This window comes from Halorhabdus utahensis DSM 12940 (genome assembly GCF_000023945.1).
Lineage (GTDB): Archaea > Halobacteriota > Halobacteria > Halobacteriales > Haloarculaceae > Halorhabdus > Halorhabdus utahensis.
Window position 1 is genome coordinate 1,749,687 of the sequence record NC_013158.1, and the last position, 54,778, is coordinate 1,804,464.

Sequence of the window (54,778 nt, forward strand, 5' to 3'; positions counted from 1 at the left end):
AGGTCGGAGGCGGGTCTCAGTATCCGACCCCGCCCTGCCTACCGGTTGTCGTTCTCCCAACTCCGCGTTAAATCATCCACTTTCGCGCGCGATCTCGTCGAAGCTATCGAGGAGTTTCGCCGCCTCACCTAGCAGTCGGCGCGCGCGTCGCTCCAGCCGCCGTGACTGTTCCTGTCTTCGCTGATAGGCCTCGTGAGACTCGCGCTGCTCAGCCGGAAGTTCGGCCGCGATAACCTGGCGCTTGGCTTCGACGCTGAAGTACTCGCCGAGCGTCGCGTACCCGAGGATCGTACACTGCTGGGTCACGGCTGCTCGGACGTCTTCGCGATCGACCGGCTTGCAGAGATAGTCGTCGAACGGCATGTCGAGGATGTCGAAGTCTGGATCGATTGCCGTCACCATGAGCACTCGCCCCTGGAAATCCATCGCCGCGAGTTCATCGAGCACGTCATCGCCGGACATGCCGGGCATGTGCCGATCCAGTAGCACTACGTCGATCTCGCGGTCGCGGACCATCTCCAGGGCCGCCTCGCCATCGTAGGCGGTTTCGACGTTACAGAGTCCGCGCAGGCGGAGCGCGTAGGCGTCGGCGACCTCCCGCTCGTCGTCCACGACCAGCGCGTTCGGGAGGTTCTCGGTGTCCCCCATCGATCACTATTCAACGGCGGCTACCCATAAATGCCGGTCTTTCGGGCAGTGTGGACCCTTGAGCGCCGGCAGCGTTGGCGATTCCGAGTTTCGACGGCTGGCATCGATCGGATCGAGTCTGTATAGCTAGAGTCTCTTATCGGTCACCCCCTCGATAGCTAGCTGCCATCGATACCTCCATAGGGCGTTTCTCTCGATGTACCGATGTCAAGCGAACCAGCCCGATCCCGAATTGGTCCCACCTCCCCGGCAACGACCAACCGAGATGACGTATGGAATCACGACGATCCGACGTCGCTGCTCGACACACTCGGCGACGAATACGCTCGGGCAGCCTTCGAAGCCGTCCTCGACCACCCGAAGAGTGGACGGGAAGTCGCGGCGGCCACTGCTATGTCCCGTCCCACGGCGTTCCGACGGCTTAACGCGCTCGTCGATCTCGGCTTGCTCGAAACCGAAAACCGGATCGAGGCCGAAAACGGTCACCATCACAAGGTCTACCGTCCCGTAATCGACTCGTTGGCAGTGACGATCGACGACGGCGGGATCGAGATTGTGGTCGAATCCGACCGGCCGACAGGATCGCCCTTCGACGCGCCGCGGCCGATCCCGGCGAACGACTGAGTACTCGCCGTTCGGCACGCTCTCTCGAACCCCCGATATCCAAGTATCGGGGGCCTCCAGAGAGACACACTTCAGCGACCGCAGGTCGAAGAGATCCCTGCTCACCGCTGTGATCAGGGCCCAGGCGTCGGATCGACATGACGGCGGCCCAGAACGATAGATGGTGCTCTATACGGCACTCCGGCTCGGAACGACAACGTTCGCGGCACTGGTAGCCGTCGCGCTGGTGGTGGTTCTGCTCCGGTATCGTGATCGGGCCAGCGCCCGGGCACTGCTCGGTGTCGGGGTGTTCACAAGCGTGGGATCGCTCTTGCACCTGCTTGTGGCCGATCTCACATCGCCGAACGCAGCGATCGCAGTGACCGGCTGGGATGTCGAGGCGTCGGCGTGGGTCGTGATCGGCACGACCACCACAGTGATCGCCGGCGGGCTGTGGGTACTGTTCGCCTTTCGATACACGGGTCGATCCCGGCGGGTGGTCCAGGCGACCGGCGCGATCATAGGCGCGATCTCGATCGGTGCCGTCATGACCGCGGCACTGGCGGTCAGGGATCCGTCCCCCCTCACATTCCAATTGCTGACGGTGACGTTCCTCCTCATGGGATTTCTCGTCACGATCGGGGTATTTTTGCTCCTGTGGACGTCGATCGACCAGCAAGCAGTCCCGCTCCGTGAGCCGTTGTTGCTAGCAGGTGGCGCGATCGTATTGTTGTCCGGAAGTTTCGTCGCACAGATCTTCGAACGACCAGTCATCCGCCCGGCACTGACGGCGATCGCCGGCGGCTTGTTTCTGTTCGCCGTTGTCCGGTATCCGGTTTTCGAAACGCCACCCGCCGTACGGGTGCTCGGGCGGGATCGCGTCGTCGGTGAACTGGCTGACGGAATCCTCATCGTCGATCGGAGCGGGCGGGTTCGAGACCTCAATCCCGCCGGCGAACGGCTGTTCGATGTCTCGCGGGCATCGGTCCTCGAAGAAGCGTTCGAGTCACTGTTTCCCACCGCGATCAGTCTCACGGACGTGGCGAAGAGAGCGGACCCAATTCGGATCGAACTGCCGGACGGAACGACGGTGTCCGTGACCGCCGATCCGGTCACTGACGGACGGGGTCGTCAAGTCGGCCACCTGATAACCTGTACGGACGTGACCGCCCGACAGCGGAGGGAGGAACAGCTCACGTTGCTCAGTCGCTTCGTCGTCGAGGTGATTCAGGGACGAATGACTGCCGTGGCCGACGAGGTAACAGAGATAGAAAACACGTCGTTCGACGACGCTCCGGAGGTCGCCGGTCGGATGTGGGAGCGAACGACGCAGCTGACGACACTCGTCGCCCAGACGCGCTCGATCGAGCGAGCTATCGCCGAGAACGGGGTCCGCCCGGACGAGCGACTTGCTGTCGGCGCCGTCCTCCGGGAACTCCGCGATTCGATCACTACCGAAGCAGGCCCGAAGATGGCGGTCGATACCCCAGCGGACGCTATCGACACGGCTGTCAACTCGGCGCTCCTGGCGTCGCTGCTCGAACCAGTGCTCGAAGACGCGTGCGCCCATGCTGTGACGCAGGTCGAAGTCACCGTCGAAACTGACCCCCCGACGGTTCGGATCATCGACGACCGACCGGACGTCAACGATCGCGCAGAGAAGGGGTCCGACGCCGACCTCTCGCTTGCGGTTTCGCGCCTGGCACTCGACCAACTCGGGGGCCATCTTTCCGTCGAGCGGACCTCGGAGGGACGACGGGCGGTTGTCGTCGTCCTCCCGTCGGGTGACACGCGGGAAACGGACCGACCACACACAACAGGGGGTGACGCGTGATGATCCGGATCGCCTGGGTCGCCGGTGCCCTCGTCGTGCTCGTGACCGGCGTCATCGTGGCCGGTCGGACTGCACGACGACACGATCATCCGGGGGTGGTGCCGTACGCACTACTGGCCGTCCTGCTTGCCGGGATGGGCGCAACCATCGCGTTCAGCCGGTCCGGTTTGGTGCCGATCGAACTCGATGCGATCAGCGAGTTGCTTCTCATCGGCGGGTACGCGTTCGCCTCGTTGCTGTGGATCGCGTTCGTCTTCGAGTACACCGGCCGCGGCCCGGCGATGACGCCGCGTCGATGGGCGGGGATCGTCCTCCTTGGTGGTCTGACAGTCACGAGCACGGCGGTCACCTGGGCGCAGCAGACGGCGCGACTACAGGTGGGCCTGCTCGGCCAGCTGTCGTCCCTCACGACGTTCGTCCTGCAGGTGGCTGTGTTTTCACTTGGTCTGCTCGGTGTGGTGTTACTCGTGCGCTCGGCGGTGACGTACGACGATCTGGCGCGTGACTCAGCAGTGGCCTTTGCCCTCACAGGCGTCGGGATCACGTTTCTCCCGATCGCGATCGGCTACGGCGGACAACTCGGTGGCGACTCGATCTATCGGGTCGTCTTCGTTCAACTCGCGGCCGTCGTCGGCGTCTTGGCCTGGACCGCGTTCGGCACCGACGCGTTCGAACGAGGGGCAGCGGCGGGACACCTCGCCCGGAAGACGGCCCTCGACGCGATGTCCGTCCCCGTACTCGTCGTCGATCGCGAAGATCGACTCCTCGACGTGAACCAGGCCGCCGCAGAGACGTTCGACGTCGAGACGACCCGGCTTCGGCATCACTCGCTCGCCGACGTGACGGACGTGCCCGAGGATCCACCAGCGGACCGCCCGGTCACGCTTCGGACCACGACCGGGAGACGGGAGTTCGCCGTCGACCGGACCGAGATCACCGGCACAGACGGCGATGTGCTCGGGCGTGCCTACCGGTTCCGGGACGTTACGGACCGCAAGACACGCGAACAGCGTCTGCAGGTTCTCAACCGAGTAATCCGACACAATCTCCGGAACGATCTCGACGCGATTCGCGGGTTCGCCGAACCGATCCGCGACGAGGAACTCCCTGCCGGAGAGGCGTCACAGTATTTCGATCGGATCGAAACACTCGCGACAGAGCTGGTCGATCTCGCCGACGCAGTCGACCGGTCCCAACGCGTGCTGACGGGGGACCCCCTCGAACGGACCCAGTGTGATCTCGTCACGATCGCCCGATCGGTCGCTGGCAGCGCGACTGACGCCGACGTGACGCTGGATCTTCCCGGGGCGGTTGTCATCCGATCCGATCCTGACGCCATCGAATCGGTACTCACGGAACTGCTGGACAATGCCATAACCCATACCGATCGGACGCCGCCGTCGGTAACGGTCTGCATCCACTCGACGGCAGACGGCGGACGGATCGAGGTGGCAGACGACGGACCGGGAATCCCGCCCGAAGAGCGGAACCCTCTCCTCGAGGGCGAGGAAACACCGAGTCGACACAGTAGCGGAATCGGTCTCTGGCTGGTCTCCTGGACGGTGACGCGGCTGGGCGGCGAGCTGGCGTTCGACGAACGCGATCCCCGTGGGAGCGTGGTGATCGTCGATCTGCCCGATCTGGAGCGATCGAACCAGTTTGGGCCGCCGGACACTTGAGGCCCACGAGGACATGGTTTATGCCGCTGGTTCCCGAACGTCCGGACCACAACGACCGATCACCTGATCGGTCCGCCCGGTTACCCATGACCCTCCATCGACGACGCTTCCTGGAACTCGGCGCGGCAGCGACCACCGTCGCACTCGGCGGCTGTCTCGGATTCGGCGACGGACCACCACTCTACACCGAGTGGATCCCGGTACGGGACGGCGGCGTTCGCGTCGGCTACCTGGATTTCAGTATCGCAAGCGAGGCAGAGAACGGTGACGAGCTATTGCCGTTGATTCTCCCGGCGGAGGCGAACAGCAGTTCCAGACAGGTCCTGACAGAAGTCTCGGGATTCGATGACATCGACGATCCACTGCTGACCTGGCCGCTCGAAGTCGGCGGCCGACTGGTCGCCGGAGCCTTTCTGTCGGTTGCCGTCTCCGGACTCGGATATCTCGTCGATCCGGAACGACCGGACCGCGGGATAGAGGAGCTGTTCATGGCGGACACCGTCGCGGTCGGACGCGGGGAGATCGATCTCTCCGAGGCCACCGAGACGCTTCGCTCGGGAGCCGAAGGCATGGTCGGCGGCGTCCCGTTCGAGGAAACAGGAACGGTCGAGGACTTCACCCTGTACGAACCGACCGGTGACGGGGAACTCGATGGCGTCACGGCGATCAGCGAGCAGGCAGTCCTGGTGGCTGACACCCGCGAAGAGATCCGACGCGTCGTCGAGACCGCGGGGGGCGACCGAACGCGGGCGATCGAAGACGGGACAACGTTCGAGTGGCTGGTCGAGGCGGCCGGCGACGGCCATCTGGCCGGCGGTTGGGTGGGGCCGGTCGATCTCGAAACCGTGTACTTCGGTGACCCGGCCGAGCGTCCGGTGGACGAACTCCTCCGGCCAGACGACGACGTCCTCGGGTCGGTGACCTTCGACGCCGACGACAGTGAGGTCACCGCCGAACTCGCCGCTCGGCGGCCACTCACGGACTCGGCGGCCGAACAGTTCGAATCGCGATTGGGTTCCGCGAGCGAGGACCGTTCGATCTCTATCGAAGACGAGCAAGTTACCGCGACCGGGACCTACAGCGAGGGCGTTCTCGATTTCGAACTCACCAGTCCTGATCGAACGACGACCACACGCCCCGACCCGAGTGAGCCCGTCGATCCCCCCGAGGCAGTCGCGCAAGCAGTACCTGCCGATGCCTTCGAGTTCGACTACGAGGCCGAGAAAGATCGTGTGAAGGTCGGGATTACGAAGGATCTCAACGTGGAGAAAGTGGTTTTCGAAGCCGTCGTCTCGGGCTATGAGGCCTCGACCACCACACCGCAGGCGGACATGTACATGTATCTCTACGTCGATCCGGACGGCGACACAGTGGCGGTTACCGTCACCGTCGACGGCACGTCCGGTGTCGTCGCTCGACGGGAGTTTCCTGAGTGAACTCACCGCTCACGGACGAACGACGATCGTGTTCCCTACCCGATCACCGAGCCGTCTGTCCGACTTCGAGAACGCAACCGTGATGATTCCGGCCAGATAAAAGAACGGCAACCAGTCGATCAGTCGGAGGAGATTTCGAAGGAGCGATCCCACTAACGACGGCGGCGAACCGTCCGGCCGCGTCACCTTGATGCTGACGAGGTACTTCCCGAGCGTCTTGCCCCATCGCCATTCGGCCAGCGTGTGATACATGATCGAGACGGCGAGCCAGAGGCCGAGTCCGACGAGTGCGGGTCCGCCTTCGAGGTTCGTCTCGATTCCCTCGCTGGTGGTCTGTAAGTCTCCAGATACCAGTCCCACGGTGGAGACGACGAGCATGAACAGCGCGAGCCAGACGATCGAGTCGATCGCCATCGCGACGCCACGGATGCCGACGCCACACCGCCGCTCGGTGTTCGAGGTCATTGTACCCGGCACTTGATCGAGAAGACGGAAAGAGTCGGTCTGAGTGTTTCTCCCGATGAAACACGCCGCCCCGGGTTTTGTTTCACGCCCCTGTTGATACTGCTATGGAACCGATTCCAACATCGACACGGGACGCTGAAACGGAAACCACGACTGAGCCAGTCCCCGCTTTCAGCCGGTCGATCGACTGGGCGATCGGCGGCGTGCTTGGGCTTTTGGGCCTCCTGATGGCCCTCGGCGGCTGGGTGCTGTACGCCGCCATCGATCGCCAGGGGATCGCGACGGTCATCAGGGAAGGGGAATTCCGGTCGGATGTCCTCACCGAGGCGGAGGCGATCGACGTGCTGGTCGCGATCGCCGAGTGGGGCGGACTCGGGCTTGCCGCCGTCGGCGTTTTGCTCGTCCTGTTCGGCGTCGCTGTCGTCTGGGGTCACGGCCGTGCACGACGCCACGGCCGGGGGACACCGAACTGGGTCCTCGGCGTGGTCGGCGCGATCGTCAGTACCGTGCTCAGTTTCGTCCCGTTCTCGCCGCTGCTCGGCGGGGCGGCCGCGAGTTACCTCTCGACCGACCGTGCGGACAGCGGTGTCGCAGCGGGGACGTTCGCCGGGATCTTCACGACCATCCCGGCACTCGTCGGCCTCGGGTTCGTCGGCGTCGGGCTGTTCAGCGCGCTCCCCGAGGCGACTGCAGGAGGCGCCGTCCTGGCACTCGCCGTCGGCATCGCCTTCACGATCGTCTACGTCATCGGCCTGAGCGCCATCGGCGGCTACGCCGGGCGACGGTTCGCTTCCTGAACGGCCCATCGCCGGCAGGCATACCCTTAACAGGCCGACACACGGTGAGCCAATACGATGGACACCGACTTCGAGCGCGCACCGATCGGGGTTCTCGAAGTGAGTCCGGACGGCGTCGTCCGCGACGGCAACGCCACGGCAGCGTCTGTCCTTGACGTAGCCCCTGACGCCGTCGCCGGCGAGCCGATCGGGCGTGTCTTTCCCGAATCTGTCGAGGGCCAGGTCCCGGGGGCGTTCGAGACCCCGCCGGACGCGGAGCAGTCCTTCGAGGCGTACTATCCCGACCTGGACAGGTGGCTCGTGGTCGATCTCGTCCCCGCAGCGGAAGTCGTCTACGTCTACCTCCGGGACGAAACCGACGCACACCGGCGCGAGCAGCAGCTCGACTCGCTTCGATCGGACCTCCGCCGGCTGACGATCGGGAACGAACTCCTCGCGGACGTGCTGGGCGACCTCGTTTCCGCCTCGACGCGCGAAGAGATCGCCGAAACCATCTGCCGACAGCTTGGTGAGACTGATATCTACGAGTTCGCGTGGGTCGGCGAGCGCGCGGTCGGCTCCACGGAGATCGTACTGCGGGCCGCTGCCGGTACAACAGGGCGCACGCTCGACCGGATCGAAACCGCTCTCGATGGCGACGCCGACCTGCCGGAGTTGCGCGCGATCGAGCGGGGCGAACCGACGGTCGTCGAGTCACTCGGCGCGGACGAATCCGTCCCGGAAACGATCCGCCGGGCGGCCTTCGCCGACGGATTGGGGTCGCTGCTTGCCGTCCCACTGACCTACGGCTCGAGCGTCTACGGCGTCGTCGGCGTCTACGCCACCGAGAAGGACGCCTTCTCCGAACGCGAACGGGAGAGTTTCGGAACCGTCGGGACGATGGCCGGGTTCGCTATCAAAGCGGCTCGCAACCAATCGCTGCTCACTGCCGAGCGGGTCGTCGAACTCACGCTCCGGGTGTCAGATCCCGCGACGCCGTTCGTCGCCGCGGTTTCCGACACCGACACCCGGATCGACGTGACGGGTGTGATCCCGCAGGGAGAGGAGCTACTCTGTTACGTCGAGACCGAGACTGACCAACGGGGGCCCGAGGCGGTCGCAACTGCGTTGGCGGAGCACGAATCGGTCGTTGCGACGCGAACAGTCGGGAAACACGACGACGGCGGATCGATCGAACTCCGCCAGCGGGCCGAGACACCGCTCGGACAACTCCTGAGTCAGGGCGGGACAGTTCGGTCGGCCACGTTTGGTCCAGATGGGGACCGGGTCGTCGTCGAACTCCCGCTGTCGGAAGACGTCCGCCGGATCGCGGACGCGATCACGCGCCGGTACGACGCCGAGGTACTCGCCAAGCGGGAACGCCGGCGGGACGAACGGACAACCGGGGAGATCCGGGACGGGCTGACCGCTCGACTGACGGACCGCCAGGAGGAGGCGCTTCGCACCGCGTTCTTCGCGGATTACTTCGAATCGCCACGGGGAAGTTCCGCCGAAGAAGTCGCTGATGCCCTGGGAATTACTGGACCAACGCTGCTTCACCACCTTCGGGCAGGACAGCGGAAACTCCTGGCAGAACTCTTCGAGGCGACAGATCGGCGGCTCGACCCTGACCGATCGTCGGACGGGACCTGACTCTCTCAGCGGACTGTAACGCGTCTCAGGCGTGTTCCTCGTACGGTTGGACGATGACGAAGCCGCCGGGATCGGTGAACTGCATCTGGAAGCGCTCGCCGGACTCCTGGCCAATCATGTCCGAAACGTTGGTGTTGACCTCGACATCCGGCGTTGTCGAACTCCAGGCGACTGTCGCGCCTGGGTCGGTGGTGACGGGCGGTTCCATCACGACCGGGTCGCCATGTGTGGTGAGGGCGACGTGACCCGGTCCCTGAAGCGAGACGTTGGTGAAGCCGCCGGCGAACGCCCCGGCGAGACTGTCGATCTCGGTGATCTCGTAGGACAGCCCGGACTCGAAGGCCAGCACGTCCTCGCCGTTGACGGTGATCGATTCGCCGTCGTCGAGTCGGAGGAGCTGGACTTCCTTTTCGTGATCGGCGAGATAGAGGTGGCCTGTCCCCTCGACGCGCATGATCGGCGTCCCCTCGCCGGTCGCGGCTTCCTTGATGAACCCAGTGATGCCGCCCTCCGGTGTTGCCTGGCCGGTGAACGAGAGGTCGCCCGTGTAGGCGACCATCGAACCGGCTTTCGCCAGCAGCGATCCCTCGACTGCCACGTCGAGGGTGTATCTATTTTCCAAGCTGAACGTCTCGTCTGTCTCTGTCGGTGCGTGTTCGGCAGTGAATTCGTCTACATCCATCGTTTCACGGAGTCACGCGAACTGACTCCGGATTCCAGTCGGAGCCCGGCACAAAAGAACCGACAGACGGCGTTTCAGAGCGGGAAACCCGGCCGACGGGTCAACTGGTCTCGATGCCAGTCACCTCGAAGCGAGCGCCGCCGTTCGCGGACTCGGTGACGGTGACCGACCAGCCGTGCAGATCGACGACTCGGGCGACGATCGACAGGCCGAGCCCGGTTCCGTGGTCGTCGGTGCTGAACCCCGGATCGAAGACGCGAGCCTGCTGTGCCGATGGAATTCCCTGTCCATCGTCGGCGACATAGAATCCCTTGGCTGATTCAAGCGGACCGACGGTGACGGTCACGGCGCTCCCGCCGTGCTGGATCGAGTTGCGGAAGAGATTCTCGAACAGCCGTCCCAGGCGGTCGGGATCGGCGATGATACTGGGTAAGGACCCCTTCAGGACGATGTCGGCGTCGTCGGTATCGACGTTCGTCCACGCGTCCTCCACGACTCCCGACAGCTCGACCATCTCGTCAGGTTGGATCACGTCGGAGCCGCTCGCCAGCGTCAGCACGTCCTCGACGATCCGCTCCATCCGCTCGTGGGCGTCGGCGACGTGCTCGAAGTGGTCCGCCTCGCCGGTCTCTCGGGCCGCTCGCAAGTGTGCTTTGGCGACGTCAAGCGGGTTCCGGAGGTCGTGACTGATCACGCTCGCGACGTGATCGAGCCCGATCTCGTCCGCCTCTCGGGCGGCCTCCTCTGGAAGAGGGGTGAACAGGAGCACTCCGTCGGTGTCCCCGTTTTCTGGAACGGCCCGCAGGAGATACCGTGTATCTGGCTCCCTCTCAGATCGGCCTCTGTTTGATTCGGCGATGATCTTATCGGCTTCCGTTCCGACGACAGTCGGGTCTTCCGGGCCCAGCACGACCGAGAGATCGAATGTCTCGAACAGTGTCGTCACTGGTTCGCCTGGCTCAATCGACCCGAAAGTCCGCTCGAAAGCCTCGTTCACCGCCTGGACGACCTGCGTTCCGTCGTCGTCGCTGAGCCGACAGACCGGATCGGGCCACTCCTCAATCGCAAACGATCCCGTGGCTCCGTTGGCAGTCATGCGTCTCGTGTCCCATGCTTCGGCCACTGTGGTACTCCGAACGAGCACGGTCCGGCGGACGTCATCGGGTGGTTTGTGTTCGTCGCACCGACCTAAAGTCCTGCAGGCTAGTAATACAGATGCGGGGGACACGGACGGACGCCAGCCAGGAGTTGGGATACCTAGCCTACGAACTCAGGGGTACGGCACACAACCGTCCAGCCATGACGGGACGACGGACACGAACCGGAGAGACGACCCCATCGCACGACGCAGGTAGTACCCGCCGGAGTGGGGGTGAATCCCACCCGGAGACAGTCCCGAGCGGGGCGATACTCGCACTGCTCGGGGACCAATACACACGCAGACTCCTCTCTCTGTTGGTGGAACGGCCACGGACAGGCCGGGAACTGGACGAGGCGACAGAAATGTCCCGTCCGACGATCTACCGGCGACTCGAACAGTTAGGCGAGCACGGGCTGGTCCGAACGGAGCTGCAGTTCGATCCTGACGGTCACCATCGAAAGCGGTTCCACGCGACCGTCAGCACATTCGACTTCTCGATCGGCTCTCAGAGCATCGACGTGAGTCCTCGAAACCCGGACGACGACCGGCCCTGAAACCTCGCCGAGAGCCCATCCGGTCAACCGCAGTCGATCGATTCGCCGACGGCACGAACGGTCTCCACCGACACGTCGCCGAAGACCGTGTAGCGGTGCCCCTCGCAAGACCAAACGAGTGATATCCCGCTGTCGAACGACTGGATGGCGGCTTCGTGACCGTTGATCTCGACGCGATCGTCCCCGGGGAGTGCAGCACTGTCGCCTCTCGGTTCGGACTTCGTCACCCGCAGCGTCGCCGATCCGTTCGTGTACTGGAGTGACGTGCGGACCGTCCCGTTGTCGTCGAAATATCGCGCGGAATCGAACGTCAGGGGTTCGGGCACGTCCGGATCGGGGATCGTCATCTCGCTCCTGGCGACCAGTTCGGCCCTGGTCTCGAAGGTCTGGCTCACGACCCTCCGTTCGACGATCGTCGCGTTCGCCGGCGGGTCGAACGTGAACATGCCGGCCGAGACCGCGGGATTGAACGTGACGTTCCGGTAGACCGTCGTCACTGTTCGTCGCTCCTCATCGACGACAATCGTCGAGTTCCACTGGAGCGGATAGTACCACTCCTGGTCGATCCACAGCGTAATATTGGCAGTGTTGACGTCCGCTTCTGGGACGGCTTCCACGACGTACGCCTCGCGCCCGGCGACCGTCCCGGTCCCGTGGTAGTTCAGCGAAGCGTTCGCGAAACTCTCGATCTGTCCAGCGAACGGCTGTGGGTCGCCACCTCCGGCAGCGGGCAAGATGAGCGGATCGAGGGCCGCTTCCCGCTCGGTTCCGTCCGATGCTGTGTTCACTCTCCCGAAGATCGATCCCATCGAACTCGAAATGCTGGTGTTTGACTGCTGCTCCCCGTCGATCCGATGAGTCACCCGGACGGTGTTCGCGGCTCGATCGTATCGCCACGTCACGGAGTCGTTTGCCACGACCAGCGACCCCCTCTCGCCGGTTTGTGTCGTTGATCGCCTCCGCTGTGTTCCGACTTCGAACACCGTCTGCTGTGTCGATATCCGTGTCCCATCGAGGGTGGATACGACTGTCGCGTTCACTGCCTCGAGATCAGTCAGTGTCTCCTCGACCTCCCCCGCGGCCGGAAGATCCGTCTGTTGATCATCCAGCGCTGCACAACCCGACAGGACCACCAGAATCACCGCAGAAAGCAGGAGTGTTGATCGAAACCGGGCGAACGAGGGTGCGGGCATATGAAACAGTACGGATAGGTCCCGAAAAACCTAGTGGAGGTCGTTGATTCGAAAGGGTGTCTCAGGTGATCTAGCTCATTCCGGAGAGCTCGATCGGTTGGTTCCGTCCGCTGCAATGGGGCACACGACGAGCCACGCGACGTGCAACGCAGCCAAAACGGCGGCGATGTCCCACACCAGTGGCGTGGCGCGACGTGCTGTCGATGGTTCTCGGCGAGATCGAGCCCCTCGAAGAACGCATCGACGATCTCACCCGTTTCAGTCCTGGGGCACAGATGTAGCGGTAGAGGGGTACGATATTCTCAGAAACCGTGTTTACAAATCTACCTTAATTCGGGGGCCCCTTGGCTTTTCTGACCGGGGGAAGCGGGATCTGGAAGACTTCGCCCCGATTTGAAGCCGATCGCGAGCACCAGCGACGGGATTCCGGCTCGAATCAGATCCAGCGGACGTTTCATTGGCGGGATGCCGTCCAGCGTGCCATTTCTGGGGTGATCGGACCTGTCCGCGTGGACGGTGTTGGTTGTGACAGTCCTCAGGGGGCAGCGTCGTACCCTGCGTCCTCGACCGCACTGACGAGTGCGTCCGCCTCCGCCGTGCCCTCGACCGTTGCCGACTCGGTTTCCCGGTCAGCGGTGGCGTCGGTCACGCCCCCGACGCTTTCGAGTGCTTCCTCGACGGTTTCCTCACAGTGCGCACACGACATCCCTTCGACAGTGATTGTCTGTGTCATGGACGGGTAGTCGTAGGGACTCCCGGAGTTTGTGGATTACCCCTTCGATTCTATCGTCAGCTGGCAGCTGGACCCACAATTTCCGAAGTGAACCCGAGAAACTGTCTTGTATCCGGAGGAAGAACCTCGAATATGCACGAGTTGGACGAGACCGATCTCGAGATTCTCTCGCTATTGGCCGAGGATGGACGGCGGCCGTTCAGTGACATCGGCGAGGCAGTCGGACTGTCGGGACCGGCCGTTTCCGATCGGGTCACGCGACTCCAGGAGGCCGGAGTCATCAAGCGGTTCACGATCGATGTCGATCGGACGCAACTTCGTGCTGGCGTCCCCGTATTGGTGCAGGTCGAACTCTCTGCAGGTTCCGTCGAGACGGTTCGGGAACGCGTCCGTGATGCGGATGGGGTCGAACACGTCTTCGTCACTGCGGAGGGTGACGTCTGGTTTTACGCGCGTGCCGAGGCCCAGAACGTCCGGTCGTGGGTCGCTGGATTGCTTGCGGACGTCGACGTCGAGGGCTACGCCGTCACCCTGATCGACGACGTCGAGTGGACACCGTCGATCGAGGGGTTGGAGTTCGCACTCACCTGTGCGGAGTGTGGGAACACGGTCGACAGCGAGGGAGAGACGGCCAGGATCGACGGCGACGTCTATCACTTCTGTTGTCCGTCCTGTCTGGATCGCTTCGAGACCCGGTACCGGCGACTCGAAGAGGGGGCGTGAGACGGGCTTTGGAATCGAAAGTATCCCTGGGGCCGGAGCCGACTTCTCGAAGCGAAAAGTGGCCTAAAGCGTGAACCCGTACGTATACATATCATGGCTACACGAACAATCCATCTCGATATTACGGGGATGTCCTGTGCGAACTGCTCGGGGACGATCCAGGACACCCTCGAATCCCTCGACGGTGTGATAGAAGCAAGCGCCAACTTCGCCACCGACGAGGGGTCAGTCGAGTACGATCCGGAGGTGGTAACGCTCGGTGAGATCTACGAGGCGGTCGAGAATGCTGGCTACGGCGCAGTATCCGAGACTGTCACCGTCGCGATCTCGGACATGTCGTGTGCGAACTGCGCGGAGGCCAACGCGACCGCCCTCGAAGACACGCCGGGCGTGATCGGGGCGGAGGTGAACTACGCGACCGACGAGGCCCAGGTCACCTACAACCCTGCCGAGGCCTCGCGAGCGGATCTCTACGATGCCATCGAGGCCGCTGGCTACTCGCCGGTCCGTGAGGACGACGACGACGCCGGGGACGCCGGGGCGGACGCGCGCGACGCGGCACGGGACGAGGAGATCCGCAAGCAACTTCGACTGACACTGTTCGGCGCGCTACTCTCGGCCCCGATGCTCGTGTTCATGGCGGACAAACTCGTCCTCGGCGGCGGGATCGTCGCCGGTGTCGAGTCGCTCGTCGGCATCAGGCTGGGCTGGGTCGAGTTCGCGCTCGCGACGCCCGTCCAGGCGCTGCTCGGGTGGCCGTTCTACAAGAACTCGTACAACGCGTTGGTGAACAACCGGCGGGCCAACATGGACGTCCTGATCGCGCTGGGATCCTCGACGGCGTATCTCTACTCCGTCGCAGTCCTCTCCGGACTGATCGCGGGCGAGGTTTACTTCGACACCGCCGCGCTGATCTTGGTGTTCATCACGCTTGGCAACTACCTCGAAGCCCGTTCGAAGGGCCAGGCCGGCGAGGCACTCCGCAAGCTCCTGGAGATGGAGGCCGAGACGGCGACGCTGATCGGTCCGGACGGGACCGAACGGGAAGTCCCGTTGGAGGACGTCCAGACCGGCGATCTGATGAAGGTTCGGCCGGGCGAGCAGATCCCGACCGACGGGGTGGTCGTGGATGGCCAGTCGGCCGTCGACGAGTCGATGGTGACCGGGGAGTCGGTCCCCGTCGAGAAGCGCGAGGGCGACGAGGTGGTCGGGTCGACGATCAACGAGAATGGATTGCTGACGGTGAAGGCGACGAAGGTGGGCGCTGACACCGCCCTCCAGCAGATCGTCCAGACGGTCAAGGAGGCCCAGTCCCGCCAGCCCGAGATTCAGAACCTCGCCGACCGGATCTCGGCGTACTTCGTCCCCGCGGTCATCGCGAATGCCGTCTTCTGGGGCGTCGTCTGGTTCGCCTTTCCCGAAGTGCTGGCCGGGTTCGTCGACGCGCTGCCGCTGTGGGGGCTGGTCGCCGGCGGCCCCGAGATTGTCGGTGGGGCCGTCTCGATCTTCGAGTTCGCCGTGATCGTCTTCGCCTCGGCGGTGTTGATCGCCTGTCCCTGCGCACTCGGGCTGGCGACGCCCGCGGCGACGATGGTCGGGACGACGATCGGCGCCCAGCACGGCGTCCTGTTCAAGGGTGGCGACATCCTCGAACGCGCGCGAGACGTCGACACCGTCGTCTTCGACAAGACGGGCACGCTCACGGAGGGCGAGATGGAACTGACCGACGTGGTCGCCCTCGACGGGGAAGAGACAGCGGCCGATGGCGGTGCTGTGGCCGAACGGCAGCGCCATACCGAGGACGACGTCCTCAGACTCGCGGCGGCGGCCGAGAGCGGCAGCGAACACCCGCTCGCCCGTGCCATCGTCGACGGCGCCGAGGAGCGAGGGCTGGAGATTCCCGAACCCGATGACTTCGAGAACGTCCCGGGCCACGGGATCCGCGCCACGATCGACGGTAGCGAAGTTCTGGTTGGGAACCGAAAACTCCTCGAAGACGAAGGAATCGACCCCGCACCCGCCGAGGAGACGATGGAGCGCCTCGAACGGGAGGGGAAAACCGCGATGCTCGTGGCGATCGACGGCGAACTCGCGGGTGTCGTCGCCGACGCCGATACGGTGAAGGAGGGTGCGAAGGAGGCCGTCGCTGCCCTGCGCGAGCGCGGTGTCGAGGTCATGATGATCACCGGTGACAACGAGCGGACGGCTCGCGCCGTCGCCGAGCAGGTCGGGATCGACCCCGACAACGTCCGCGCGGAGGTCCTCCCCGAGGACAAGTCCGATGCCGTCGAGCAAATTCAGAGTGACGGGCGCAAAGCGATGATGGTCGGTGACGGGGTCAACGACGCGCCGGCCCTCGCCGTGGCCCACGTCGGGACGGCTATCGGATCGGGGACGGACGTCGCCATCGAAGCCGCGGACGTGACGCTGATGCGCTCTGATCCACAGGACGTGGTGAAGGCGATCCGGATCTCCGACGCGACGCTGCAGAAGATCAAACAGAACCTGCTGTGGGCGCTGGGATACAACACGGCGATGATCCCGCTGGCCTCGCTCGGGCTGCTCCAGCCCGTGCTGGCCGCCGCGGCGATGGCCTTCTCCAGCGTCTCCGTGCTGACCAACAGTCTGTTGTTCAGGCGGTACACGCCCGAGGAGGACTACCGGATCTTCGGTCGGCTCCGGTGACGGGCCGCGGGCGAGGATCTGCCGTCATTCACTGCTGTTTCGGACTTCCGTGAGAACCGTCTCGGCGACCTCGCGCGCCTGGTCGGTCTGTCCGTCGGCGACGAGCGCACGGATCCGATCCGACCGCGCGATAGCTCTGAGTGCGTCGCGTCGGTGCGGGCCGTCGACGCCCAGGTCGGCGAATCGCTCGCGCAGATCGCCGACGAATCCCGCAAGCGCGCCAGCGCCGTCGATCTCCCGTTCGATCTCCTCGCGGAGGACGCCACTCACCGCCGGGGCTCCCCCTTGGGTCGAGATGCCAACGACGACCGGGTCGTCGCGGGCGATCGCCGGCAACACCACCGCTCCCGGTGATCGCTCCCCGGAGTGATCCGCGCGGTTGACCAGTACCCCTCGATCTCCGGCAGCACGCTCGACGGCTGCGTTGACGGCCGCATCGTCGGTGGCTGCGACGACGAGCGCCGGTTCGATCCGGTCGAGCCACTCCGACACCTCCGTCGGATCGGGACTGGCACGCTCAAGTGTCGCCTCGCCAAAGTCGGCGTCCGCGAACTCGGGAGCCACGACGACGACCTCGGCTTCGTGGTCGAACCGGCGGGCCTTCCGTGCGCCGACGGGCCCACCGCCGAAGACGAGCACGCGGCAATCGCTGAAGTCGTGGAGAAGGGGAATCATTGGTGAGCGTTCGTGTGGTGGGCGTTTAGTTTCGGCGAAGCCCGGTACATGGAGGGTTTCAACGGTCGAACGCTACGAGTCGCGGGCCGACGTGGTCGAGATCAGTCGCCGGCAGCGCCGCCGCGGTTCTCACTCAAGTGCTCCCAGATCTCCGTACAACCGGCCCCGACCTCGACGTCTTCGAGGTGGTCCTGCTCCGATCGTTCGTCTCTTGGGGTCGTTGCTGTCGCCGTCTCGGAAGTCTCGGTCATCGAATCTCCGTAGTCTACCCGGCCCCATAAGGCCGTTTTCCGGCGTAATCCCTACCCATTCTTTCTTTTACCAGCAGTAATTGTCGGTTAAATCGACCGACAGCCCTCAAAGGGAACCGCCGCTGTCTGGCGATTTAGTCTTTCCAGCGTTGTTGACCGTCCGTGACGAGCGGCAATCGCCGCGGGTGCCGACGGGCTTACCGCCCGCCGGGGACAACGTCGACCATGGCGACGGACGTCCACCAGCTCGACGACGGGGCCTGGGTCAGTGTCAACGACACGCGTGAGGTGAACGTCAGCGATCTCTGGCGACTCGCTGGCGGGGGTTTCTGCTCGTGTCAACTCACAGATTTTCTCGCCGAGGGGTTCGTCGAGGTCGGCGTCGACGGCGGGAACGTCGAGGCGCGCATCGCCGGCCAGTGTATCCAGTGTGGGGCGAGTGGCGTGACCGGCTGGCTCACGCTCGGCCGGGTCGACCCCGAAACCGGCGATTTCAGACCTGTCGCTCCCGAGAGCGTCCATCGCCCGTCCCGACGACGGCGAGATACGCCGACGGCCTGAGTGCTCGGATATACCTGCAAGTATTGTCGCGCTCCCGGAGAGGCGGGGAAGGTTGACGAGGTGGCTGTGGGTATACGTCCGGATCACATCTTGGTTGACATGCCCTCGAAGGTCGAGCGATGGAAGGACGAGACTTACGGGATGGAGATACGCGACCACCTCGAACGATTTGCCGAAGAGGGGTTCGACGCCATCCCGGAGGACGAACGCGACGCGTGGTTCGAGCGGTTCAAATGGTGGGGACTGTACCACCAGCGGAAGGGCCAGGAGAGTTACTTCATGATGCGCATCGGGACGCCGATGGGCCGGATGACGCCCGCACAGCTCCGGACCGTCGGCGAGGTGGCCCGCGAGTACGCCACCGGCCCCGTCGACAACCCCGAGTTCGGCGACGCCTACGCCGACTTCACGACGCGCCAATCGATCCAGCTCCACTGGATCAAGATCGAAGATATCCCTGACATCTTTGACGAACTGGAGTCTGCGGGTCTCTCGACCATCCAGGCCTGCGGTGACTCCTGGCGCAACATCGTCGGCTCGCCGGTCGCTGGCCGGGATGCCGACGAACTCGTCGATGTTTGGCCCATCGTCGAAGAGCTCCACGACCGTTTCAAGGGCAACGATCTTTACACGAATCTTCCCCGCAAGTGGAAGGTCGCCGTCACCGGCGACCGTCGCGGTGCCGGCCAGGGCGATATCAACGACCTCGCCTTCGAACCGGCGGTCAAGGAGATAGACGGCGAGGACATCGCCGGCTTCAACGTCAACGTCGGCGGCGGCTTGGCTCGCAAGGAGCCCCGGCTGGCCCGCAGCATCGACGTCTTCTGCCGACCCGAGAACGCTGCCGAGGCCGCCGCCGGCCTCTCCGGACTCTTCCGGGACTACGGCGACCGTGAGGACCGGTTCAACGCCCGGATGAAGTTCCTCGTCGACGAATGGGGAACCGAGAAGATCCGGTCGGTGCTCCAGGAGGAGTACGTCGAGTACGACCTCCCGACGGCGGGCCAGGGCCTCCGGGAGGAGTACGACTACAACGCCGGGCGGTCGGACGCGCCGGGCGACTACGTCGGTGTCCACGACCAGGCCGACGGCCAGCATTTCGTCGGGCTCTCGGTGCTCGTCGGGCGGATGGCCGCAGAGGACGTGATCGAACTCGCGGACTTGGCCGAGGAGTACGACTCCGAGATGATCGGCTTGACTCAACGTCAGAACGTCATCGTCGGTGACATCGCCGAGTCGGACCTGGACGACTTCCTCGCGGAGTCGGTCCTCGAGAACTACTCGCCCGACCCCCATCCCTTCATGCGTGGCTCGATCGCGTGTACGGGGACCGAGTACTGCTCGCTGTCGATCGTCGAGACGAAAAACCGGATGGTCCGGTACGCCCGCTGGCTCAAGGACAACGTCCCGGTGCCCGAGGGCGTTTCGGACTTCCACATCCACCTCTCTGGGTGTACGGCCTCGTGTGCCCAGCCCCAGATCGCCGACATCAGCCTCCGCGGGATGAAGACCCGCAAGGACGGCGAGGCGGTCGAGGCCTTCGACGTCGGGCTGGGCGGTGGCCTCGGCGAGAACCCACAGTTCGCCGACTGGGTGGAGATGCGCGTCCCCGCTGACGAGGTCCCGGGCTATATCGCCAACCTGCTCGAGGTTTACGAGGCCAACCGTGAGGGTCAGGAGTCCTTCCGGGAGTTCGTCACCGACCGCGAGGAGGACGAACTCTCGGGGCTCGCCGAGCCCGAAGAGACGAGTTACGAGGACCCGTACCTCGGCAACACGAAGATGACGTGGTATCCCTACGCCGACGAGGAGGAGATGAGCGCCTCGCCAGCACCGACGAACGCCAGCGGCGAACCCATTCCCACGGACGATTGATATGGCTGATCGCGTGCTGAAGGTCAACGCCTTCACGACGTTCGACCTCCTCGAAGGGAGCGTGGAGGGACACGGCTTCGCGGAGGAGGCCTTCGCCACGCTCAACGTGCGGACCGCCCGGGAGAATCCCGAATCGGTCTCGCTCGAACTCGAACTCGACAACGTCGAACTGGAATCGGTTCCACCCCACGCTGACCGCGTGACCCTCTCGGCTGCGGAAGCCCGAGAGCTCGCAGCCGAACTCGAGGCAGCGGCGAAACGCATCGAGAGCGAGGACGACTCATGACACAGGAGGACGACGCATGACCGAACAGGCACTCGTCGTTGCGGCACACGGCTCCCACCGGAACCCCGACTCCGCGCTGCCGACACTGTCTCACGTCGAGGCCATCCGCGATCGTGGTTGTTTCGACCAGGTTCGGACGGCCTTCTGGAAGGAGTCCCCGAGCGTTCGGGACGTCCTGCGGACCATCGACGCCGAGACGGCCTACGTCGTCCCGCTGTTCGTCAGCCAGGGCTACTTCGTCGACCAGGTGCTTCCCCGAGAGTTTGACCTCGGGAAGGACGATCTGGCCGGCGAACCCACCGCGCCTGAAATGGTGTACACCGACCCTGTCGGTACCCATCCGGCAATGACAGATGTCGTCGCGGCCCGCGCCCGTCGCTACCTCGATGACGTTCCCGAGGAGGACGCCGCACTCGCGGTCGTCGGTCACGGCACCGAGCGCAACCCCAACAGCGCCGACGCCGTCTACGATCACGTCGAGGCGCTTCGGGATCACACTGCCTTCGCCGAGGTCGACGCGCTGTTCATGGACGAGGCCCCGGCTGTCGAAGACATCCTCGATGAATTCGACGCCGACGATATCGCCGTCGTCCCGCTGTTCATCGCCGACGGGTTTCACACGCGCGACGAGATCCCCGAACTGCTGGGGATCACCGACGATCCGCGGTCCGGGTACCCGGTCCCGGGAACGGTTGACGGTCGCCGGATCTGGTACACGTCCGCCGTCGGGACTGACCGCCTCGTGCCGGACGTCATTCTGGAACGAGCCGGCGACGCCGGGGCCGACCTGGACCGGGACGTCGAGCAGGACCAGCCCGTGCGGCCGGACGCGGCCGAGGCGTTCCTGTCGTGGCTCGACACTGCACCCGCCGAGAACGGTTCTCACTCCCGGGAGTGGGGTGACCTCCTCGTGACCGTCGAGAAAGACACCTACGAACTCCGCCATCGCGACGATCATGGTGCCGCTCAGGCGACGCTCACCGAGCAGGACGCCGAGACGTTCCGGTGGTTCGTCCGCACCGACGACGATGGCCGCTTCCGGCCGTTCGCCGGCGAGCGTTCGCTCCCGACGGGGTGGGTACTCCCGGGCCTGAACGCGCGGGAACTCCTGCGGGCCGTCGCTGCGGTGTACCCGGCCGGCATCGAGATGTGGGCCGACGAACCTGCTCCAGTGTCGTTCCGGGACGTCGCTGCGCGCCAGACTGGGATGTACGCCGGCGTCTCGGACCTTTCAAATACGGAACTCGACAACCTTACCACAGCTGTGTGTGGGAACTGCGCCAAGCGACGGGAGTGGGAGGACGGTGACGGCGATCTATCAGCCGACACTGCAGAGCGTGCGGCCGTCGCTACCCAGACCACGACGAGCGACCTTCCCTGCCGGGAGCCGTGTTCGTTCGTCGTCGCCGCGGCTCGGGAGATACTCGCGACCGACAGCATCGACGAACAGCGACCTGACCAACCCGACGCTGACGTGCCGCCGGGCGACCTGACGCAGCCGGCGAACCGCTACCGGGTGCGGTACCGGCAGGCACGTGGCGTCACCCAGATTTCAGACTGATGAGCATGGATACGAACGGAACCGTCTACCTCGTCGGTGCTGGCCCGGGCGATCCCGAACTCATGACGGTCAAAGCCCGCCGCCTGCTTGACGAGGCCGACGTCGTCCTCCACGATTCGCTCGTGGGGAGCGGCGTCATCGAATCGATACCCGACGCAGCCCGCGTCGAGAACGTCGGTAAGCGCGCCGACGGGCAGCGCACGCCCCAGGCGGCGATCAACGAACGCCTCGTCTGTGAGGCCTCGGCCGGCCGTGACGTGGTTCGACTGAAGGGCGGCGATCCGACGCTGTTCGCCCGCGGCGGCGAGGAGGCCGAACACCTCGCGGCCCACGGCGTTGCCTTCGAGGTCGTCCCTGGCGTCACGAGTGCCATCGCCGGGCCGGGCGTTGCCGGCATCCCGGCGACCCACCGTGATCACGCCTCGGCGCTCGTTGTCGTCACCGGTCACGAGGACCCGACCAAGCCGAACTCGTCCCTCGACTGGGACGCACTCTCGCGGATCGTCGCCGCCGGCGGCACCCTGGTGATCCTGATGGGCGTCGGTCGACTCCCCGACAACGTGGCTGCGCTCCGCGCGGGAGCCGTCGACGCCGAGACGCCCGTGGCGATGGTCGAGCGGGCGACCCTGGAAGACGAGCGAGTCGTTACGGGCACGGTCGAGACGATCGAAGAGCGTGCAGAGGCCGCGGGGATCGAACCGCCTGCCGTGACCGTCGTCGGCGACGTCGTCGACGTCCGCGAGGCGGTCGCACATTGCCTGGGGGAAGCCGATGCGGTGGCCGAGGCCCCTTTGGCCGGCACGACCGACGGACTCGCGGAGGTGAACCGGCAATGAGTGACTACGGCGAGTGGCCCCTGAAGCGGCTGATGACCGAAGTGGTCGGCTCCGGGACGAAGTCCGCCGAGGACATGACCCGCGAGCAGGCAACCGAGGCGATGGAACGGATTCTCGACGACGAACCCGATCCGACGACGCTGGGTGCGTTCTGGCTCGCCAACCGCTGGAAGCACAACACGGGCGAGGAACTCGCTGCCTACGTCGACGCGATGGCTGATCGCGTCGAGACGGGGGTCCCCGACGTCGATCCGGTCGACTGCGGCGCGAACTACGACGGGAAGGAGCGGACGGCGATTTTAGGTGTCGCTGCGGGCGTCGTCGCTGCCGCCGCTGGGACGCCCGTCGTCGTCCACTCGGGCGACCGCGTCCCCACCCAGAAGAATGATGCGTACAAGCACGTTCTCGACGAACTCGGCGTCCGGACGGTACTACGGCCCGCCAAATCCGCCGCGATGGTCGAGGAGACTGGTTTCGGGTTCTACTACCAGCCGGCGTTCAATCCGGCGGTCGACGATCTGTTCGATCGGCGGGATCAGATGGGGGTTCGGACGTTCATCAACACCGTCGAGACGCTCGCCAACCCGGCCGGTGCGAGCGTTCACCTGGGCTCGTTCTATCACCTCTCGTTTGCGAAGAAGGTCGTCGAGACCTTCGAGCGCAGCGAAGCCCACTACCTCGACCGCGTCATCATGTTCCAGGGGATGGAGGGCTACGACGACATCCGACCGGGCTACACGAAGTTCGCCGAGTGGACCGAGGCCGAGGGCCTCGCAAGCGACGAGATCGAAACGGGTGCCTACGGCATGGACTTCGAGACCGACGACCTCTCTGTCGAGGACGTGGCTGGAGACAGCGCACGCCTCACCCGCGAGGTCCTCACCGGCGACCGGACGGATCTCTGGCACGACGCCGTCGCGCTCAACGCCGCGGTCCGGATTTACGCCGGCGGCAACGTCGACACGCTCGATGCGGGGCTCGATGCTGCCCGCACAGCCATCGACAACGGCTCGGCCGCGGCCGTCCTTGAAAATCTGCGGGGGTTCTGAGATGAGTGAGGACGACGATGAAGACATCGTCCAGCCAAGCGACGTCGGCGGGGATGACGGACCGCCGGTCGAGGCCAAGCCGTACAAGATAATCTTCGAGGCCAACCGGTGTTTCGGTGCCGGGAAGTGTGCCGCTGAATCACCGGACTGGGAGCTGGATCTCGAAACCGGCCTGGCCAAACCCAGCACCTACTATTTCGGGGAGGACGACCTCGATCATCACGTCCGGGCCGCCGAGAGTTGCCCGGCGAAGAAGGGCCGCGGCGTGATCCACGTCATCGATCGCCGGACGGACGAGGAGATCGCGCCCGATCCACACGGCGACGGCCGACTCAGCGTCGACTGGTAATCACTGCTCAGCGCTGACTGGTGATCGGTGAGAACATCGTCTGGCAATTATCGGTCGCCGGCACCCAGCGCACTCTCGCCGACCGGGTCCTGCCCTTCGATCAGTTCTTGGCCGTCGAGATACGGGCGGAGTGCTTCCGGCACCGTCACCGTCCCGTCGTCGTTCTGATAGTACTCCAAGATCGCCACGAGCACCCGCGGGAGTGCGACTCCAGAGGCGTTGAGCGTGTGGAGGTACTCGGCGGATTCGTGGCGCTCAGGCCGATATCGAATGCCGGCCCGTCGTGCCTGGAAGTCCTCGAAATTGGAGGCTGAGGAGACTTCGAGCCACCGACCGCCTTCAGTCGGTCCCTCCTCCATGTCGTCGCCCGGTGCCCAGACCTCGACGTCGTAGGTCTTCGCCGAGGCGAAGGTCAGATCGCCGGTACACAACTCCAGGATCCGGTAGGGTAACTCCAGCCGGCGGAGTACTTCCTCGGCCTCGTCCAGCAGTCCCTCGAGGCGCTCGTCGCTCTCTTCCGGCTCGACGAAGTTGACGAGTTCGACCTTGTTGAACTGGTGGACGCGGACGATCCCTCGGGTCTCGGTGCCGTGCTCGCCGGCCTCCTGGCGGAAGTTGGGCGTGTAGGCCTGGTGTTTCAGCGGGAGGTCGTCGTCGAGCAGGATTTCGTCGCGGTACATGTTCGTCACCGGGACCTCCGCCGTCGGGCACAGCCAGAGGTCCTCCTCTTCGAGCTTGTAGGCATCGTCGGCGAACTTGGGGAGTTGCCCCGTCCCGGTCATCGACTCACTGGAGACCGGGATCGGCGGGAACACCTCTTCGTAGCCCTGCTCGCGGTGGATGTCCCGCATGAACTGGATGAGCGCGTGTTCGAGGCGTGCGGCGTCGCCCTTTAGGAAGTAGAAGCCGCCGCCCGAGACTTTCGCGCCGCGTTCGAAGTCCAGGATGTCGAGTTCCTCGCCGAGATCGTAGTGGGGCGTGACGTCCTCGGGCAGGTCCCGCAGATCCTCGAACCCCCACCGTCGCGTTTCCACGTTGTCGCTTTCGTCCTCGCCCTCGGGAACGCCCTCCTGGGGGATATTGGGAATCTCCAGCAGCCGCTCTTCTAACTCCCTCTCGAGTTCGTCGGCGCGTTCCTCGACCTCCTGGAGCTCGTCTTTGAGTTCCTGAGAGCGTTCGATGGCTTCCTGGGCGGCTTCCTCGTCACCTTCCTGCTTGAGCTCGCCGATCTTCGAGGAGACCTCGTTGCGGTCGTGTCGCAGGTCGTCGCCGCGGGCTTTCAGCTCGCGCCACTCCTCGTCGATCTCCAGGATCGCGTCGAGATCGACATCGTCGACGCCGCGAGCGGCGAGGGTCTCTCGAACCTCCCCGGGGTGCTCGCGGACGTACTGGCGTGATAACATGGACGCCCTTTCTCGGTGGCGTCTCAAAACCGTATCGCTCTGGCCGGCTGCCGGCGACAGCGGTCGCTCGACGATCGGTACCCCGGAGAAACTCCGTCTATATCTTTACCTTGTAACCAGAGGTACTTAAAGCGCGATCCGTGGCCGAGCAGTGGGATACTCTCCGATCAGTCGTACTTCGGCTCGCGTCGCTCGGCCCGTTCCAGTGCTGTCTCGACGATCTCCCGAACGTCACCGTGGAAGGCGCCGCCGTGGCCGCTGTACATGTGTTCGACAGTCTCGGGCATCCGATCGAGGATGTCGCGGATCGACTCGATGAGGCGCTCGCGCGATTGGCCGGGATTGTCGGTCCGGCCGAAACTCCCGCCCTCGAAGGCCCCGTCGTCGTGAACTACGGTATCACCGGAGAAGAGCGTGGTCTCGCTCACCAGCGAGACGTGGTCGTCGGCGTGGCCCGGCGTGTAGACGACCTCGAAAGTTTCGTCGCCCATTTGGATCGTGTCGCCGTCGTCGAGTCCGTTCGTCCGCCGGGGGTGATCGGCGTTGGCGTACAGCTCGGCGTCGAAGGCGTCGAGGACCGCATCGAGTTGCGCGACGTGGTCGCCGTGCTGGTGGGTCAGGACGACGCTGTCCAGTTCGTCGGTATACTCCCGGATCACGTCGACGACGCCGTCCATCGCGCCGGCGTCGACGAGCGTCGGTCGGTCGCCGGTCGCGAGATAGACGTTCGCGGTGAACGTCTCCGCGTCGGCAGTTACGTTGTGAACGTCCATGGTCGAAGATAGGGTCCAGCAACGGGTTGAGTCTGGCGGTAATCGTGCCAGCGCATAGCGTGTGATTTTTCACCACGAATGGCATAGGTTTACATGGCATGGGGTTCGGGAGCTACGACGAAACTGAACAGGAGAATCAGGACCTGGACGCGGATTTTGATGATGATGACGGGGTCAACGCTGCGGAAAACACACACGACGGTGATCTTGAGTTCGAGTTCACCGCCTCGAACGACGAACTGATCGACCAGTTATCGGATATCAAGGAAAACACGTAACGTGAAATCGGGGGTTCGCGCGCTTGGCATTGCCGAATCGTTCACCGGCGATTCGAGTACGCTTGCCGGCGCAGTTGTCCGCGCCAGTCGCGTCACCGACGGCTTCGTCTTCGGCTCCTGCACCGTTGGCGGAAGCGATGCGACCGACGCCATTGCCCAGATGGTCCACCGCCTTGACCGCGCGGACGTTCGCTACCTGCTGGTCGCCGGGATCGCTCCGGCGTGGTTCAACGTGGTCGACCTGCACCGTCTCCACGAGGAGACCGGACTGCCGGTGCTCTCGGTCACTTTCGAGGACAGCGAGGGCCTGGAACCGGCGCTCCGTGAGGAGTTTTCCGGCGAAGCGCTCGCCTGGCGGCTCGATACGTACCGCGCCCAACCGGAACGCGAGCGTGTCTCGATGAACGATGAAACGGTTTTCGTCCGGAGTGTGGGCTGTGACTCGCCGGCCGGCGAGATCGTCCGGGCGTTCACCCCGGAAGGCGGGCGACCCGAACCGGTGCGGGTTGCGCGGCTGGCCGCCCGCGCGGCCGATCGGTCGTTCGGCCCCGACGAGTGATAGCACGCCTCCCAGACTGCGATAGCGACGTTTTTGCCGGCCCGGCTCGCAGGCCCGGGCATGGAACACATGGACGGCCTCTCGGTCGAGGGCTGCGAGCAGTGTGGCGACCTCGTGGCCTCCCGGTCGCGGATCGTCGACGGCGTGGGACCCGCGGATGCGGAACTCCTCTTTGTCGGTGAGGCTCCCGGCGAACGCGAGGACGAACAGGGCGAACCGTTCGTTGGCCGTAGTGGAACGGTTCTCGATGACGCGTTGCGGGACGCCGGGCTCTCACGAGCGGACGTCCGGATCACCAACTGTGTCCGGTGTCGCCCGCCCGAGAACCGCGACCCGACGAGCGACGAGCGTTCGAACTGTCGCCCGTACCTCGACCGGGAGATCGACCAGGTCGACCCAACGGTGATCGTCACCCTCGGAAAGGTACCGGGTGAGCATCTTCTGGGCAGGGACCTGGCAGTCACCAGCGAGGCGGGCTCGATCGAGGACGTCGATATCGAGGGGACCACCCGCCGTGTATTGATCTGTGTCCACCCCGCCGCGACGCTGTACGATCGCAGCCAGCGCGAGACCTTCGAACGGACGATCCAGCAGGCGGCCGACCTGGCGGGTGACGGCGGCCAGGTCGAACTCGGTGACTTCTGACCGGTGAGTACCCGCGATCCTTTAAGTGCCTCTGGTTACAAGGTGAAGATATAGACGGGGTTTCTTGAAGGATTTTCGGCGTTCCAGCCACCGGTTCGTTCGGACCCGCTGGATTCAACTGTCCGTAGCGTCGAGGTACGCATCATGCCGACACCGGGCGACGTGGGTACCGAACTGGAACCGGCCGAGCGCGAGCGCCGCGAGTGGCGTCGGGACCGGGCGATTTCGACGAAACCCGGCGACGGGACACTCACCCGTGCCGAGGCCAAGCGCGACGCGACGGTCAGACAGTTCGACATCGTCTCGCCGAGCGCGACGACGATCGGCCGCCCCGACTCACCCGATGGTGATCTCAGCGACCGCATACGGCGGCTTCACGACGAGCAACATCCCGCCATGACCGGCCACGCCGAGCGGATGCATCGTCTGGACAAGGCCCGCATCACCCACGCGCTGTGCAGCGAACTGGATCTGACGCCCTGGGAACGGGACCGTGCGCTGGGGGTCCTGACCGAGATCGACCTGACGGCGTTCGGGAGCCAGCGGGCGATCCCGAAGGTCGCCCTCGTCGTCATCCAGCATGTCGTCGACAGCGAGCGCCGCCGGCAACTCGGGCTGCACGACAGCGACCGGATCGCCGAGCTGGACCCTGACGAGATGGCGTCACTGTATGACCGTTTCGAGTCACTGACCGACGACGACCGGTATCGCGCCCTGCTGGCTGCCAACGGTCTCGATCAGACCAGCGTCAATCGACTCGATCGCGTCCTGCGCGACCAACTCGACGAACAGGAGCTGCACGGCGCAGTCTACGGGCGGGTCCCCCACCGCGACCCCCACTTGCCCCGCGCGGCCAATCGGGAGGCGGATCCGCCCGCGCCCGAACGGGACGACTGATCTGGGAGCCGCTACTCACGCTTCGAAGTGGCCGGGATAGCGGTTCTCGATGGATTTCAGCTCCGACTCCAACTGCTCGATTCGCTCGACCAGCTCCTGGAACTCCCGGCTATGCGTGAGCTCGGTGCGGTCCTTTTCGACCTCGAGGACGTTTCGCTTGACGCGCGCACTCGAGAGTTCTCGCTGGAGGCGTTCGTACTCGTCGAGAGCACAGAGCTTCTCGACGGTCGCTTCGATGTCTTCGGCACCGACTGGTTTCGTCCGGTAGTCGTCGATTCCCAGCTCCAGGATGTCGTAGTCAGGCGCGACCGCCGTGACTAACGCGACCCGACAATCCAGCCCACGTTCCTCGATGACTTTCAGCACTTGCTCTCCTGATAGCCCTGGCATCCGCCGGTCGAGCAACACCACGTCGACGGCTGGATCCAGCGCTTCGAGGGCTTGCTCACCGGTGTAGGCGACCCGGACCTCGTAGTCGCTGTCGAGCAGACGCGCGTATCCGTCTGCCGTATCGCGCTCGTCCTCGACGATGAGGACGGTCGCGTCTCCAGCACCCGTCGATGACACGTTACTGACATTGGTCCGCGTTACCAAAACACTTCCGGCGGGGCCGAGGGGTCGCGCCGGGAACACTGCCCAGTATCATGGTAGATACTCACGCACATAGCCTTATGATTGCCCGTCAGGTATTCGTGGTAACGAGTGGATCGAATCGCATGGCCTGGCAAACGTCCTGGATGATCGTCCCGCTGCTGATCGCGGCATTCTTGCTGCTGGTGCTCGGTCTGTCGATGCTACTGTTGGTAACGCGCGAGCGCATGACGCCGACCATCGGGGCGCTCCTCGTCTTCTGTCTGGCGGGTGCCACCTGGGCGATCGCCGAGGCCTATCAGGTGGCCAACACGGGCGCAAGCAAGCGCATCTGGTTTGCCATCGGTTCAGGGTCGTTCGTCGTGGTCGTGTTCGCCTGGCTCGTCTTTGCGCTGGCAGCCAGCGAGCGCGAGCGATGGCTTTCCCTGCCGCGGATCGCCCCGGTGTTGGCAGGGGGTGGCGTGCTGGCGGGGCTGTTCTTCACGAACCCGATTCATGGCGCTCTCTGGGAGTCGACTATCGTTTCGAGGGCGGGACTGTTCGTGCTTGACGTTCAGTTCACGGCAATCTACGGCGGTGCCATGCTCGGTTTGCTGACGGTGACTGGTCTCGGGATCGCGGTCCTGTGGGTCTACGGAACCCAGCGCGACGGCGTCAGCTTGCGCGCCATCGGGTGGATGGTCGCTGGCATCTCCTTCCCGGTCGGGACGGGGCTGTTGTACCACGTGGGACTCGGTCCCGGGGTGAACCTCACACCGATCGCGCTGGGGGGTACCGCGAGTACACTGATCTACCTCGTGTTCACCAGGGAGTTGATCGGTCGCGTGCCGCTCCCGCGTTCGGCTGTGCTGAATCGCATGGACGAGGGACTGGTCGTCGTCGGCGCGGACGGTCATGTGAGCGACCTGAATCCGGCAGCGAAGTCGTTGCTGGATCTCGAGGAAACGGCGCTCGGACGGACCGTCACGGACGTCATCCCCGAGTGGCCGGACGGCGTAGACGACGACCGAACCACGGTTGATGTCACCGTCGAAGATGGCGACCGCCGACACCTCCGGATTCGCGTGTCGCCACTGTCGGATAGTCACCACTCACAGATCGGGCTGATTTCCGACCGGACCGAACAGGAGGCACTCCAGCAGCGCTACCGGGCCATCATCGAGGAGTCCGCCGAAGCGAACGTGTTGCTCGACGAGAACGGCACCATCATATACGCGAGTCCGTCCGTCGAGCGCATCTTCGGGTGGACGTCGACCGAGATGGAGGGCGAGACGGCCTTCGAGTTCGTCGCCGAGACGGACCGCGAGCGGATCCGTGCGGAGTTCGAACGGGTCCTGGCAAATCCGGGCTATGAACCCCGACTCGAGTACCGCGTCGTCGATCGCGAGGGTCACGAGTGCGTCTTCGAATCCCTGGTTCGCAACCTCCTCGATCATCCTCACGTCGAGGCCATCGCTGTCACCTCGCGGGACGTCACCGAGCGTCGGGAGCGAGAACAGGAACTCGAGCGGATGAACGAGCGCCTCGAGGAGTTCGCCTCGATACTGAGCCACGATCTCCGCAATCCGCTGGAAGTGGCGGAGATCCACACGACCCTGGCACAGCGTGGTGACGAGGACGCCCTCGAAACCGTCCAGCAGGCTCACGACCGCATCGACGCCATGATCGACGACATTCTGACGTACGTTCGCGAGGACGACACTGTCGACCCGGACGAGATCGCTTTCGAGCCCGTCGTCCAGTCCGCCTGGGAGACTGTTCACACCCGGGGAGCCACGCTGTCGTTCGACATGCCGGCCGAGACGGTCATCGAAGCCGACCGGCGACGGCTCCAGCGCGCACTCGAGAACCTCTTCCGAAACTCGATCGAGCACGGGGGTGAGGCGGTGACCGTCCGGATCGGTCGGGCCGACGCGGGCTTTTTCGTCGCCGACGACGGTCCAGGAATTCCACCCGAGGATCGCGCATCGGTCTTCGACAACGGGTTCACCACCGCCGAGGAGGGCACGGGTCTCGGACTGGCGATCGTGCGCCGGACGGCCCAGGCTCACGGGTGGACTGTCACGGCGACCGAGAGTGAGTCGGGCGGCGCACGCTTCGAATTCGGCAACGTTTCGTTCCCGAGCGAAGACTGATGTTGCGTTCCCGAGCGAAGACTGACGTTACGGGGCCGTTCGAACCGCGACGCAGATACCGGCGGGTGGGTTTATGCGGTCCCAGTGCGTTAGCAATCAACATGTCCTGCGCCGATGGGGGTCGTCTCCCGCGGGCACGTCCCCCACGCGATCCGCGATCGGACACGCGCCACAGGATGGAGGGCCACGAGCCGTGCTGATCCGTGACGTGATGTCCCGGGAATACCTGACGGTCAAGCGGGGGCAGAGCCTCAGAGATGCCGTGGAGGCCATGCTCAAGGAGGGCCAGGAGTCCGTGATCATTACGAACGAGGGAGAGCCCGATGGGCTGATCACCCGCCGCTCGGCACTGATTGCCGCCTACAAGACCGACGAACCGCTCAGCAAGGTGCCGGTCTCGGGGTTCGCTTCTGGCTTTCCGACCTCCGTCAAACCCGACGCCACGGTCCTGTTCGCCATCGGCCAACTGATCAACGCGGACGAGGAGGTCCTGCCAGTGGTCGAGGATCTCGAACTGGTCGGGGTCGTCACCCGGGAGAACCTGCTCGATGAGTATACGAACCTTCGCAACGAGGCGTTCGATACCATCGAACGGCGCAAGGAGTGGGAGGAACAATGACAACGAGCGACCGGAATCAGGGCCACCCCAACAGTACACATGACTGACGACACAGACGTGACGGTGCTTATCGTCGAGGACGAACAGCAGATCGCCGACGGATACGCTTCGATCCTGCGTGATCGCTACACCGTGAAGACGGCGTATTCCGGCGAACAAGCGCTCGAAACCATCGACGACGACGTCGACGTGGTGTTGCTCGACCGGATGATGCCCGGCCTGTCGGGTCGGGAGACGCTGACCGAATTCCGCGAGGCGGGGTTCGAGTGTCCGGTCGCCATGGTCACGGCGAAGGTCCCGGATTTCGACGTCATCGAGATGGGATTCGACGACTACCTCACCAAGCCGGTCGATGTCGATGAGCTCGAAGACACTGTCGAGCGACTGATCGCGCTGGGTCGTCTCGATCCGTCGGTTCGGGCGTTCGTCGCCGACACGATCAAGCAAGCCAGCCTGGAAGCCAACAAGCCATCCGTCGAGCTATCGACGAGTGAGGACTACCAGGGGCTTCGCGACCGGTTGAGTTCCCAGGGTGCCGAACTCGGCGACATTTCGGCGGCGATGACCGACGAGGAGTTCGAACTCGTCCTCCAGACCATCGTCCGCAACCTTGGTGACGGCCAGGACGGGCAGGACTCGCTGGATCAGCTGTAAGCTCCTGCCTGGCGTTTCCAGGCCGTCACGTCGAACGTGAGTATCGTCTCCCCGTCTTCGTGGGTGGTTTCGATATCCCATCCCAGTGCTTCCAGCACGAGTCGGACCTTCAAGAGGTGTTTCGAGCCGTCGAGTAGCTCCTGATCGCTGTACCGGCCGGTCAGGTTCGGGATCGACAGTTCCCCGGGGACCCGGAGGCGAAAGCCGCGCCCGGTAGACTCGAAAGCCATGGACGTCCCGGGGCCGAGTTCGGCGCCGAGCTCTTCGATTAGTAGCGCTGTGCGCACGTGATCGGTCCGGAGCTCGATCGAGTCCCCGCTGACGGTACAGTCTGTCCGCTGCTCGGCCAGCGTCCGAATGTCGATGTCGCTGACGTCCCCGCCAGTCTTCACGACGGCGAACAGCTCGCTGAACTCCCCGACGAGCTGTTTGAGCCCGTCGACCATCTCTGCCTCCGTCTGACGCGCCTCGGTGAACGATCGTTTCATGTCCGCCCAGGTGTCGGCCAGCGAAGCCAGTGCCTCCCGGACCGCCGCGGCATCGGTCTGAACCTCGTCGTCGACGTCGCTTGGTGGTTCTTCGCCGGGCTGAACCTCCATGCCGAGCAACGAGGACAGTTCCACGAGGGACTCCCGGCCTGACGCTTCGGCGTCGAACCCGCCTTCCATCTGTGAGGCGACAGCGATCTGGATCTGCGTCCGGTTTCGGAAGTTGTGGTCGTAAATTCCATAGAGGTGCTCGATGGCCTCGCGCACGTTCTTGACGAGCATCCGCTGGCGAGTTAGATCCGTAATGTTCCGCGAGATGCCGACCAGGCCGATCACCCGCCCGCTGGGATCCGTCACGCGGTGTTTGCTTGCCGTGACGTGGATCTTCTCGGCCGCCGCGTTCTCGATCCACTCCGGCTTGCGCTCGATCCCCCGATGACCTTCGATCACCGCCATGTTGTCGCGATAGAGCTCCATCGCCGTCTCCGGGAGGAACGTGTCGAACTCGCTGGCCCCGACCAGGTCGGCCGGTTCGAGATCGTGCAGGTCGGCCTTGGCCTGGTTGACGCGGACGAACCGGGCGTGGCGATCGAAGATATAAATCAGATCGTCGAACTCGTTCATCAGCGTGTCGTAGGCGCGGTCCTCGACAGAGACCTGAGCCCCGATGCCGCCGGCACTGGATGCGACCGGGACAGTCGCCCCGATGTGGAGACTCTCCAGGCGGTCCTCGAAGTGACCCATGTCCTCGGTGTGTAAGAACACGTCCGCGCCGGATAGCATCGCTTGCGCGACCTTCTCGGGACGATCGCCGACGTACATGACCCCACGCACTGGGTCGGCTGCGGCTGCCGCCTCAACGGCCGTGATCGCGTGCTCGCCGGCTTCGACGACGACGTACGCCGGCGGGGTGGCCGTGGCTTCGAGCTCGGCCACGTCACTCGGGTCCAGCGTCGACACGCCGGCCGTCACTCGCGTACAGACTGATCGGTACGTCGAGAGATAGTCGACTGCTCCCGGAACGATACCGACGTGCGAATCCGCGAGTGATTGCTCGGTCACCGTTTATCGCCCCTTGCTACTGTGGCCACGGATAATCTGAATTGATACATCGTCCGCGGTCTGCATGAATTTTGGGTACAGAATGAGATAGCTGCCGATGCTCGAGACCGGACACCTGAGTTCGCCGGGCGACACTCGCCCGAAGGAAAACCCCCAAGAGCCGACGCCGCCAAGGATGCCACATGAGCGAGCGTGACCGTGCCGACGTCGTCGTCGTCGACTACGGACTGGGGAACCTTCGGAGTGTCACCCGCGGTCTCGAACGGGCGGGCGGACGAGTCGAGGTGACGGACGATCCGGGCGCGCTCGACCGCGCCGACGGGATCGTCCTTCCCGGCGTCGGCGCGTTCAGCGAGGGGATGGACAACGCCGGTCCGTTCCGGGACGCACTCCTCGATGCCGCCGAGGACGGCCGACCGCTACTGGGCATCTGTCTTGGAATGCAGATGCTACTCACGACCAGCGAGGAGGCCGAGCACGCCGGCGAGGGTGACGTCGAAGGGCTGGACCTCATCCCGGGGACGAACCTTCGGTTCGACGGCGACCGGAAGGTTCCCCACATGGGCTGGAACGAACTCGCCGTCGAGCGCGACCACCCCCTTCTTGCGGGTGTCGACGGCGAGTACGCTTACTTCGTCCACTCCTATTACGCCGAACCCGACGACACAGCCGCCACTGCGGCGTCGACCGAGTACGGCGAGCGCTTCGCGAGCGTCGTCGCCAACGAGGCCGGCAACGTCATGGGGACGCAGTTTCACCCCGAGAAATCCGGTGAGACGGGGCTCCGCATTCTCGAAAACTTTGTCGCGTACTGCGCCGATCAGTAGCGTCGCGATCCGACCGGTTCACAGTGCATTCACGACCACGAGTGCCGACCAGGCTAGCATGGCTCCACCCATTATGATGCCGACGTAGCCGACGACCCCCAGCACTCGTGGCGAGATCTGTTCCGGATCGATCCGTTCGGGATCGGTGACGACGCCATACCCGAAGCCTAACAGGAGGATCCCGACGATCGCTTCCATCGCGATCACGATCGTCGACTGGCCGCCAAAGGCTAACTGCGTCGCCCCGACAGCCACGTTTCCGAGCCCCAGCAGGACGACGCCGTATCCGTAGCGTAAACGGGTCTCCATGGGGTATCGTCATCGGCCAGCCGCATTAACGTACGGACCCGCCCCGCCAGCGGTTTTATACTGCGTCCGGTCGGATTGTCCGGCATGAAGCGCACCATCGAGACCGATGCGGCCCCCGCGGCAGTCGGGGCGTACAGTCAGGCGACCGCAACCGACGAGCTGGTGTTCACCGCCGGGCAGATCCCACTGACGCCTGACGGTGACCTCCTCGATGACGCTGCCATCGACGTCCAGACCCAGCAGGCGCTGGACAACGTCGCGGCAGTTCTCGACGAAGCGGGCGCGAGCATGGACGACGTCCTGAAGGTAACTGTCTACGTCGAGGACATCGAGGACTTCGAGGCGATGGATGCGGCCTACGAGACGTTCTTCGATGAGGAGCCACCGGCCCGGAGCGCCGTCGAAGTCGCCGCCTTGCCGAAGGGTGTCGGCGTCGAGATCGAAGCCGTCGCGACGGTCTGAGATGGCCGGAGCCACGCTCCGGTGGCGCGAGGCGCTGGTCTGGGGGCTGGTCGGCGGGCTCTCCTTTCTGGTCCTCCTGCAGGGCTACGAACTGCTGACGCCCGCGGGCGTCGACCCGCTCGTGAAAGGCGGGGTCGCCCTGGCCGTCACTGGGGTCGGGACGGTGCTGGCAAGAGTCACCGAGCCCTGGTTGCGTTCGGCCCTGTGAGGGCACCCGAACGCCCTTCGATCCAGAGCGAAAACGCTTAACCACACCGTCACTCATCAGTAGATACGAGCCAGGATGGCCGAACGGTAAGGCGCACGCCTGGAAAGCGTGTTCCCTTTCGGGATTCAGGGTTCAAATCCCTGTCCTGGCGTGGGCGACCCGAACATTGTGAGGGTTGCCGAACTCTCGAACGGTGAGCGTAGCGAACCGTGAGAGCCGCGAACACATTACCGAGAACCGCGTCGCGTGTTCAGGACACATCGGTCGGTGTGTCTCCTTGCTCGGACGCACTGCCCGGCTCGCAGTGGCGACCACCACGTCCGTGATGCCGTTCGCGCGCGGTTCACGGTGCGATATTTTTCGTCTTCGTTCCGTTGTCGCCGGGAATTCCCCACGGAGCGGGAGTATTCAGCCGAAAAACCGGGAATTTTGGCCGGGTCCCCCGTCCCGAACAGCAAAGTTAACAGTCAGGCGTGTGTATCGTGCTCCTGATGCCCACTGTAGAATACCTCAACTACGAAGCGCTGGACGATCACGGCTGGGACATGGACGACGACGATCTCTTCGAGAAGGCCGAGTCCTCCGATCTCGGTGAGAACGACTACGGCGCGATCGACGTCGCCGAAGGCGAGTACATTCTGGAGGCGGCGGAGGCCCAGGGCTACGACTGGCCGTTCTCGTGTCGGGCCGGTGCCTGTGCCAACTGTGCCGCCATCGTCAAAGAGGGCGACATCGACATGGACATGCAGCAGATCCTCTCGGACGAGGAGGTCGAAGACAAGGGTGTTCGCCTGACCTGCGTCGGGACGCCCACCGAGGACGACGTCAAGATCGTCTACAACGCAAAGCACCTGGATTACCTCCAGAACCGCGTCATCTAAATTCTCGTCACCGTCGGTTCGACCGCTGGCCCGGATCCCGGGCCGTCCGACGCCGAGGACTGCCAAGTATCTACTTTTGCCATGCCAACACGTTCCGCAAGGGCTAACACGCCACTCGCTGTGGCTTTCGGTGTGAACGCGACGCTTCCTGACCTCCTTCGGCTGCTGGTCGTCCCCGTTTTCGGGTGGGTAGCCTGGCGTGACGTGCGGACGCGGCGCGTCCCGAACCGCACCTGGCTCCCGCTGTTGGTCCTTGGCGTCGTGTTGCTCGTCTGGGACGGGTGGCTGGTCTGGACTGACGGACTCGTGGTTGATCCTCGCGTATTTACGCCGACCCCAGCCCTCTTCGTCTTTCAGGTCGCATTCAGCCTCGGGTTGCTCGTCCCGCTCGCGTACGCGTTCTGGTGGATGGGTGGCTTCGGTGGGGCCGACGCGAAGGCGCTGATCGTCCTCGCGATCCTCTTTCCGACCTACCCGACGTATCTCGTTGCGGACATGGCGCTGCCGGCGATTCGCCAGCCTGTCGGTGTGTTCGCGCTGACGATCCTCTCGAACGCCGTTCTGGTCGGACTGGCGTATCCCCTTGCGCTTGCCGTCCGGAACGCCTTCGGTGGCCACATCGGGAAAGCAATGGTCATCGGCCGGCCGATCGCCGCCGAGGACGCCGTCGAAGAGTACGGCCGACTGCTGGAGACGCCGGATGGGTTCACCCGGCGTGGCCTCGATCTTGACGCGCTCCGGATGTATCTCACCTGGCGCGGACGCTCGCTGTCCGAACTTCGTGCCGATCCCGACACCTACCGTGATCCGGCATCGCTCCCCGACGAACCGCATTCCCCTGGCGATGGGTCGATTCCACCGGACGGCGAGGGACCGCTCTTCCCGGATGGCGAGGAGATGATTCAATCGGAAGGCGAGGGGACAGCCCACCAAACCGACGACGAGTCGACACCGCGATCCGACGGCGGGGAGTACGAGGACCCGTGGGGAGCCGAGGCGTTCTTCGCGGACATCGAGCACTCCGCGTACGGCACGACGCCGGCGGAGTTGCGCGAGGGGCTGGAGGTGCTCGCCGACAGCGACACCGTCTGGATCACGCCAGGGATTCCGTTCCTGGTGCCGATGTTCGGCGGGCTTGTAGTGAGTCTGGTCGCCGGCGACATGCTGCTCTGGGTGCTCGAAGCGCTCGGGATCGGAGCGCTTGGGTGATCCGGTGGACATGATCGCTTGGCGATCGGCTGTTCCGGCGAACACGATCGCTGGGCGATGGGGTGCTCCGGGCATGCCCGGCCGTGCCCGACCCTCGTGACAAAAGGCCTATGCGCGGAGACGCCTTCTCGTCGGGTATGGTTGCGAGTGACGCCCACGATGTCCCCGACGTCGATCTCGCCTTCGAGGACAACGAGTATCTCCCGGCCGTCGCCCAGGACGCCGAGTCGGGCGACGTCCTCATGTTGGCATACGTCACACGGGAGGCACTCGACCGGACCCGCGAGACCGGCCTGGCCCATTACTACTCCCGGAGTCGCGACGAACTCTGGCAGAAGGGCGAAACGAGCGGCAACGTCCAGCATCTCAAGGAGATCCGGGTCGACTGTGACGGCGATGCACTGCTGTACGTGATCGAACAGGACGGCGGGGCCTGTCACACTGGCTTTCAGTCGTGTTTCCACCGGACGATCGACGGCGAGGTCGTCGGTGAACGGGTCTTCGATCCCGACGACGTCTACGAATGAGCACGCAATCGACTGAACCGGATGAGAACGGGCCGTCCGTCGAGGCGCTGGTGACGGCGCTTCAGCGGGCGGCGACGGCACACGAACAGGCCCGCAAGCGCGTCGAGGAAGCGGGGGCGGCCCGACTCGACCGACTCCGGGAGCACTACGAGGAGATGAGTGCCCTCCTGGATCGCTACGAGGAACGGGCAACCAGCGACGGCGAGACGGACGTCGACATGGAGGCGTTCATCGAGTTTCAGGAGGAGATCGCCAGATTCGTCGAGACGCTTCCGGAGGATATCGATCACCGCGAGGCCTTCGAGACGGTCGACGAGACGATGCACCAGAAGTGGCTCAAGAGTTCGGACTTCGAGACGGCCCGGCAGGCACTCGAACCCGTCGGCGAGCTCGTCGAGCGCGTCGAGGAGCGCGAGCGGACGCTCGAACGGTACCGCGAGGCCCGCCACGACGTGGCGGTTCGCGAACGCGAACTGGCGGACCGCGTCGACGAACTCGCGGACCTGGTCGCACTCGGCGACGCCGATCTCGACGCGCCCGTCGAGAAGTTGCGCGAGCCGATCGAGGCGTACAATCAGGCCATCGCCGAGTCGTTCGACCGCCGCAAACACGAGGATTCGGCTCGGGAGCTGCTGGCGTTCGCCGAGACGACGGCGGCCTATCCGCTGGTCGAATATCGGCCGCCGCCCGAGGATCTGGTGGCGTACGTGCGAGACAGCGAGGCCGGGGCGGAGCCGATCCCGACGCTGCTCGAATACGCCGATTACTCCGTCTCGAAACTCGAACACTACGTCCCGGACGCGAGGCGACTCAAGCGCAACGTCGCGACCCACCAGACGTATCTCCGACGGCTCGATTCCGGCCCGCTCGAGATCTCCTGGCCGCCGCCCGCCGCCGAAACGCTTCGGTGGCGGTGTCGGGAGCTGATCGCCGTCGTGGGTCGGATCGCCCCGGAGGATGTCGTGGCCAAACTTCGGGCGGTCCGGGAACTGCCGTCGAGGACCGACTACGAGCGCCTGCGAGAGAGTGTCAGGGCCCGCGAGCAACTCACCGATGAGGAGCGCGACCGTCTCGAAAGCGGCGCGGTCGAGGCCGAACTGGCGGCCACACGGGAGGGACGCGAGAAGCTTGTGGCGGCTCTGGAGGAACATCCCGAGCGCTGAGACGCCCGGAGTGAAAACCGTGTAGTATTATACGACTGGCTGACCTCTCGACGGCTATGCGACAGCGACACGAGTGGTTCGGCCCCGACGCGCTGGCCACGCTGTATCGGCTGTATCTCGTTGGAACGCTGGTGGTGACGATGGGCATTCCGATCGTCGTGACTGCTCTCGTCGAGGACGTCCCCTGGTACGTTCCTGTTGGATTGGGTGCCGTCACGCTCGTGGGCCTGGCATTCTTCTGGTGGTGGACAGGTGCATACGCTCGATCGGTCGAGTTCCGGCTGACCGACGATGAGATCGAGTCCCGTGGCGGGGTGTGGTGGCACAAACAGTCGACTGTGCCCTATTCGCGCATCACGAACGCCGAGACCAAACAGGGGCCGATTGCCCGCCGGTTTGGCGTCGGCACCGTCGCCATCCAGACCGCCGGCCAGGGCGCACAGAGTACCGCCGAGTTGACGATACAGGGCGTCGCCGACTACAGGGACCTTCGCGAGCAGGTTCTCGAATCCGTCCGCACGGAGTCTGGTGAGCGCGAGGGGGAGAGCGATTCGACTCCCGCCCAGGCCGGCGATGAAGCCACTCTGGATGCGCTCCTCGAAGAGGTCCGATCCATTCGCACGCATCTCGAGTGACGGGCGTGGCGTTGTCCGTGCAGCCGACTGGTCGGATTCCGATGGCTATTACCCCGCCCACCACCCAGACCGCTGTATGACTGAGCTACTCATCGATGCGCTACGCGAGGCCGAGGCCGTCCGCTACGGGGAGTTCGAACTCTCACACGGTGGCACCAGCGACTATTACGTCGACAAGTACATCTTCGAGACCGATCCAACCTGTCTCCGGTTGATCGCCGAGGCGTTTAGCGAGCGACTCGACGGGACGACACTCGCCGGCGTCGCGCTGGGCGCGGTCCCGCTGGTCGCCGTCACCAGCGCCGAGACCGACACGCCGTACGTGATCGTCCGCAAGCAACAGAAGGCGTACGGCACGGGCAACCTGATCGAGGGCGAACTCGACGAGGGCGAGGAGGTCGTCGTCTTAGAGGACATCGCGACGACCGGTCAGAGCGCGATCGACGCTGTCGAGGCGCTCCGGGAGGCTGGCGCAGTTGTCAACCGCGTCCTGGTGGTTGTCGATCGTCAGGAGGGCGCTCGTGAACATCTGGCCGAACACGACATCGAACTCGAATCGCTGGTGACCGCCGAGGAACTGCTCGCCGCCGACCGCGACTGAGTATCGCCGACCGCGAGGACCGCTCCCCGATACTGGATATATCCTCTCTCACTCCGATCGAAATATTCACGGTCGTGTCGTGACATGTGAGAGGCATGAAACGTGTCGAGAAGACCACCCTCCAGTTGCGGGCCGTTTCCGTCCTCCGGCGACTCAAGACGGATCGAACCTACGACGAACTCGCCGCCGAGACCGGGTTCTCGGCGAGTGACCTCAATCGGTACGTCAACGGCCACGTCCTGCCGGGCGTCGAGCGCGCCCGGGAGATCGTCGAGGATCTCGGGCACGAAACGCTCGCCGCCGAGATCGAATCGCGGATCGAGCGCGACGAGGAGGGGTACGTCGACAATACGGGCGTCGTCTTCGATCAGTCGTTGCTCGACCTCGTTGGCAGTGTCGCTGCCGAGACGTTCGGGTTCGAGCGACCTGACGCCGTCCTCACGGCCGCGACCGACGGGATCACGATCGCGGGGGCGATGGCGCGACACTTCGACGTCCCGGTCGTCTACGCGAAGAAGTCCCGCGAGACCGGCGTCTCCGAGTTCGTCGAGACGCGCCAGCGACTCACCCCCGGGATCGAGATCACCTACTCGCTGCCCGCGAGTGCGCTCGACGCTGGCGACGACGTGTTGCTCGTCGACGACTTCGTTCGGTCGGGCAACACCCAGCAACTCCTCGCCGACCTTGCGGATTCCGCCGGAGCGATGGTCTCGGGCGTCTTCACCGTGATCGCCATCGGCGAGACGGGACTCGACGCCGTCCGCGACGCCGTCGACGCACCCGTCGCCGCGTTCACGACGCTGCCCGAAGCGACCGCACCCAAGACATATGCACGTTCTTGAATACTCTTTCCGGAAGTTTATAAAACATTAAGTCGTCGCTGTGCAAGGTAGTCGAATGTGTTAGATACATGGCGGTAACAGACACACTTGCCGATTACTTCGAGTTCGAGGAGCACGGTACCAACCTCCGGACGGAGATCATCGCGGGGATCACGACGTTTCTGGCGATGTCGTATATCATCGTCGTGAATCCTGCAGTACTCTCAGGAGCAATCAGCGCAGGGGAGAACACGTTCCAGATGCTCGCCGTGGTGACGATCATCGCGTCCGTCGCGGCCATGCTCGTCATGGCCTTTTACGCCAATTTACCGTTCGGCCTGGCGCCGGGAATGGGCTTGAACGCGTTTTTCGTGGTGGTCGTCACACAACTGGAAATCCCCTGGGAGACGGCACTAGCTGCTGTCTTTATTGAAGGGGTCCTGTTCATTGGGCTGACGGCAGTCGGGGCTCGAGAGTATGTTATCAAACTGTTTCCGGAGCCGATCAAACTCGCCATCGGGGCGGGTATCGGGTTGTTTCTTGCACTGCTGGGGCTCGAACAGATGCGGGTCATCACCCAGACGGAGACGATCAATCCGCTGATCGGCACTGATCCGATCGCTATCCTCGCCGTCGCCGGCATCATTGTCACTTTCGCGCTGTGGGCCCGCGATATCCAGGGATCGATCGTTCTTGGGATTCTGTCCACCAGCGTCGCGGCATACGTCGTCTCTGCGCTTGGCGTCATGCCGGCAGGCAACGGCGGTGAGGACGTCCTCCTCGTTGAAACGGCGACGCTTGCGCCGGGTCTCGACAACATTGCCTTTGACTTCGCGGCCTTCGATATCTCACCGCTCGCCTTCGCGTTCGTCGACGGGCTACAGAACGTTGAGGGGCTGGCGTTTGCACTCGTGATATTCACGTTCTTCTTCGTTGACTTTTTCGACACCGCCGGGACACTGACTGGTCTCGGCCATGCTGCCGACTTGACTGACGAGTCGGGGAACCTCCCCGAGATGAACAAACCGCTGATGGCCGACGCCGTCGGGACAACGGTCGGCGGCATATTGGGTACCTCCACCGTTACGACCTACATCGAATCCTCGACCGGGATCGGCGAGGGGGGTCGAACGGGTATGACGGCATTGGTGGTTGCCGGGCTGTTCCTCATTACGCTGCCGGTCGTGCCGCTGCTCGATGTGATCCCGTCGTTCGCACCGTACATCGCGCTGGTCGTCGTCGCGGTGATGATGCTCCAGAACATCACGGATATCAACTGGGGCGACACGGTCCACGCCGTCCCTGCCGGCCTGACTATCATCATCATGCCGCTGACCCAGAGCATCGCCTACGGTATCGCTGCCGGGCTTCTCACGTACCCGATCGTCGCCTTCGCTGCTGATCGACGTGAAGAGATCCATCCCGCTCACTGGGTCATGGCACTGGTCTGTATCGGGTACTTCGCCGTTCGCTTCCGCGTCCTCGTCTGACCGGGACGGGAACGGGCTCGAATCGAGACTCGACATCGGAGACACGGGAGAGAACAACCGACACCGACGGTCTCTTTTATTTCCCGCTTGTTGAATGGGACATGCCGAACCTCGAACTCTACGAACTCGACGGCTGTCCGTTCTGTGCGAAAGTCACGAAGAAACTCGACGACCTCGACCTCGAATACGAGTCACACATGGTTCCCTCCGCAAAGAGCGCCCGCGACGAAGTCGAGGCAGTCAGCGGTCAGCGCGGTGTCCCCGTCCTGGTCGACAACGACAACGGGGTCGAAGGGATGCCCGAGAGCGACGACATCGTCGACTATCTTGAAGAAACGTACGGCAGCGGCGAATAAGCTCGATTTTCGACTGCTTTTTCGCTCCGACAGAGCGCCTCAGAGATACTCGAAGTCCTGCTCGCTCGTCGAGAAGCCCACGCGGTCGTGCGCCCAGTCGAACGTCGACTCGGCTCGCTTTTCCTGGAGGAACTCCACGATCGACTCGCCGACGTCCCCGCCGTAGAGGTTCGGCCCGGTCTGGATCTCCTCGCGGACGGCGTCGGTTTCAGCGACGTACTCGATCATGTCGGTGACGAACTCGCCGTCGATCGGCGGCACCAGGAGGTTCGTCCCCGCGTCGAAGACCGTCTCCGGACGGTCGGTGTTGAACCGCGCTGTCAGGCAGATCGCCTCGTCGATGTAGTTGAGCTCCTCCTGCATGCTCCCCGAGTCGGTGAACTCCGCGAAACACTGCCCGGAAGTGAGGAATTCGTAGACGTGGGCGTGTTTCTTCCAGAGGCCGGTAAAGAGGAAGTTCTCCCGGTTCTCGTCGAGTTCGAGCAGTTTCTCGCGGTAGCCGTATTCCTTGAGGGCCTGCTCGGTGGCAGTCAACTCCAGGAAGTTGACGTTGTACCCGGCCTCGACGAGGCCGATGACTCCTTCGACGATCGCGCTGAAGCGGTCGGGCAGGAGGTTCGCACGCCGGTGGATGTCCACCCGGATCCAGTCGTCGCGCTCCTCCAGGACGGGGTAGATGTCGAAGATGCTCTCTTCGAGATCGGCATCGCGCTTCATCTCGATGGCGTCGACGACGCTGTTGCCGACGACGGGAATGCGCTCCTGTCCGTCGACTTCGGCGGGATATCCTTCGTTTTGGAGGTGCTCGCGATTGAGTTCGACGGGGGCGAACTGGTAGATCGAGCCCGCCGAGCCGACGAAGGTGTCGTACTGCTCGGGGAAGGGTTCGGCGCGGTTGATCGACCACTCGCCGTTCCACTGGCGCTCGACGAACGCAGCGGGGTCGTCGTAGGCCTCGAAATCGGGTGACATGCCGCGCAGGCCGGCCTCGTTGTGGGCGACGGCCTGGTTGGTGGCGAACAGCCACGCCTGCGGGACGATGCCGGCGGCGTGGGTGTCACCGTGGACGATCGGCAGGACCGTCGTATCCGGCCACTTTTCGGCGAGGTGGTCGGTCAGTTCGTCGATCCGGCGGTGGACCTGGGCGGTCTTCTCTGAGAGACTGCCACGGATCGAAAGGTCGACCGCGACACGATCCTCGATGCCGTACTCGGCGAGGCCGTGGCCGAGGACGTCGTCGTAGTGCTGGCCGGTGTGGAGGACGAACGTGGGGACGCCGGCGTCGCGGGCAGCCGTCACGACGGGGGCCTGTTTGTAGAAGTCGGGCTTGGTCGCCGTCACGACTGCGAGGACGAACTCCCCCGCGTCCATCTGGCGGGCGAGGCGGTCGTCGTAGATCGTCAGGTCGCCGGGCATACGACTCTCTGGGAATACCAGCGGGTAGTGCGTTCCGGTTCGGATCGATGGCAGGATAACGCGGACGTCCGCACTTCAGGCCGGTTTCTCGCTGCGTTCGCGGATCAACTCCCGCAGTTCCTCGGCCACCTCGATGTCATCCATCTCGCTCTCCTCGACGAGCGCCGTCCCTTCCAGGGATTCGCGGGTCGCGCGCTCGACGACGTAGACCGATCTCGCGCCCGTGACCCGGCCGACCGACGCCATGATCCGGGCGCGCTTTCTGGCGGCCTCGTTGAGCTTCGAGTGGCCCGTGAGCATGCGATCGGCCTCGGCCTCGTCCTCATCCTCGCTGACGGTCTTGAACGGCGCGCGGTTCGTCGGATGGACGTCGAACCCGACGCGGGTCAGCACCGTGACGAGCTGCTCGTCGTCGGGGTCGACCTCGGGCTCGTCGGGCATCGAGTCGTCCTCGCGGACGTCCTCGCTCTCTTCGAGCACGTTGACCGGCGACGTGAGCGGTTCCTCGAAGAGGTCGTCAAGTGTGGCAGCCACCTCGACGCTGGCGTCCATGCCGTTCTCGTATTTCGAGACGGTCCGTCGGGAAACGCCGAGTTCGTTGGCAAGTTTGCCCAGACTCCAGTCGCGCTCCTCGCGGGCGTCGGCGAGGATGTCGCTGTCGATGTTGACGTACAGCCCGCCCGGGGCCGCGTAGATGAGCGGCGGGACTTCCTCCACGAAGTAGTCCATCGCCGTGTTCGGGCTGAACACGGGCACGCCGTGGCGGAAGTAGACGACGCCCGGTTTGAGCTCCTCGTCACGCGTCCGGAGGCCGATCACGAGCGGCGTCGCCTCCAGGTACTCCCCGAGGCGACGCATCTCAGCGCCGGTGAGTCCGTCGAAGGCGTCGATATTGCCGAGGATCTTCACCAGAATGGTGTCCTCCCCCCGGCGGGCCGCGATGTCGAAACTCTTGGGTCGAATCGCACACCGGTCGCTGACGAGAAAGCCCGCGTCCTCCAGCATGGCGATGATGTTACCGACCAGTGCCGATCGTGACATGGATTCGCTACTGTATATAACGAAATCACGCTATAAATGCGTTCCGCCGCCCTGTGACGCCTTCTTCCCCCGATTTTCGTTTTGAACTAGAGTTGCTCGACGGCCTTGCCCCGACGGGCGCTTGCACACCCGTCCGGAGAGACGAAACCCGTTAGTTCGCCCCACGGGTACACTCACCCGTGACAGTCATCGGCATCGACGACACGGACTCCCGGACGGCGGGCATGTGTACGACCTACCTCGCCGCCCGGATCGCCGACCGGCTGGCGGCGACGGATGACTGGGTCGTCGACCGGCGGCTGCTCGTCCGACTGAACCCTGCCGTCGAGTACAAAACCCGGGGCAACGCCGCGCTGGCGATCCACACCGACGCCCCCGTCGATGCCGTCCGAGAAATCGTCAGCGAGGAGCTCCCGATCGCCGAGACTGACGATCCACGCACGAACCCGGGCGTTGTCCTCGCGAGTGAGTCGGCGGCTGAGATCCCGGAAGCCGTTGGCGACTTCGCTCGCGATGCCGTCCGGGATTTCCACGACGTCGCCGACGCCCGCGCCCTGATCGACCGGCTTGAGTACGACACCCTGGAGGCGGGCAACGGTCGCGGGTTGATCGGCGCGCTCGCGGCGCTCGGGGCCTGGCGGGCGTTCGAGGACTGGACGTACGAGTACATCTCCTATCGCGAGCCACCGCGCCGCGGGACCCCTCGCGAGGTCGGCCCCGAGTCTGTCTTCCGGGCCGCCGATGCCGGCTACCCGGACGCTTGGGACACTGTCGATCACGTCGAAGACGAACTTGTCTGCGTTCCCCACGCGCCGGGGCCGATCCTCCACGGTATCCGCGGCGACGACCCCGATGTCGTCAGAGGAGTCGCTGCCGACATCGAGAGCGAACCGATCGAACGAACCGCCCTGTTCGTCACCAACCAGGGGACTGACGCCCACCTACGGCAGGGGACGATCGGGACACTCCGGGACGGCCGGGCCTACCGGGTGACCGGCGTCGTCGACGCCTCGCCCGAAACCCGCGAAGGCGGCCACGTCTTTCTCACCATCGAGGGAGACGATGGCCATGCGTTGCCCTGTGCCGCGTTCGAGCCGACCAAGCGCTTCCGCGACCGCGTTCGTTCGCTCCGGGTGGGTGATCGCGTCACCGTCTGTGGCGAGGTCAGCGATGGCACGCTCAAACTCGAGAAGTTCGCCGTCCGGGATCTCGTTCGGACCGAGCGTGTCACGCCGACCTGTCCGGCCTGCGGTCGGACGATGGAAAGCGCCGGACGGGGCCAGGGGTATCGCTGCCGGGACTGTTCGACGGCTGTCGACGGGAAAGCCGAGCGGGAGATCGACCGCGATCTAGAGGTAGGGTGGTACGAGGTCCCGCCGTGTGCCCGCCGACACATCGCCAAACCGCTCGTGCGGGGCGGATTCGACGCGCCGGTCCACCCCGAGCGGTGAGTGCGCTTCCTTCCGACAATCGGCCCCGGCTCGTGTCGCGGGCGCAGTGGGGTCGTTCCGCTCCAGGAGTCGGTTCCGGCGGGGAAAGCGATATACATCGAGGGATCACAGTGTCGCGATGTCAGCAATGCTCGCGCGGGTGCAATCCCTGGTCGATTCGACCGTCCAACTCGTCACCGACGAGCCGATCCTGGTCCTCACGTTTCTCGCCGTGGTGTTCGCCTACATCGAGGTCCGAAATACGCTGTTCGCCGCGGCGTACAACGTCTACGATAGCGTAGCGAGCGCGACCGGCCTCTTCGGACCACGGATCGCGTCGTACGCGATCGAGCGCCCCTCCGAGGACGACGGCAGACAGGTCACCGACATCACCCTCTCGGAGGACATCGAACTCGTCTACTTCCGGATCGTCTTCCGGGCGGCACCACTGGTCGGGGTGCGCTTCGAACTCTTCCGGTGGTGGATCGGTTTGCCCGATGGGGTCCGCGCATTGCGTCGCACCGACGTCGAGCAGCTCGCGGACGAGAACGAACTGCCCACGCCCGGGGAGACGAGCCTGAATACCGACGACGTCAGGATCAACCCGGAGGAGGAACCGACCTACGACAACATCGACTTCGGTTATCTGGAGACGAAACACTTCGTCCTGAAACGCCACCTCGTTCGTGGGGAAGTCCCCTATTTCGGGACGAAGGAAAACCGACGGGTCCACGTCCCGCTGTGGATCGACCTCTCTGAGTACGACGGGACCGAGGATGCGCCGTCCATCGAGGTCACGGTCGATCCGCCCCACTTGCCGTATCTCAACACGACCGAGATCGACGTCGAGATCCCGGATACCGGGGATTAAGCGGACCGTCGGGACGGCTATTCGATTCGGCACGCCTATCCGGTTCAACCTCTTTCCTATGAATATGAACGCATCTTCGCCAGCGATTCGTCGTCGAACCACGTCACGGAACCCGGTGAGTTTCCCATGAGCGGGAAAGACAAGTACTACAACCGGGCAAAACAGCAGGGCTATCGCGCCCGCTCGGCGTTCAAACTCCGGCAACTCGACGAGACGGCCGACCTGCTGGGCGCGGAGCGGACCGTCGTCGACCTGGGGGCGGCCCCCGGCGGATGGCTCCAGGTCGCCGCCGAGCGCCTCGGCGACGGCGGTCGCGTCGTCGGTGTCGATCGCCAGCGTATCGACGACCTCGAGGAGCCCGACGTCCCGGTCGAGACCATCCGCGGCGACATCACCGACGAATCGACGGTCGAAGCGATCACCGACGCCGTCGGCGAGGCAAACCTCGTACTCTCGGACATGGCCCCGAACGTCACCGGCGAGTACGACCTCGATCACGCCCGGTCGGTCCATCTGGCCCGCCAGGCCTTCGAGGTGTCCCTTGACGTGCTCGGGGCCGGTGGCGATCTCGTCGTGAAGGTCTTCGACGGCCGCGATCTGGATGACTTAAAAACAGACATCGAGGAGGAGTTCGAGTACGTCCGGGAAGTCCGGCCCGACGCCTCGCGGGATTCCTCTTCGGAACTCTACCTGGTCGCCAAACATCGCCTGACTGCGCCGGTCAGGGAAGGAGACACTGTCGAGGTCGAGATCGTCGACACCGGGGAGGAAGGCGACGGCATCGCGAAGGTCGAGGGGTTTACGCTGTTCGTCGCCGGCGTCGAGGAAGGCGAGACGGTGACGGTCCGCGTCGACGACCTCAAGCCACAGTACGGGTTTGCACAGCCGGTCGAGTGACCGAGGCGGTATTGCTTCGGTCGAGTGAACGTCCGATCAAAACCGACTGATTCTAAGGCCCTCGTCTCTAATCTTGGGGTATGCGTATCGCCGTTATCGCGGACGTTCACGCGAACAAAGTGGCACTGGAGGCCGTCGCGGGGGACATGCCGGACGTCGACGGCGTCATCTGTGCCGGGGACGTGGTCGGATATAATCCCTGGCCCGAGTTCTGCGTCGACTGGGTACAGGAACACGATGTGCCGACTGTCTTGGGGAATCACGACCGTGCGGTCGCCACAGCCGAGTATTCGGGGTTCAACGACATGGCAGCGGCCGGTGTCGAACACGCCCGTGACCACCTTTCGGCAGCCCATCGCGAGTGGCTCGGACAACTGCCGACCGAACGGACGTTGTTCGACGGCCGTGTGAAGGTCGTCCACGGCCACCCTGACGACCCCGATCACTACACCCATCCCTCGGAGTTCAGTCCGGGGCTGCTCGGCGACGAGGACGTCCTGGTGCTTGGCCACACGCACGTCCAGAGCCACGAGAAGTACGGCGACGGCATCGTCCTGAATCCTGGCAGCGTCGGCCAGCCACGCGACGGCGATCCGGGCGCGGCCTACGCGCTGGTCGATCTCGACGCGATGACCGTCGAACAACGCCGGGTGCGCTACGACGTCGGCGCGGTGATGGACGCGGTCGACGAGGCCGGACTCCCGCGGCGGGTCGGGACGCGCCTCTCACGCGGGCAGTGACAGCTGTCACCGGCGGTTGTGACGTTATTCCTCGGCGATAGTCGCTGCCGTCCGCTTGCCGCCGGCGATCCGACCCACGATCCCGGCTCGACTCATGAAACTCGCACAGATCTCGATCTCGTCCGGAAGCGAAAGCTCGTCCAGCGCAGCCCACGATCGGTCGTAGGCCGGCATCCCGGGCCGGAGGACGGCCGCGTCAAGGACGGTGGCCGCCGCGCCGGTGACGGTCTCGAACTCCTCGGCCGCTCGTCGTCCGATGACCGCGGGGTCGGCGTCTAAGAACTCCGAATCGCCGCTGCCGACGTAGGACGTGAACACGCCATCGCGGCCGAGCATGCTGTGATTCCAGGTGCTGCCGTCCGTTTTGAATCCGTCGTCGATGATGTGAAAGCCGTGGCCCGTGCCGTCGAAGTCCGAATGGAGGTGGACGACGCCGATCGGGTTGTAGGCGAACTGGCTGACCGTTTCGGCGGCCTCGCTGTCGACGTCTTCGAGCAGTGCGGCTGTCGTCGGGGCCGGTGTGGTGAACACGACGGTCTCGGCCCGCTCGGTCCCGTCCTCGGTGTGGACGAGATAGTCTTCGCCGTCCGGCTCGACCCCGGTCACGGGCGTTTCGAGGTCGATCGATTCCTCGTGAGCCGCATACATCGCCTCCGGGAGTGTCTGGAGGCCGTCCTCGAAGGAGACGATCGGGGGTGTCTCGGTCCCCTGCAGCAACTTCTTCAGCATGAACACAAGCAGGCTCCCCTCGACGCCGAAGCGATCGAGCGCCTTGCCAAGGGAGTACTCGACGTACATGTCGTCGGCGTCCGTGCCGTAGAGACCGCTGTACAGCGGGCCCGCGAACCGGGTCGCGACTTCGTGCCCGAACTTCCGGGTGAGGTACGCCTCGACGGTCTCGTTCGGCTTTGCCCCGCCAGTCAGCGGTTCGAGCAGGACGCGGGCCTTGCCGCGCCAGGAGAGCAGATCCGTCGTGATCGCGTCCCGGACCGACAGTGGCATCCGGCGGAGCTGTCCGTCGTCGTAGGCAAAGAGGGGCTGGTCGTCGTCGCCGAAGCGTAATTCGTCACGAAGATCGAGCGTCTCGACCAGCGATTCGACTGGCTTCGAGAGGCGGAGTCGCTGTGGTCCCCGTTCGAGGACGTGGCCCTCGACCGTCGTCGACCGGACGATACCGCCCGGCTCGTCCGAGGCCTCGAAGGTCCTGACCTCGGCCCCTTGCTCCGCGAGAAAGTGCGTCGTCGAGAGTCCGGACATCCCGGCCCCGATGACGGCGACCGTCATGGGGTATCCCTGCCGGGCGTCTCCGGCGACGACAGCGTGCGCATGGAATCGTCGGTCATACCTTGCAGCTACGGGCTGGTGGTATTAATCCCCATGGAAGGCTATTGACCAGGCCGCCTCATCAACCGTGGTCGAGTGGCTCGACCAACTGCCAGACGTCCGTCTCGGGATCCAGCCGGTGGGGTTCCGCGCCGCGTTCCGTCAGGATGCCCGCGTGGTAGCACATGGCTTTGAGTTGGAAGACCGTCGGCGCGTGATAGACGTTCCCGTCCGAGAGTGCCGACGCTTTGAGCTCTCCATCTTCCGTGAGCACACGGGAGCGGGCCGAATCGCTCCCACGGATGAACAATTCGACGGTGAACGTCGGATGGTGGACGTGCAGCCAGGTGACCAACTCGACGAGCGAGGGCTCGGGGATGCCGTCGTCGTGCATCGTCTGAAGCTCCTCGACGATGAGCTTCGTGGCCGGATACGACCACAGCACCCGTCTGGTGAGCTGGCCCCATTCGGGCGCGATTTCGACAAATCGCTTTCGGGAGCCCTGCCAGGCGTCGAACGCCACGAGCGCGTCTTCCACGGTCCCGTAGCGATGCCGGGCGAATCGCACGACTTCCCTGCCGAGCGGGGTGAGCGTGGTACCGTCGGGAGCCTCGTCGATCAGCCCCAGGAACGCCGCGCCCTGTCTGGCCCCGTCGGTGGCGCTGACCACGTATTCCCCAAGCACCTGATCGGTCGGGTCCGGATGATAGAACGCGAGCGGATAAGCCAGGTAGTTCTTCGGATGGTTGAGGCTGAACGATTTCTCTGCGACGCCCTGGGCCGTCGCCTGAAACCGGATCGCCGCCGCCTCGTCTACCGTTCGATTGCCGACGACGCGGGGCACTTCGAGAGGATCGACGGCCCCGCCACTATCGACGCCCAGGACGCCGACGTTGAGTTCGCGTGCAAGCGTCTGTGCGGAGTTGGAGATCGCCGGCTTCGGGGCGGCGACGTAGGCCGCATTGGCCTCGTGCAATCGATCGTACGCCTGGACGATCCCGCGCTCGACGTCGGCCGTCCGGCCTTCGGTGTCGCCTTTCGCCTCGATCGCGACCAGCGGCGGGTCGTCGCCGAGGCGCTCGATGGCGAGCAGTTCCGTTTCGAGCTGTCGGACGCCGACCAGGTCGGGATACCCGGAGCCGACCTGGACGTGATTGAACGGAGCCAGTCGCTCGCGAACGCCCGGCTCGATCGGCTCGCCGGCGAGCCACTCCTCGCTCGCGAACTGCGTGTCCACGACTGCGTAGGTATCCTCGGCGGCCGGCTCGGGGAACAGTCGCTGTTTCGCGTGAGCGAGTACCTGCGGCTCGGACAGCGCCGCTTTCGTGGTCATACTGTACTCACGGACAACGACGGCAAGAACCTTCGGCCGGCAAGACGATCGCTCCGACTCCCTCGAGCCCCTGCGTCACTCGTCGTTCGCCGTCGTTCCTGTCCCGTCGAAGTGGCCACGTGTCCGGCCCGCCACCCGCTGTCGGTAGAGTCCGGCGAGGCCACCACCGATCGCTCCGAAGACGATCGGATAGACGATTCCCGCGATGACGAGCGCACGAAGCGGACTCGGCGCGATACCGCTGTGTGTGGCGGGGAATAGCCCGAGGAAGACAGCCGCGAAATAGCCAACGGCGAGGGTCGCCCCGACCATTGCGCCATCGCGGGGGACCGATGTGTCGGCCCGGGTCGCCACGACTGCACCCCCGACTGCGAGGACGATCACTGGCACGAGATACAGGGACTCGACGCCGAGTAGGCTGACCGTGTCGACAAGATCGCCCCCGCCCAGGAAGAACCCATCCGGGCCGAACACTTCCGGCGTCCGCGTCCCGACGAAGTGGGCATCATAGAACACCCAGACGAGCGCGTTCCAGTCCGGGATCGCCCCGCCGAGCAGTTCGTTCGCGGTCACGTTCGCGACTCTCGTCCCCGCGAGAATCCACGTCAGGAGATAGCCGAGCGCGAACGCGATCGCTCCGCCCGCTGCCCCCCGAAGGACTGTCCCTTTCCGCACTGCTGATCCGTCTACCATTACAGCTAACACGTCGTCCAAGACGATAAGTCTATTTGTGGACTTTCAGCCGTCGAAACGGCGGATATCGCCAATACGCGGGGCGTTCAGTCGTCCCTGGCCAGGTGACCGCCGAGGAAGCCACCGAGCGCGCCGAGGCCACCGCCGTAGGCGGCGACAAACAGCAGTGCCATGCACATCCCCGTGATCGTGACGATCCCGAGACCGCTCTCACCGACCGCTACGAACCCGTTGTACAGCCCGACGCTGACGAACGCGAGGATCGACAGCGCGGGGACCATCGCCAGGAAACCCGCGAGTCCGCCGGCACTTACCGCGCGGCCGCTTGCGGGCTGTTCGAGGTACCCGGCGAGACCGCCACCGACCAACGGCGAGAACGGGATGAACGACAGCACCGCCGTGGCGACCGCACCGAGGACCGCGACGGCTCGATACGAATCGACGCCTTCGCCCTCGCTCGCGCTACTGTGGGCCCGATGGCGGACGACGACGTAGCCGATCGCGAACAGGACCAGTCCGATCCCCGTCACGAGGAGGCCGATCCCGGTCCAGTCGATGATCTCGACTATCAGATCGAGCATCTGGGCTTCCGTGAGATCGCGCTCGATGGCGACGACCGTGACCTGTCCCGATTCGATGCCCTCCTCGAGTAGCCCCCGATCGACGACGAACGTCAACGCGGAGCCACCGACCGTCAGTGCCATGCCACCCAGCGCGATGACGACGCCGACGATCCAGTCGACGTACTCGGGGAGCGGACGCGCGAACGCGTCTGGCCCCTCGTCACTGCTTGCTGGCGTCTCTGTTGTAGCCATAATTACCTATACGATGAGACATGTCTTAATTATACCTATCCGAATACGGCTCTCTCGGATGTGAACACGGCCGGTCGGCTGCTGGCCCCGTCGTGCTGTCTGTTTGCGCGACGCGACACTGCAGTCGCGCAGTTGCCAACGACGCCACCGCCCCACCCGTCACTGGCCGGACCGTCACATTGGACAGGTGACGGCCGCCATCTCCATACCCGACATGCTGTTATCTATATTTATGTCCGGATGTATCCGACGCTGACACTTCCCGGGTTTGTTAATTCCCCAACTCCCGGACGCGGCCGGCGGTCGAGTTCAGCGAAGTGCCACCTCCCTAACTGTGAACCAGCGGAAGACGGTTACCTCGATACGCTCGCTGCTACG

At 64.6% G+C, this 54,778-nt stretch carries 58 protein-coding genes, 1 tRNA gene and 1 pseudogene; 41 read left to right on the plus strand and 19 right to left on the minus strand.

Features of this window, described 5'->3' with window-relative positions; genetic code table 11:
• Window positions 1-72 precede the first annotated feature (72 nt).
• Window positions 73-648, minus strand: a complete 576-nt coding sequence (locus HUTA_RS08485; RefSeq protein WP_015789484.1) for a response regulator — start codon at window positions 646-648, stop codon at window positions 73-75.
• A 204-nt stretch (window positions 649-852) separates the two neighbouring features.
• Between HUTA_RS08485 and HUTA_RS08490 the strand changes: the two genes are divergently transcribed.
• From HUTA_RS08490 to HUTA_RS08505, 4 genes are all read left to right on the plus strand, one after another.
• A complete protein-coding gene (locus tag HUTA_RS08490; protein ID WP_015789485.1) occupies window positions 853-1,272 on the plus strand; it encodes a winged helix-turn-helix domain-containing protein in 420 nt (139 codons plus the stop codon).
• Window positions 1,273-1,432: 160 nt separating this feature from the next.
• Complete coding sequence (locus HUTA_RS08495) at window positions 1,433-3,085, plus strand: PAS domain-containing protein (RefSeq protein ID WP_015789486.1); 1,653 nt, start codon at window positions 1,433-1,435, stop codon at window positions 3,083-3,085.
• Entirely contained in the window at window positions 3,085-4,764 is a 1,680-nt protein-coding gene (locus HUTA_RS08500; protein ID WP_015789487.1) for an ATP-binding protein, read from the plus strand. The genes HUTA_RS08495 and HUTA_RS08500 overlap by 1 nt, the downstream gene beginning before the upstream one ends.
• An 86-nt stretch (window positions 4,765-4,850) precedes the next feature.
• A complete protein-coding gene (locus HUTA_RS08505; protein ID WP_143920350.1) occupies window positions 4,851-6,200 on the plus strand; it encodes a hypothetical protein in 1,350 nt (449 codons plus the stop codon).
• 9 nt (window positions 6,201-6,209) lie between these two features.
• Here HUTA_RS08505 and HUTA_RS08510 read toward each other — a convergent pair whose 3' ends face one another.
• Window positions 6,210-6,665, minus strand: a complete 456-nt coding sequence (locus HUTA_RS08510) for an RDD family protein (RefSeq protein ID WP_015789489.1) — start codon at window positions 6,663-6,665, stop codon at window positions 6,210-6,212.
• Window positions 6,666-6,769: 104 nt separating this feature from the next.
• Between HUTA_RS08510 and HUTA_RS08515 the strand changes: the two genes are divergently transcribed.
• Window positions 6,770-7,462 (plus strand): DUF5518 domain-containing protein, encoded by a 693-nt coding sequence (locus HUTA_RS08515; protein ID WP_015789490.1) that lies wholly within the window; start codon window positions 6,770-6,772, stop codon window positions 7,460-7,462.
• A gap of 57 nt (window positions 7,463-7,519) precedes the next feature.
• Window positions 7,520-9,094: a bacterio-opsin activator domain-containing protein gene (locus HUTA_RS08520; protein ID WP_015789491.1), complete on the plus strand. Its 1,575-nt coding sequence runs from the start codon at window positions 7,520-7,522 to the stop codon at window positions 9,092-9,094.
• A 25-nt stretch (window positions 9,095-9,119) separates the two neighbouring features.
• Here the strand turns inward: HUTA_RS08520 and HUTA_RS08525 are convergent, their stop codons facing one another.
• Both HUTA_RS08525 and HUTA_RS08530 read right to left on the minus strand, forming a co-directional pair.
• A complete protein-coding gene (locus HUTA_RS08525; RefSeq protein ID WP_015789492.1) occupies window positions 9,120-9,776 on the minus strand; it encodes an AIM24 family protein in 657 nt (218 codons plus the stop codon).
• Between the two features lie 100 nt (window positions 9,777-9,876).
• Entirely contained in the window at window positions 9,877-10,872 is a 996-nt protein-coding gene (locus HUTA_RS08530) for a sensor histidine kinase (protein WP_015789493.1), read from the minus strand.
• A 203-nt stretch (window positions 10,873-11,075) separates the two neighbouring features.
• Here HUTA_RS08530 and HUTA_RS15995 point away from each other — a divergent pair, with 203 nt between their 5' ends.
• Window positions 11,076-11,471, plus strand: a complete 396-nt coding sequence (locus HUTA_RS15995) for an ArsR/SmtB family transcription factor (RefSeq protein WP_169304888.1) — start codon at window positions 11,076-11,078, stop codon at window positions 11,469-11,471.
• A 23-nt stretch (window positions 11,472-11,494) separates the two neighbouring features.
• Here the strand turns inward: HUTA_RS15995 and HUTA_RS08540 are convergent, their stop codons facing one another.
• Both HUTA_RS08540 and HUTA_RS08545 read right to left on the minus strand, forming a co-directional pair.
• Window positions 11,495-12,664, minus strand: coding sequence for an outer membrane lipoprotein-sorting protein (locus HUTA_RS08540; RefSeq protein ID WP_015789495.1), 1,170 nt, complete (start codon window positions 12,662-12,664; stop codon window positions 11,495-11,497).
• Window positions 12,665-13,199: 535 nt separating this feature from the next.
• Window positions 13,200-13,397 carry a heavy-metal-associated domain-containing protein gene (locus HUTA_RS08545; RefSeq protein ID WP_015789496.1) on the minus strand — a complete coding sequence of 66 codons (198 nt, stop codon included), beginning with the start codon at window positions 13,395-13,397 and terminating at the stop codon, window positions 13,200-13,202.
• A 132-nt stretch (window positions 13,398-13,529) separates the two neighbouring features.
• Between HUTA_RS08545 and HUTA_RS08550 the strand changes: the two genes are divergently transcribed.
• Together HUTA_RS08550 and HUTA_RS08555 are read left to right on the plus strand one after the other, a co-directional pair.
• Entirely contained in the window at window positions 13,530-14,120 is a 591-nt protein-coding gene (locus tag HUTA_RS08550; RefSeq protein ID WP_015789497.1) for an AsnC family transcriptional regulator, read from the plus strand.
• A 93-nt stretch (window positions 14,121-14,213) separates the two neighbouring features.
• On the plus strand, window positions 14,214-16,805 hold the full coding sequence (locus HUTA_RS08555) for a heavy metal translocating P-type ATPase (RefSeq protein WP_049941267.1): 2,592 nt from the start codon (window positions 14,214-14,216) through the stop codon (window positions 16,803-16,805).
• A 24-nt stretch (window positions 16,806-16,829) separates the two neighbouring features.
• Here HUTA_RS08555 and HUTA_RS08560 read toward each other — a convergent pair whose 3' ends face one another.
• Window positions 16,830-17,480, minus strand: coding sequence for a precorrin-2 dehydrogenase/sirohydrochlorin ferrochelatase family protein (locus tag HUTA_RS08560; RefSeq protein WP_015789499.1), 651 nt, complete (start codon window positions 17,478-17,480; stop codon window positions 16,830-16,832).
• 101 nt (window positions 17,481-17,581) lie between these two features.
• Window positions 17,582-17,731 carry a hypothetical protein gene (locus tag HUTA_RS15595; RefSeq protein ID WP_015789500.1) on the minus strand — a complete coding sequence of 50 codons (150 nt, stop codon included), beginning with the start codon at window positions 17,729-17,731 and terminating at the stop codon, window positions 17,582-17,584.
• 225 nt (window positions 17,732-17,956) lie between these two features.
• On the opposite strand from HUTA_RS15595, the gene HUTA_RS08565 reads away from it, so the two are divergent.
• The 8 genes and pseudogenes from HUTA_RS08565 (at window position 17,957) to HUTA_RS08595 (ending at window position 24,248) form a co-directional block, all read left to right on the plus strand.
• Window positions 17,957-18,292 carry a hypothetical protein gene (locus HUTA_RS08565; protein ID WP_015789501.1) on the plus strand — a complete coding sequence of 112 codons (336 nt, stop codon included), beginning with the start codon at window positions 17,957-17,959 and terminating at the stop codon, window positions 18,290-18,292.
• Window positions 18,293-18,391: 99 nt separating this feature from the next.
• Window positions 18,392-20,167, plus strand: coding sequence for a nitrite/sulfite reductase (locus HUTA_RS08570; protein WP_015789502.1), 1,776 nt, complete (start codon window positions 18,392-18,394; stop codon window positions 20,165-20,167).
• 1 nt (window position 20,168) lies between these two features.
• Window positions 20,169-20,453 carry a DUF6360 family protein gene (locus HUTA_RS08575; protein WP_015789503.1) on the plus strand — a complete coding sequence of 95 codons (285 nt, stop codon included), beginning with the start codon at window positions 20,169-20,171 and terminating at the stop codon, window positions 20,451-20,453.
• Between the two features lie 16 nt (window positions 20,454-20,469).
• Window positions 20,470-21,258, plus strand: a pseudogene (locus HUTA_RS16110) (CbiX/SirB N-terminal domain-containing protein); the annotation flags it as partial.
• A 12-nt stretch (window positions 21,259-21,270) separates the two neighbouring features.
• Window positions 21,271-22,014: a DR2241 family protein gene (locus HUTA_RS16115; RefSeq protein WP_394295035.1), complete on the plus strand. Its 744-nt coding sequence runs from the start codon at window positions 21,271-21,273 to the stop codon at window positions 22,012-22,014.
• The gene (cobA, locus tag HUTA_RS08585; protein WP_015789505.1) at window positions 22,014-22,850 is read left to right on the plus strand and encodes a uroporphyrinogen-III C-methyltransferase; all 837 of its coding nucleotides are present in this window, start codon (window positions 22,014-22,016) and stop codon (window positions 22,848-22,850) included. The genes HUTA_RS16115 and cobA overlap by 1 nt, the downstream gene beginning before the upstream one ends.
• Entirely contained in the window at window positions 22,847-23,899 is a 1,053-nt protein-coding gene (locus HUTA_RS08590) for an anthranilate phosphoribosyltransferase (RefSeq protein WP_015789506.1), read from the plus strand. The genes cobA and HUTA_RS08590 overlap by 4 nt, the downstream gene beginning before the upstream one ends.
• Window position 23,900: 1 nt before the next feature.
• A complete protein-coding gene (locus tag HUTA_RS08595; protein ID WP_015789507.1) occupies window positions 23,901-24,248 on the plus strand; it encodes a ferredoxin in 348 nt (115 codons plus the stop codon).
• 47 nt (window positions 24,249-24,295) lie between these two features.
• On the opposite strand, the gene serS is transcribed toward HUTA_RS08595, so the two are convergent.
• Both serS and HUTA_RS08605 read right to left on the minus strand, forming a co-directional pair.
• A complete protein-coding gene (serS, locus tag HUTA_RS08600; protein WP_015789508.1) occupies window positions 24,296-25,651 on the minus strand; it encodes a serine--tRNA ligase in 1,356 nt (451 codons plus the stop codon).
• 167 nt (window positions 25,652-25,818) lie between these two features.
• Complete coding sequence (locus HUTA_RS08605) at window positions 25,819-26,424, minus strand: MBL fold metallo-hydrolase (protein WP_015789509.1); 606 nt, start codon at window positions 26,422-26,424, stop codon at window positions 25,819-25,821.
• Window positions 26,425-26,522: 98 nt separating this feature from the next.
• Here HUTA_RS08605 and HUTA_RS08610 point away from each other — a divergent pair, with 98 nt between their 5' ends.
• The 4 genes from HUTA_RS08610 (at window position 26,523) to HUTA_RS08625 (ending at window position 28,803) form a co-directional block, all read left to right on the plus strand.
• Window positions 26,523-26,702, plus strand: coding sequence for a DUF5786 family protein (locus HUTA_RS08610; protein WP_015789510.1), 180 nt, complete (start codon window positions 26,523-26,525; stop codon window positions 26,700-26,702).
• Between the two features lies 1 nt (window position 26,703).
• Window positions 26,704-27,261: an endonuclease dU gene (locus tag HUTA_RS08615; protein ID WP_015789511.1), complete on the plus strand. Its 558-nt coding sequence runs from the start codon at window positions 26,704-26,706 to the stop codon at window positions 27,259-27,261.
• 60 nt (window positions 27,262-27,321) lie between these two features.
• Window positions 27,322-27,906: a uracil-DNA glycosylase gene (locus tag HUTA_RS08620; protein ID WP_015789512.1), complete on the plus strand. Its 585-nt coding sequence runs from the start codon at window positions 27,322-27,324 to the stop codon at window positions 27,904-27,906.
• 144 nt (window positions 27,907-28,050) lie between these two features.
• A complete protein-coding gene (locus HUTA_RS08625; protein WP_015789513.1) occupies window positions 28,051-28,803 on the plus strand; it encodes a hypothetical protein in 753 nt (250 codons plus the stop codon).
• A gap of 15 nt (window positions 28,804-28,818) precedes the next feature.
• Here HUTA_RS08625 and HUTA_RS08630 read toward each other — a convergent pair whose 3' ends face one another.
• On the minus strand, window positions 28,819-29,370 hold the full coding sequence (locus HUTA_RS08630; RefSeq protein WP_015789514.1) for a response regulator transcription factor: 552 nt from the start codon (window positions 29,368-29,370) through the stop codon (window positions 28,819-28,821).
• A gap of 149 nt (window positions 29,371-29,519) precedes the next feature.
• Here HUTA_RS08630 and HUTA_RS08635 point away from each other — a divergent pair, with 149 nt between their 5' ends.
• From HUTA_RS08635 to HUTA_RS08645, 3 genes are all read left to right on the plus strand, one after another.
• The gene (locus HUTA_RS08635; RefSeq protein ID WP_015789515.1) at window positions 29,520-31,529 is read left to right on the plus strand and encodes a sensor histidine kinase; all 2,010 of its coding nucleotides are present in this window, start codon (window positions 29,520-29,522) and stop codon (window positions 31,527-31,529) included.
• 193 nt (window positions 31,530-31,722) lie between these two features.
• Complete coding sequence (locus HUTA_RS08640; RefSeq protein WP_015789516.1) at window positions 31,723-32,148, plus strand: CBS domain-containing protein; 426 nt, start codon at window positions 31,723-31,725, stop codon at window positions 32,146-32,148.
• A gap of 39 nt (window positions 32,149-32,187) precedes the next feature.
• Entirely contained in the window at window positions 32,188-32,802 is a 615-nt protein-coding gene (locus HUTA_RS08645) for a response regulator transcription factor (protein WP_015789517.1), read from the plus strand.
• Here HUTA_RS08645 and HUTA_RS08650 read toward each other — a convergent pair.
• Window positions 32,793-34,352: a PAS domain-containing protein gene (locus tag HUTA_RS08650; protein WP_015789518.1), complete on the minus strand. Its 1,560-nt coding sequence runs from the start codon at window positions 34,350-34,352 to the stop codon at window positions 32,793-32,795. The two genes, HUTA_RS08645 and HUTA_RS08650, sit on opposite strands and share 10 nt — an antisense overlap.
• A 182-nt stretch (window positions 34,353-34,534) precedes the next feature.
• Between HUTA_RS08650 and hisH the strand changes: the two genes are divergently transcribed.
• Window positions 34,535-35,179: an imidazole glycerol phosphate synthase subunit HisH gene (gene hisH, locus HUTA_RS08655; RefSeq protein WP_015789519.1), complete on the plus strand. Its 645-nt coding sequence runs from the start codon at window positions 34,535-34,537 to the stop codon at window positions 35,177-35,179.
• Window positions 35,180-35,197: 18 nt separating this feature from the next.
• Here the strand turns inward: hisH and HUTA_RS08660 are convergent, their stop codons facing one another.
• A complete protein-coding gene (locus HUTA_RS08660) occupies window positions 35,198-35,488 on the minus strand; it encodes a hypothetical protein (RefSeq protein ID WP_015789520.1) in 291 nt (96 codons plus the stop codon).
• Between the two features lie 84 nt (window positions 35,489-35,572).
• On the opposite strand from HUTA_RS08660, the gene HUTA_RS08665 reads away from it, so the two are divergent.
• From HUTA_RS08665 to HUTA_RS08720, 12 genes are all read left to right on the plus strand, one after another.
• A complete protein-coding gene (locus HUTA_RS08665; protein ID WP_015789521.1) occupies window positions 35,573-35,950 on the plus strand; it encodes a Rid family detoxifying hydrolase in 378 nt (125 codons plus the stop codon).
• A 1-nt stretch (window position 35,951) separates the two neighbouring features.
• Entirely contained in the window at window positions 35,952-36,158 is a 207-nt protein-coding gene (locus tag HUTA_RS08670) for a hypothetical protein (protein ID WP_015789522.1), read from the plus strand.
• A 69-nt stretch (window positions 36,159-36,227) separates the two neighbouring features.
• Window positions 36,228-36,309: transfer RNA gene (locus HUTA_RS08675), tRNA-Ser, on the plus strand.
• A 340-nt stretch (window positions 36,310-36,649) separates the two neighbouring features.
• On the plus strand, window positions 36,650-37,039 hold the full coding sequence (fer, locus tag HUTA_RS08680) for a ferredoxin Fer (protein WP_015789523.1): 390 nt from the start codon (window positions 36,650-36,652) through the stop codon (window positions 37,037-37,039).
• Between the two features lie 132 nt (window positions 37,040-37,171).
• Window positions 37,172-38,248: an A24 family peptidase gene (locus HUTA_RS08685; protein WP_174256018.1), complete on the plus strand. Its 1,077-nt coding sequence runs from the start codon at window positions 37,172-37,174 to the stop codon at window positions 38,246-38,248.
• Window positions 38,249-38,385: 137 nt separating this feature from the next.
• Complete coding sequence (gene hisI / locus HUTA_RS08690; RefSeq protein WP_049941269.1) at window positions 38,386-38,775, plus strand: phosphoribosyl-AMP cyclohydrolase; 390 nt, start codon at window positions 38,386-38,388, stop codon at window positions 38,773-38,775.
• Window positions 38,772-39,938: a DUF7118 family protein gene (locus tag HUTA_RS08695; RefSeq protein WP_015789526.1), complete on the plus strand. Its 1,167-nt coding sequence runs from the start codon at window positions 38,772-38,774 to the stop codon at window positions 39,936-39,938. The genes hisI and HUTA_RS08695 overlap by 4 nt, the downstream gene beginning before the upstream one ends.
• A gap of 56 nt (window positions 39,939-39,994) precedes the next feature.
• Window positions 39,995-40,573: a PH domain-containing protein gene (locus tag HUTA_RS08700; protein ID WP_015789527.1), complete on the plus strand. Its 579-nt coding sequence runs from the start codon at window positions 39,995-39,997 to the stop codon at window positions 40,571-40,573.
• A gap of 76 nt (window positions 40,574-40,649) precedes the next feature.
• Entirely contained in the window at window positions 40,650-41,174 is a 525-nt protein-coding gene (gene pyrE, locus HUTA_RS08705) for an orotate phosphoribosyltransferase (protein ID WP_049941270.1), read from the plus strand.
• Between the two features lie 95 nt (window positions 41,175-41,269).
• Window positions 41,270-42,016: a phosphoribosyltransferase family protein gene (locus HUTA_RS08710; protein ID WP_015789529.1), complete on the plus strand. Its 747-nt coding sequence runs from the start codon at window positions 41,270-41,272 to the stop codon at window positions 42,014-42,016.
• 68 nt (window positions 42,017-42,084) lie between these two features.
• Window positions 42,085-43,485 (plus strand): NCS2 family permease, encoded by a 1,401-nt coding sequence (locus tag HUTA_RS08715; protein WP_015789530.1) that lies wholly within the window; start codon window positions 42,085-42,087, stop codon window positions 43,483-43,485.
• A 101-nt stretch (window positions 43,486-43,586) separates the two neighbouring features.
• Entirely contained in the window at window positions 43,587-43,841 is a 255-nt protein-coding gene (locus HUTA_RS08720) for a glutathione S-transferase N-terminal domain-containing protein (protein WP_015789531.1), read from the plus strand.
• Window positions 43,842-43,880: 39 nt separating this feature from the next.
• Here HUTA_RS08720 and HUTA_RS08725 read toward each other — a convergent pair whose 3' ends face one another.
• Window positions 43,881-45,257 carry a UDP-N-acetyl glucosamine 2-epimerase gene (locus HUTA_RS08725; protein ID WP_015789532.1) on the minus strand — a complete coding sequence of 459 codons (1,377 nt, stop codon included), beginning with the start codon at window positions 45,255-45,257 and terminating at the stop codon, window positions 43,881-43,883.
• Window positions 45,258-45,332: 75 nt separating this feature from the next.
• Complete coding sequence (locus HUTA_RS08730) at window positions 45,333-46,298, minus strand: transcriptional regulator (RefSeq protein WP_015789533.1); 966 nt, start codon at window positions 46,296-46,298, stop codon at window positions 45,333-45,335.
• Window positions 46,299-46,477: 179 nt separating this feature from the next.
• On the opposite strand from HUTA_RS08730, the gene HUTA_RS08735 reads away from it, so the two are divergent.
• The 4 genes from HUTA_RS08735 (at window position 46,478) to HUTA_RS08750 (ending at window position 50,236) form a co-directional block, all read left to right on the plus strand.
• Window positions 46,478-47,749 (plus strand): tRNA(Ile)(2)-agmatinylcytidine synthase, encoded by a 1,272-nt coding sequence (locus HUTA_RS08735; RefSeq protein ID WP_015789534.1) that lies wholly within the window; start codon window positions 46,478-46,480, stop codon window positions 47,747-47,749.
• Between the two features lie 118 nt (window positions 47,750-47,867).
• Entirely contained in the window at window positions 47,868-48,599 is a 732-nt protein-coding gene (locus HUTA_RS08740) for a hypothetical protein (protein ID WP_143920351.1), read from the plus strand.
• A gap of 126 nt (window positions 48,600-48,725) precedes the next feature.
• The gene (locus HUTA_RS08745) at window positions 48,726-49,496 is read left to right on the plus strand and encodes a 23S rRNA (uridine(2552)-2'-O)-methyltransferase (RefSeq protein ID WP_015789536.1); all 771 of its coding nucleotides are present in this window, start codon (window positions 48,726-48,728) and stop codon (window positions 49,494-49,496) included.
• 80 nt (window positions 49,497-49,576) lie between these two features.
• Window positions 49,577-50,236: a metallophosphoesterase family protein gene (locus tag HUTA_RS08750; protein WP_015789537.1), complete on the plus strand. Its 660-nt coding sequence runs from the start codon at window positions 49,577-49,579 to the stop codon at window positions 50,234-50,236.
• Window positions 50,237-50,260: 24 nt separating this feature from the next.
• Here the strand turns inward: HUTA_RS08750 and hemG are convergent, their stop codons facing one another.
• The 4 genes from hemG to HUTA_RS08770 all read right to left on the minus strand — a co-directional run bounded on the left by hemG (window position 50,261) and on the right by HUTA_RS08770 (window position 54,400).
• Window positions 50,261-51,520, minus strand: a complete 1,260-nt coding sequence (gene hemG / locus HUTA_RS08755) for a protoporphyrinogen oxidase (RefSeq protein WP_015789538.1) — start codon at window positions 51,518-51,520, stop codon at window positions 50,261-50,263.
• A 121-nt stretch (window positions 51,521-51,641) separates the two neighbouring features.
• Window positions 51,642-52,892: a hypothetical protein gene (locus tag HUTA_RS08760; protein WP_015789539.1), complete on the minus strand. Its 1,251-nt coding sequence runs from the start codon at window positions 52,890-52,892 to the stop codon at window positions 51,642-51,644.
• Window positions 52,893-52,967: 75 nt separating this feature from the next.
• Window positions 52,968-53,585 carry a hypothetical protein gene (locus HUTA_RS08765; protein WP_015789540.1) on the minus strand — a complete coding sequence of 206 codons (618 nt, stop codon included), beginning with the start codon at window positions 53,583-53,585 and terminating at the stop codon, window positions 52,968-52,970.
• A gap of 86 nt (window positions 53,586-53,671) precedes the next feature.
• The gene (locus tag HUTA_RS08770) at window positions 53,672-54,400 is read right to left on the minus strand and encodes a DUF5518 domain-containing protein (protein WP_015789541.1); all 729 of its coding nucleotides are present in this window, start codon (window positions 54,398-54,400) and stop codon (window positions 53,672-53,674) included.
• Between the last annotated feature and the right edge of the window lie 378 nt (window positions 54,401-54,778).

Bases quoted from the DNA above. Each gene is read 5' to 3' on its own strand.
- HUTA_RS08485 (WP_015789484.1), bottom strand. From the start codon at position 648: ATGGGGGACACCGAGAACCTCCCGAACGCGCTGGTCGTGGACGACGAG.
- HUTA_RS08490 (WP_015789485.1), top strand. From the start codon at position 853: ATGTCAAGCGAACCAGCCCGATCCCGAATTGGTCCCACCTCCCCGGCA.
- HUTA_RS08495 (WP_015789486.1), top strand. From the start codon at position 1,433: ATGGTGCTCTATACGGCACTCCGGCTCGGAACGACAACGTTCGCGGCA.
- HUTA_RS08500 (WP_015789487.1), top strand. From the start codon at position 3,085: ATGATCCGGATCGCCTGGGTCGCCGGTGCCCTCGTCGTGCTCGTGACC.
- HUTA_RS08505 (WP_143920350.1), top strand. From the start codon at position 4,851: ATGACCCTCCATCGACGACGCTTCCTGGAACTCGGCGCGGCAGCGACC.
- HUTA_RS08510 (WP_015789489.1), bottom strand. From the start codon at position 6,665: ATGACCTCGAACACCGAGCGGCGGTGTGGCGTCGGCATCCGTGGCGTC.
- HUTA_RS08515 (WP_015789490.1), top strand. From the start codon at position 6,770: ATGGAACCGATTCCAACATCGACACGGGACGCTGAAACGGAAACCACG.
- HUTA_RS08520 (WP_015789491.1), top strand. From the start codon at position 7,520: ATGGACACCGACTTCGAGCGCGCACCGATCGGGGTTCTCGAAGTGAGT.
- HUTA_RS08525 (WP_015789492.1), bottom strand. From the start codon at position 9,776: ATGGATGTAGACGAATTCACTGCCGAACACGCACCGACAGAGACAGAC.
- HUTA_RS08530 (WP_015789493.1), bottom strand. From the start codon at position 10,872: ATGACTGCCAACGGAGCCACGGGATCGTTTGCGATTGAGGAGTGGCCC.
- HUTA_RS15995 (WP_169304888.1), top strand. From the start codon at position 11,076: ATGACGGGACGACGGACACGAACCGGAGAGACGACCCCATCGCACGAC.
- HUTA_RS08540 (WP_015789495.1), bottom strand. From the start codon at position 12,664: ATGCCCGCACCCTCGTTCGCCCGGTTTCGATCAACACTCCTGCTTTCT.
- HUTA_RS08545 (WP_015789496.1), bottom strand. From the start codon at position 13,397: ATGACACAGACAATCACTGTCGAAGGGATGTCGTGTGCGCACTGTGAG.
- HUTA_RS08550 (WP_015789497.1), top strand. From the start codon at position 13,530: ATGCACGAGTTGGACGAGACCGATCTCGAGATTCTCTCGCTATTGGCC.
- HUTA_RS08555 (WP_049941267.1), top strand. From the start codon at position 14,214: ATGGCTACACGAACAATCCATCTCGATATTACGGGGATGTCCTGTGCG.
- HUTA_RS08560 (WP_015789499.1), bottom strand. From the start codon at position 17,480: ATGATTCCCCTTCTCCACGACTTCAGCGATTGCCGCGTGCTCGTCTTC.
- HUTA_RS15595 (WP_015789500.1), bottom strand. From the start codon at position 17,731: ATGACCGAGACTTCCGAGACGGCGACAGCAACGACCCCAAGAGACGAA.
- HUTA_RS08565 (WP_015789501.1), top strand. From the start codon at position 17,957: ATGGCGACGGACGTCCACCAGCTCGACGACGGGGCCTGGGTCAGTGTC.
- HUTA_RS08570 (WP_015789502.1), top strand. From the start codon at position 18,392: ATGCCCTCGAAGGTCGAGCGATGGAAGGACGAGACTTACGGGATGGAG.
- HUTA_RS08575 (WP_015789503.1), top strand. From the start codon at position 20,169: ATGGCTGATCGCGTGCTGAAGGTCAACGCCTTCACGACGTTCGACCTC.
- cobA (WP_015789505.1), top strand. From the start codon at position 22,014: ATGAGCATGGATACGAACGGAACCGTCTACCTCGTCGGTGCTGGCCCG.
- HUTA_RS08590 (WP_015789506.1), top strand. From the start codon at position 22,847: ATGAGTGACTACGGCGAGTGGCCCCTGAAGCGGCTGATGACCGAAGTG.
- HUTA_RS08595 (WP_015789507.1), top strand. From the start codon at position 23,901: ATGAGTGAGGACGACGATGAAGACATCGTCCAGCCAAGCGACGTCGGC.
- serS (WP_015789508.1), bottom strand. From the start codon at position 25,651: ATGTTATCACGCCAGTACGTCCGCGAGCACCCCGGGGAGGTTCGAGAG.
- HUTA_RS08605 (WP_015789509.1), bottom strand. From the start codon at position 26,424: ATGGACGTTCACAACGTAACTGCCGACGCGGAGACGTTCACCGCGAAC.
- HUTA_RS08610 (WP_015789510.1), top strand. From the start codon at position 26,523: ATGGGGTTCGGGAGCTACGACGAAACTGAACAGGAGAATCAGGACCTG.
- HUTA_RS08620 (WP_015789512.1), top strand. From the start codon at position 27,322: ATGGAACACATGGACGGCCTCTCGGTCGAGGGCTGCGAGCAGTGTGGC.
- HUTA_RS08625 (WP_015789513.1), top strand. From the start codon at position 28,051: ATGCCGACACCGGGCGACGTGGGTACCGAACTGGAACCGGCCGAGCGC.
- HUTA_RS08635 (WP_015789515.1), top strand. From the start codon at position 29,520: ATGGCCTGGCAAACGTCCTGGATGATCGTCCCGCTGCTGATCGCGGCA.
- HUTA_RS08645 (WP_015789517.1), top strand. From the start codon at position 32,188: ATGACTGACGACACAGACGTGACGGTGCTTATCGTCGAGGACGAACAG.
- hisH (WP_015789519.1), top strand. From the start codon at position 34,535: ATGAGCGAGCGTGACCGTGCCGACGTCGTCGTCGTCGACTACGGACTG.
- HUTA_RS08660 (WP_015789520.1), bottom strand. From the start codon at position 35,488: ATGGAGACCCGTTTACGCTACGGATACGGCGTCGTCCTGCTGGGGCTC.
- HUTA_RS08665 (WP_015789521.1), top strand. From the start codon at position 35,573: ATGAAGCGCACCATCGAGACCGATGCGGCCCCCGCGGCAGTCGGGGCG.
- HUTA_RS08670 (WP_015789522.1), top strand. From the start codon at position 35,952: ATGGCCGGAGCCACGCTCCGGTGGCGCGAGGCGCTGGTCTGGGGGCTG.
- fer (WP_015789523.1), top strand. From the start codon at position 36,650: ATGCCCACTGTAGAATACCTCAACTACGAAGCGCTGGACGATCACGGC.
- hisI (WP_049941269.1), top strand. From the start codon at position 38,386: ATGGTTGCGAGTGACGCCCACGATGTCCCCGACGTCGATCTCGCCTTC.
- HUTA_RS08695 (WP_015789526.1), top strand. From the start codon at position 38,772: ATGAGCACGCAATCGACTGAACCGGATGAGAACGGGCCGTCCGTCGAG.
- HUTA_RS08700 (WP_015789527.1), top strand. From the start codon at position 39,995: ATGCGACAGCGACACGAGTGGTTCGGCCCCGACGCGCTGGCCACGCTG.
- pyrE (WP_049941270.1), top strand. From the start codon at position 40,650: ATGACTGAGCTACTCATCGATGCGCTACGCGAGGCCGAGGCCGTCCGC.
- HUTA_RS08710 (WP_015789529.1), top strand. From the start codon at position 41,270: ATGAAACGTGTCGAGAAGACCACCCTCCAGTTGCGGGCCGTTTCCGTC.
- HUTA_RS08715 (WP_015789530.1), top strand. From the start codon at position 42,085: ATGGCGGTAACAGACACACTTGCCGATTACTTCGAGTTCGAGGAGCAC.
- HUTA_RS08720 (WP_015789531.1), top strand. From the start codon at position 43,587: ATGCCGAACCTCGAACTCTACGAACTCGACGGCTGTCCGTTCTGTGCG.
- HUTA_RS08725 (WP_015789532.1), bottom strand. From the start codon at position 45,257: ATGCCCGGCGACCTGACGATCTACGACGACCGCCTCGCCCGCCAGATG.
- HUTA_RS08730 (WP_015789533.1), bottom strand. From the start codon at position 46,298: ATGTCACGATCGGCACTGGTCGGTAACATCATCGCCATGCTGGAGGAC.
- HUTA_RS08740 (WP_143920351.1), top strand. From the start codon at position 47,868: ATGTCAGCAATGCTCGCGCGGGTGCAATCCCTGGTCGATTCGACCGTC.
- HUTA_RS08745 (WP_015789536.1), top strand. From the start codon at position 48,726: ATGAGCGGGAAAGACAAGTACTACAACCGGGCAAAACAGCAGGGCTAT.
- HUTA_RS08750 (WP_015789537.1), top strand. From the start codon at position 49,577: ATGCGTATCGCCGTTATCGCGGACGTTCACGCGAACAAAGTGGCACTG.
- hemG (WP_015789538.1), bottom strand. From the start codon at position 51,520: ATGACGGTCGCCGTCATCGGGGCCGGGATGTCCGGACTCTCGACGACG.
- HUTA_RS08760 (WP_015789539.1), bottom strand. From the start codon at position 52,892: ATGACCACGAAAGCGGCGCTGTCCGAGCCGCAGGTACTCGCTCACGCG.
- HUTA_RS08765 (WP_015789540.1), bottom strand. From the start codon at position 53,585: ATGGTAGACGGATCAGCAGTGCGGAAAGGGACAGTCCTTCGGGGGGCA.
- HUTA_RS08770 (WP_015789541.1), bottom strand. From the start codon at position 54,400: ATGGCTACAACAGAGACGCCAGCAAGCAGTGACGAGGGGCCAGACGCG.